Here is a 42,327-nt window from a genome sequence, read left to right as displayed (position 1 = left end):
AAATCCACATTTGGACTAATATCAATATTCAGTACACGGAGGGACTTACCCCCATATGGCTCACGCTGCCCGCCTCAACTCGCCCGAAGAGCCGATTCGCCGGCCCGTTTCGGCACCCACGTTCCCGCAGATGTCGGCGGCGGGTCTGCGCGCGTTCTTCAACATCGCGCGCGACTGGGATCTGAACGCCGACGAGCAGATCGTGCTGCTCGGCTCGCCGGGCCGCTCCACCTTCTTCAAGTGGAAAGCAGCGCCCGAGACGGCGCGCCTCGGGCGCGACACGCTCGAGCGTCTGTCACTGCTGCTCGGCATCTACAAAGCGCTGCAAATCCTGCTGCCGCAACCCAGCGCCGCCGACACCTGGATCAAACGCCCCAACAGCGCGCCGCCGTTCGGCGGCCGCCGCGCGCTGGACCGTATGCTGGCGGGCAACATCAGCGATCTCGTGGCCGTGCGCCAGTATCTCGACGCGATGCGAGGCGGCTGGGCGTGACACAACCGCATTGGCAGGACCGCTGGCCACCCGCGCAGCTCGACTGGTCGCCCGCGTATCGTGTGATTCCGACGCGTTTCCCGGCCGTGAATCTGTTCGACCGGGTCGCCTCCCCAGAAGATTTCGACGCGCTCTACGCGCTCGAAGCGATGACCAACGACCGGCTGCGCACGGAAGTCGGCGAACTCGACCTCGTGCCGCGCGAAGAACGCCGTTTCGGCCCGGGCTATGGGCCGATCATGGCTGCACTGACGCATCTGAATCCGCTTGGCAGCCGCTTCTCCGACGGCACGTATGGCGTGTTCTACTGCGCCCGTTCGCGCGCCACCGCGATCGCCGAAACGCGCTATCACACGGGGAAATTTCTGGAGGCAACCGCCGAGCGGCCGATGCGCCAGCAGATGCGGCTGTACACGGTGGCGGCGCAAGGCAGCGTGGTCGATCTGCGCAACGACGCGTCGCGCGATCTCGCCGTACTGTCGCCGGACGATTATCTGGCCGGGCAGTCGCTCGGCCGCGCCGTGCGCGAGGCGGGCGCGCCGGGCATCGTGTATCCGTCGGTGCGAGACAGCAGCGGCGAGTGCCTCGCCGCGTTCCGGACCACGCTGCTGCGCGACTGCCGCCACGCGGCATATCTGGAATACAACTGGAACGGCACGAGCGTGGATATGGTGTTCGAACTCAGCCAGGTCGGCTGACTGGCCGGACGGGCCAGCGCAAAGCTGCGCGGGCAGCGCGCACGGATCAGGGCAGCGCCAGCGCGGCCGCCCCTTCGGCGCGCGCTTCCTCGACCGAAACCGACCAGCGCAGCAGCGCCTGCGGCTGCACGATCGTCAGCTTGCCGCCGGGGCCGAATGCGCCGGTGTCGATGAATACCTGCGAACCGATCTGCGTGATGTCGCGCATTGGCGTATGGCCGCAATAGGTCAGCGAGAGTCCGCGCTGCTGCAGCGGATCGGCGTTGCCTACCGCGAGGTCGCGTCCCCAAAGCAATTGCTGGCGGGTGTCTGCCGAAAAATTCCCCGCGTCGAGCTCGGCATCGGTGCCGAAAAATTCGGCGTGCAGAATGTTGAAGCGCTCCTTGCCGCTCCCCACTACGCGCACGAGCGGCAGCGGCCGCAGCTGCTCCGCGTAGTGCTGCAAACGTTCGTCGGGCAGGTTGGCCGCCCACGCGCCGCCGATTCCATACCACCACTGACGCCGCAAACGCCCGTCGGCGACAGCGCAGAGCGTGTCTTCGTGATTGCCGAGCACGGCGAAAAACCACGGCTTCTCGAGCAGCGCCAGCGCCTGTTCGGAATGTTCGCCGCGATCGACCAGATCGCCGACCGAAAAGAGCCGGTCGCGCGCCGGATCGAACGCGATGAGGCGCAGTAGATAGCGCAACGCATCGACGCAGCCGTGAAGATCGCCGACCACGAAGTCGCGGCCGCTCGCATTGGCAGCATGATGCTGAACTGGGTTGACGAGTACAGAGGACATTTGTTCATGATAATGCTGCATCCGCGAGCGCGTATGCGGGGTGCCTATCGTATCCTGGCGCCCTGGTAGGCAAAAATGACACAAATCGACGCAAAAACCGAGTGTTTCCGGGCTTCCTTACCGAAAACGCACCAATCCGGCGCAGTCTATTGCGCGCGAGGCGGCGCGCGCAGGAGTGCGATCTGCTCGGCCGTCATCGTCGACTGGGGATTGCCGAACTGCCGGGTCACGTAGTTGGCGATCGCGCCCACCTGCGCGTCCGTCAACTGGTTGCCGAAGGCGGGCATCAGGACGTCCGCATGCTTCGTCGTGCGTCTGACGCCATGCAGAATCACCTGCGCCAGATTGTCAGCACTGCTCGCGCCGACCGTCGAGTTGTGGATCAGCGACGGATACGCCCCCGGCGCGCTCGCGCCTACGCCTTGCCCCGTCCAGCTATGGCAGCTCGCGCAATGGGCGACGAAGAGCTGGGCGCCGTTCACTCCCTTTATCGCAGTGCCGCGCAGCACGCTGACGTCGTCGGCGGGATTGCCCCATTGGTGGCGCGGGCGCGCTTCGCCGCCGCTGACCGGCGGCACCGAGCGCAGGTAGATGACGATCGAGCGCAGGTCGATCCGCAACAGATACTGGGTGCTGCCGGCCACCACTTCGCCCATCGGACCGGCCGCATTCGCGCGACCCGCTGCGGCGCCGGTCGAGAGATACGCAATCAGTTCGTCATCGCGCCATTCGCCTACGCCGCTCGTGCTGTCCGGCGTGATGTTGAACGCGTGCCAGCCGGCCTGCACTGCGCCCGAAAAGCGCGCGCTCGACTTCAGCCCTTGCATGAAGTTGCGCGGCGTATGGCACGCCTCGCAATGTGCGAGGCCTTGCACCAGATACGCGCCGCGATTCCATTCGGCGCTTTGCTTCGGATCGGGAACGAAGCGGCCTTCGGTGAAATTGAACAGGTTCCAGACCACCATGAGCCAGCGTTGGTTGAACGGAAATTTCAGGCTGTTGGCCGGCGGCGCGAAATGGATCGGCGTGAGCGTGTCGAGGTAGGCGCGAATCGCCAGCACGTCCTGTTCGGTGACGCGCGTGTACTCCGCATAGGGAAACGCCGGGTACAGCCGTTCGCCGCCCTTGCCGATGCCCTCGTGCATCGCGCGCAGAAAATCGGCGTCACTCCATTGGCCGATGCCGGTGTCGGGGTCCGGCGTGATGTTCGGCGTCATGATGGTGCCGAACGGTGTGTCGATCGGCAGGCCGCCCGCGAACGGGCGCGACCGGTCCGCCGTGTGGCAGCCCGCGCAATCGCCGGCGCGCGTCAGGTAGGCGCCACGCTTGACCAGCTCATTGCCGCCCGCAACCACTGGTGTCGCCAAGGCACGGGCCGGTTGCGACGCGCCGTCGGCGCGGGCCTGCATGATCTGCAATTCGTCGGCGGCCCGCGCTTTCGGCCCGTGCGCCTCATGCCACGCGACACCCAGCGCGAACAGCGAAAACGCCGCCGCGAGCATCGCTCCATTGATGCGGCGACGCTGCGCACGCTGCGTACGCTGCGTACGCTGCGTACGCTGCGCGAGCATATAGTCCGGCGGCACGCGAGCGGTGATCTTCGTCATGACGGCTTCCGATCGGCTCAGATTTCGCGCTTGAGCTTGTCGGCCAGTTTCAGCGACAAGGCCGCGATCGTCAGCGTGCAATTCACCGACGCGGCGCTCGGCATCACACCGCTGCTGGCGATAAACAGATTCGGGTGATCATGCGTGCGGCAGTCCGCATCCACGACCGAATCCGCCGGATTGCCGCCCATGATCGTGGTGCCCATGATGTGGCTGCGGGGCGCGAGAAAATCGTCGAAGGTGATTTCGGTGCCGCCGAACAGCGCCGCGATCTGCGCATACACGTCGCGCGTGGTGGCGGCGCTCTTCTTCACATAATCGTTGATCGAGTAATAGATTTCGGGCTGTGGGATGCCGAGCGCATCCTTGTGGTCCGCCGACGGCACGACGCGATTGTGCGGCTCCGCCAGGTGCTCGTGAAAGCTGCCGATGCTCAGCGTGCGTGCCACGCGGTCGCGAATTTGCCGGTCGAGCTCCGCGCCGGTGAGGCCTTTTTTCAGCAGATCGGCGCTCACGCCGAGAGTCGGCACGCCATTCGACAGATGCAGTTTCTTCGCGGCGTACTCGGAGCGGAACGCGCCGTCGCGGAAGTTGACGATCGACGTCATTTCCATCGGGCCGCGGCCCGGCCACAGTGGTTCGTTGGCGAGAAACCTCACGCTCGTGCCCGGATGGTCCATGAGGTTGCGGCCCACCTGGTCGGCGCTGTTGCCAACGCCGCGCGAGAACTTGTCGGAGGTCGACATCAGCATCAGCTTCGGGGTTTCGATGCCGTTGGCGGCGAGCACGAACAGCTTGCCGCTCACGCGTGTGCTGTTGCCGCTCGGGTCCTTGTAGTGGACCGCCGTAACGAGCCCCTTATTGTCCGCTTCGACGCGGTACACCACCGCTTCGGGAATCAGTTTCGCGCCGGCCTGCTCGGCCTTTTCCACATGCACCACGCCGTTGTACATCGCGGCGATCGGGCAGATCGGCATGCAGTTGTTGTTGCCGCAACAAGTGGGCCGCGCATCGTACGGACGGCTGTTGCGCGCCATCGGTTCCGGCACGACCTTGAAACCCCGAGCGTTGAGCACGTCGCTAAAACGCTGATCCATGTAGGACAGCGGCAATGGGTTCATCGGATAAGGCGTCGAGCGCGGCGAGCCGAGATCGATCGCGCTGTCCGGCCCGGACACGCCCAGTTGCACCTCGGCCTGCGCATACCATGGCTCCAGCGTTTCATACGGATACGGCCAGTCGCGTCCCACGCCATACAGCTTGTGCAACTGGAAGTCCGACGGCAGCAGCCGCCACGCGGCGGCGGCCCAGTGCCAGGTCGTGCCGCCGACCAGCCGCACATACTGCGCGTCATACGGATGGTCGCCCTTCTGGATCAAATAATGATTGGCGGGCGCGTACTCGGGATGCGGTGCGTAAGGCGTCGACGGATACGGCGTCGAGAAGTCCCACTTGGCCGGCGAGTTCCGGAAGTTCTCGACGATCCGCCAGCGCGGAATGCGCGGCCCGGCTTCGAGCAGAATCACCGATGCGCCCGCGAGCGCCAGCTGATGCGCGACCAGCCCGCCTGCGACACCCGAGCCGACCACGACGATATCGGCGGATTGTGAGTTTGCCATCGCTGCCCTCTTTTGCTGGCTTATCGCTGCTGGCTTATCGCTGCTGGGTATGGCGCGTACCGGTGCCGTGTCAAACGGCTCGATCAGACGATGCGGCGCGCGCAAGAGGCATGCCGTTTAGCCGCTCAACGGCTTGCGTGTCCAGTAGAACGGCAGATCCCGGCAATAAGACGGAACAGTCAGCACGTCCTTGACGGGATCGAACATCAGCGCTTTTTCATACGCGATCACCTCCACATGCGGCAGCTCGCCGACGAGGCCCAGGTACCACGCGCGCATGATCGCGCTGACGGATTTCGCAAGCGCCGGCTGCTCGGCCTGCAACGCCTCGGTGACGATATCGGACGGCACGCCGCCATGACCTTGCAGCCACGTATTGAGCGCGGCGACATGCTGCATGAACCGGGCGTCTGATCGACCGAGCGCGCTGTACACGCGTTGCCCGAGCACGGCATCGAAGCCGGTACGGCCCGTGAGACGTCGCGACAGCGCGAGGAAGGCGTCGAGACCGCCGCCTGCGGGCGGCGCGTCGGCGAGCGCCGGGGCGATCCACGAAAACGAACGCAACGTGCGGCTCGCGCCGCCGAACGCGAGCGCCGCCGCGGCGGCGCAGGCGCCGAGCACCCCTACTCTGCGCGAGGCTGAATACGAACGGGAATACGACGGTGACGGCGAAGACAACGGCGATGACGATAACCCGGCGGGAGGCGTCGCGGGCTCGCGCGCATCGTTATCCTCAGGAACATCTGTCATGGGCGCTCCAGATGGTGAGCCGTTTTCCAACGTGCGACGCTGCCTGCCGGTTGCCTTTCAACTGAAAGCGGCATGCAAGGCCGCTGCGAAAGACTATAGCCGCGACCGACCGGTTCGACAAATGCTCGCCGGCGCGCGAGTAGAATCCGCGACACCACGCCCTTGCCCCTCACTCCATGCTCACAAAATACTATCCGCAGGTTCTTCGCAATCGGCCCAGAACGATGATCGGCCTCGTCATCGGCATCGTGGTCGCGCTGGTGGTGCCCGTCCACACGAGTTCGACGGCGCGCGCGCTGATCGGCTGGGACGCCGCGATCTGGAGCTACCTGTTGATGATCTGGGTGCACATGGCCGTCGCCGACGAACATCGGGTCCGCGAATACGCGGTACGCGATGACGAAAACGCGGGTGTCGTGCTATTCGTCATCTGTCTGGCGACTATCGCGAGTATCGCGGCGATCGTGATGGAGCTGGCGTCGGCCAAGGGAACCGCCGGGCCGGCCAGCGCATGGCACTACCTGCTGACCGGCCTCACGCTGATCGGCGCGTGGTTTCTGATTCCGACCATTTTCACGCAGCACTACGCTCGGCTCTATTACGACACCGGTGCCAAGGAAACCGCGCTGCTGTTTCCCGATCATAAGCTCGAACCGAACTACTGGGACTTTCTGTATTTCTCGTTCACCATCGCCGTGGCATCGCAGACGTCCGACGTGGTGTTGCGCTCGCGTGCGATTCGCCGCACCGCCCTCGCACAATCGGTTCTGTCGTTCTATTTCAATGTGGCGGTACTGGGCTTGTGCGTGAATATCGCCGCGGGCCTACTCGGCTCTTAGCGCCGGCTAGACGACTTTTGCAGCTTATGCGGCCCGCGCGCTCCCGCCCGCTGCCGCGAGTTCGCCTTTTGCGGTAATCGTGCGGCTTGTGCTGCTCGCTGTGTAAAACCCGCCCGGCGCCCGCCCGTTTTACACGCGGAGCGCGTGTGGGCGCGCTTTCGTCGCGTCCGTCCGTCGCGCGCTTTCCTTCCGGGCGCGCGAACACCCACCCCTCAGTCCCATCCTGCGCCGACTGGCACATCGTTTGCTCCGTCCTCCCAATAGTTCCGACCGGCCTCATGCGACCGGCGTCTGGCGTCAAAGCACCCTCGACTGGCCAGCGGCGTGACGATCTTTGCACTACATTGACCAAGTACGCGCCCTCGCTTTTGCACCGCGCGGCATCCGGCTCTGGAAGCCCAATGAGCGCTGTGATCGCATGCCACTTGCATCCACACCGCAGCAGGACGAATCTGGAAACGAGCGATGGAATCTCCAAACGGGTACGCGCCGCGGATTTACTTTTTTCATTCACTGCTGGTTGGGCCGCTCGATGCATGGCCCACACAGTTCGCTCACGCAGCCGCGCTAGGCTTCGACCACGCGCTGATCGGCAGTCTCTTCGAGCCCGGACAAGCCGGCCACGGACAGGTGGTCGCCAACCACGCCCGGCTGCATCCGGTGTTCGAAGCCGACCAGCCCGCCACCGACGCGATCCGCACGCTCGCGGACGCCGCCCGCCAGAACGGCCTGACGCTGCTGGTCGATCTCGTGATCGACCGGATGGCCGCCGATGGCGCGCTGTACGCCGAACATACCGGCTGGTTCCATCCATTCGAATCCGACGAGGCGCGGCTCGATCCGCGCCACGTGCATCGCGAGGACAACGTCGCGTATGCGAACTTCGGCGACCCGGGCAGCCGTGCCGCGCTGGTCGACTGGTGGACGCAACAGTTGCTGGCGCTCGTCGAGGCAGGCGTGGGCGGCTTCCGGTTCGATTCGCCGCATCGCGTGCCGGCGGCCGTCTGGCGGCAACTGGGCGATGCCCTGCGTGCGAAGCATCCAGACGTGCGTTTGCTCGCCGCGACGCCGGGTCTTGCGCGCGGCGATCTGCTCGGCCTCGCCGATGCGGGCTTCGACAGCGTGTTCTCGTCGGTGCGCTGGTGGGACTTCCGCTCGAGCTGGATGGTCGAGGAGCACGCGGCGCTCGCGCGCGCCGGCGGGCCGATTGCCTTCCCCGAGGCGCCATACGGCACGCGGCTTGCCGCCGAGCTGAGCGACGTCCACGACGCCGCGATCGTCGAACGGGCGTACCGGCGTGCGCTCTTCACGTCGGCGGCGCTCGGCACCGGCTGGATGATGCCGATGGGTTTCGAATACGGCATCACGGAGCCGATGTCGCAAACGCGCGGCGACGCATCGCAATTCGCGCTCGCCGTGCAAGCGAAGAAATTCGATCTCACCGAACGGGTCACGCGCGCGAACGAACTCGCGCGCACGACGAAGACCCTGCACGCCAATGGTGAATTGCGCCCGCTCAGTGGGCCCGGCGCACCCGCTGCCCTGCTGTTGCGCGGCGACCAACCGGACCTGCGCGACGCCGCCGAAGCGATCCTGATCGCCGTCAATCCCGAACTCGGCGCGCCGCTGCGTGTGGACCCGGCGCGCTTTCTCGCCGGCGTGCCGGGCAACTTCACGCGCTTCGTGCCGCTGGATTCGCCGGGACACGTCGAACCCGCCGGCTTGACGCCCTTCACGCTCGCGCCCGGCGGCGTGCGCCTGTTCCGCGCGGTAAGCGAAAAGCCGATCCGCCTCGCGCCGCCCATCGACAAGGCGAACAGCAAGCGCAGCGGCCGCAAGAGCGTGCTCGAAGCGCTCAACGCGCCGCGCGTGGCGATCGAGAGCGTGACGCCCTCGGTCGACCACGGCCGCTTTGCCGCCAAGCGCACGGTCGGCGAGCGCGCCGAAATCAGCGCCGCGGTCTTCGCCGAAGGTCACGACAAGATCGCCGCCGCCGTGGTCTGGCGCGCCGCCGACGAAACCGCCTGGCACGAAGTGCTGATGGCCCCCGCGCAGCCCGCGGGCCTCGACATCTGGAAAGCGCGGATTCCGCTCGAACGGCTGGGCCGCCACGAGTTCACGGTGATCGCGTGGCGCGACGACTTCGCGTCGCTCGTCGAGCATATCGAGAAGAAGCTGAAGGCGGGCCAGACCGTCGAGCTCGAACTCGACGAAGCCGCGCACCTGTTCGCGCTGGTGCTTGCCGAAGTGGAGACGACCGAAGGCGCGCTGAAGGAGCCACTCGAACACATCGTCAAGCTCTTCACCAAGGCCGACGCCGAGACGAAGCTCGCGCTGATTCTCGCGCCGGGCACCGCGAAGGCGATGACGGCCGCGCGCCACCGCCCGTTCCTGAGCCGCGATCCGGTGATCTACAAGATCGACGCGGACCGCACCGCCGCGCGCTTCGCGAGCTGGTACGAGATCTTCCCGCGCTCGATGAGCGACGACGAATCGCGCCACGGCACCTTCGCCGACGTGACGACGAAACTGCCGCGCATCCGCGAGATGGGTTTCGACGTGCTGTATTTCCCGCCGATCCATCCGATCGGCCTCGCGAACCGCAAAGGCCGCAACAACACGCTGACCGCGCAGCCGGGCGACGTCGGCAGTCCATATGCGATCGGCGCGGCCGAAGGCGGCCATACCGCCGTGCATCCGCAACTAGGCACGCTCGACGACTTCAAGGCGATGCTCGCCGCCGCGCACGCGCACGGCCTCGAAATCGCGCTCGACTTCGCGATCCAGTGCTCGCCGGATCACCCGTGGCTCAAGGAGCATCCGACGTGGTTCGCGTGGCGTCCGGACGGCACCTTGCGTTACGCGGAAAATCCGCCGAAAAAGTACCAGGACATCGTCAATCCCGACTTCTACGCGCACGACGCCAAGCCCGACCTGTGGCTCGCGCTGCGCGACGTGATCCTGTTCTGGATCGAAGCGGGCGTGAAGATTTTCCGCGTCGACAATCCGCACACGAAGCCGCTGCCGTTCTGGGAATGGATGATCGGCGACGTGCGCGCGCGCTATCCCGAGACGATCTTCCTCGCCGAAGCGTTCACGCGTCCGCGCATGATGAACCGGCTCGGCAAGATCGGTTTCTCGCAGTCGTACACGTACTTCACGTGGCGCGAATCGAAGCGCGACTTCATCGAGTACATGAACGAACTCACGCGCACCGATGCGCGCGATTTCTACCGGCCGAACTTCTTCGTCAATACGCCGGACATCAACCCCCGGCATCTGCAATCGCAGGGACGTTCGGGCTTTCTGATTCGCGCGGCGCTCGCGTCGACGCTGGCGGGCCTGTGGGGCGTGTATAGCGGCTTCGAGTTGTGCGAAGCCGCCGCGCTGCCAAACAGCGAGGAGTATCTCGACTCCGAGAAGTACCAGTTGCGCGCATGGGACTGGAACCGGCCCGGCAACATCACCGGCGAGATCACCGCGTTGAACCGGATTCGCCGCGCCAATCCGGCGCTGCAAACGCATCTCGGCCTGACCTTCCTGACCGCGCACAACGACCACATCCTGCTGTTCGAGAAAGCGACCGAGGCGCGCGACAACGTGATCGTCGTCGCGATCAACCTCGATGCGTTCAACGAACAGGGCGCGGACATCGAACTGTCGTGGGACACGTTCCAGCGCTGGCATCTGCACGATCACGGCGCGCTCGAAGTCACCGATCAGATGACCGGCGCGCGCTTCGAATGGCATGGCCGCTGGCAGCACGTGCAACTCGGCTCGGGCCAGCCGTTTTCAATCTGGCGCATCGCGCCGCTCGGCGGCCTGCCCGCCGAACGCCCGGATGAAGCCGACAACGACTCCGACAGCGCCCATCACGCAGACGCTGGCAACCCAACCCCAACCGAAGGTGCGACATGAAGCGTGACGACCCAGCCCAATCCACGGTGCAGGCGCCCGTCGGCACGGCCCCGGCCAATACGGCCCGGCCGCGCTCGCATCGGCGCGGCAAACCCGCGGCCCTGAGCGACGATCCGCTCTGGTACAAGGACGCGATCATCTACCAGGTGCACATCAAGTCGTTCTTCGATGGGAACAACGACGGCGTGGGCGACTTCCCCGGTTTGATCGCGAAGCTCGACTACATCGCCGAACTCGGTGTGAACGCGATCTGGCTGCTGCCGTTCTATCCATCGCCACGGCGTGACGACGGCTACGACATCGCCGATTACCGCAACGTGCATCCCGACTACGGCCAGATTTCGGACGTGAAACGCTTCATCCAGGAAGCGCACGCACGCGGCATCCGCGTGATCACCGAACTCGTGATCAACCACACGTCGGACCAGCACCCCTGGTTTCAGCGCGCGCGCCGCGCGAAGCCCGGCTCGAATCATCGCAACTACTACGTGTGGTCCGATACGGATCAGAAGTACCAGGAAACGCGGATCATCTTCATCGACTCGGAGCCGTCGAACTGGACTCATGATCCAGTCGCGGGCGCCTACTACTGGCACCGCTTTTATTCGCACCAGCCCGATCTGAACTTCGACAATCCGGCGGTCCTCAAGGAAGTGCTGCAGGTGATGCGGTTCTGGCTCGACATGGGCATCGACGGGCTGCGACTCGACGCGGTGCCGTATCTGGTCGAGCGCGAAGGCACCAACAACGAGAACCTGCCGGAAACGCACGCGGTGCTGAAGAAGATTCGCGCGACCATCGACGCCGAGTATCCGAACCGGATGCTGCTCGCCGAGGCGAACCAGTGGCCGGAAGACGTGAAAGAGTATTTCGGCGACGAAGACGAATGCCACATGGCCTTCCACTTCCCGCTGATGCCGCGCATCTACATGTCTATCGCGAGCGAGGACCGCTTCCCGATCACCGACATCATGCGGCAAACGCCGGACCTCGCCGCGTCGAACCAGTGGGCGATCTTCCTGCGCAATCACGACGAACTGACGCTGGAGATGGTCACCGATTCCGAGCGCGACTATTTGTGGAACACCTATGCGAGCGACCGGCGCGCGCGCCTGAATCTCGGCATTCGCCGCCGTCTCGCACCGTTGATGGAGCGCGACCGCCGCCGCATCGAGTTGATCAATTCGCTGCTGCTGTCGATGCCCGGCACGCCCGTGATCTACTACGGCGACGAACTCGGCATGGGCGACAACATCCACCTCGGCGACCGTGACGGCGTGCGCACGCCGATGCAGTGGTCGTCGGACCGCAACGGCGGTTTTTCGCGCGCCGATCCGGAACAACTGGTGCTGCCACCGGTGATGGGTTCGCTGTACGGCTTCGATGCGATCAACGTCGAGGCGCAAAGCCGCGATCCGCATTCGCTGCTGAACTGGACACGCCGCATGCTCGCCACGCGGCGCGCGAAGCAGACCTTCGGGCGCGGCACGATCCGTTTTCTGAAGCCGGAAAACCGCAAGATCCTCGCGTATCTGCGCGAAATACCGGGTGAACCGCCGATCCTCTGCGTGGCGAATCTGTCGCGCGCGCCGCAAGCGGTCGAACTCGATCTGTCCGAGTTCAACGGCGCGGTGCCGATCGAAATGACTGCGGACTCCGTGTTCCCCGCGATCGGCCAGCTGACCTATCTGCTGACCTTCCCGCCGTACGGCTTCCTGTGGTTCATGCTGTGTGCGGGCGGCCAGCGGCCGACGTGGGCGCAGGCACATTCGGAGCCGCTGCCGGAGTTCGTCACGATCGTGATCCGCGAAGGCCAGGCCGGCCCGACGCCGGAGAACGTGCGCCTGCTCGAATCGGAAGTGCTGCCGTCATGGCTGTCCCGGCGCCGCTGGTTCGCGTCGAAGGATCAGAAGATGCACGCAGTGCGGCTCGCCGCGTTGACCACGATTCCGAACGGAGGCTTCGCGTTCACCGAAATCGAAGTGGACGTGGGCGACCACACCGAACGCTACGTCGTGCCAATCGCGATCACGTGGGGCGGTGAAACCACCACGCCGCTTTTCATGCAACTCGCGTTGGCGCGCGTGCGGCGCGGCCGCAACGTCGGTCATCTGACGGACGCATTCGCGCTGCCGATCTTCGCGCACAACGTGATGCGCAAGCTGCGCGAACGCGCGGTGGTGCCGACCGTACAGAAGAGCGAGATCAGATTCCTGCCCACTGAACGTTTCGCCGAACTGGACAGCGTCGGCGATCGGCCGGAGATTCGCTGGCTCGCGGCCGAGCAGAGCAACAGCTCGCTGATCATCGCGGACGCCGCCGTGCTCAAGCTGGTACGCCGGCTCGTCAGCGGGATTCATCCGGAAGCGGAAATCAGCCGCTATCTGACCCAGCTCGGCTACGCCAACACCGCGCCGCTATACGGCGAAGTGGTGCGCGTCGATCCCGAGGGCGTGCCGCATACGCTCGCGATCCTGCAAGGCTTCATCGACAACCAGGGCGATGCGTGGAACTGGTCGCTCGACTATCTGCGCCGTTCGGTGGATGAGCTCGCGATCGTCGTCGACACGGAAGCGCAGACGGCGCCGGGCCGCGCCAACGAGGTGATCTTGCTCGAAGGCTACAGTGAGCTGGCCGGCATCATCGGCAGACGGCTTGGCGAACTGCACGTCGCGCTCGCCTCGCCGACCGACGACCCGGCGTTCGCGCCGGAACCGGCCGACGCCGCGCAGGTGAAGGCGTGGGTCGACGGCACGCAGGCGATGCTGGCGGCCGCGCTCGATCTGCTCGCGCCGCGCATCGAGCAGATGAGCGATCCGGACATCAAAGCGTTGGCGCAGAGTCTGATCGATCGCCGCGCCGCGCTCGTCGAAGCCGTCGATAAACTCGTGTCGGCCGACGCCGGCGCCCTGCGCATCCGCATTCACGGCGACTTCCACCTGGGCCAGGTGCTGGTCGCGCAGGGCGACGCGTATCTGATCGACTTCGAAGGCGAGCCTGCGCGTTCGCTCGAGGAGCGCCGTCAGAAGTCGAGTCCGCTGCGTGACGTAGCCGGTTTGATGCGCTCTTTGTCGTATGCGAGCGCGGCGGCGCAATCCACCACGGAAGCCGCGCCGCAGCAGACCGCGGATCGCAAGCGTGCGCTGTTCGACCGCTTCCGTGCGCATGCGACCGACGCCTTCCTCGTCCAGTACCGCGCGGCGGTCGCGGATGCCCCCACCCCGCTGGTGGCGCCCGAGGCCGAGCAGGCGCTGCTCGATCTGTTCCTGATCGAGAAAGCCGCCTACGAAATCCGCTACGAGGCGGCCAACCGTCCGGCGTGGCTCAGCTTGCCCGTACGTGGTCTTGCCGCGCTCACGAGCCGTCTGCTCGGCGATACCGGCGCACCCGTTCATCACGATCCATCCACCCAGGCGCCAGGCGCCGCCACGCCGCCTACTCCGGCCGAGGGCGATTATGAGTGAGCATGATCCGGCCGCTGGCCTCCAACCGCTCGACATCGACGCGCTCGTCGAAGCACGCCACCCCGACCCGTTCTCGCAGCTCGGGCTGCATTCGACGGATGCGGGTCCGGTCGTGCGTGCGCTGTTGCCGAATGCTGCGCACGTCACCGTCATTGCGCGTGCCGACGGTGCGATCCTCGGCGAGCTCGAACAGTTGCGACCCGGGCTATTCGCGGGGCGCGTCACGTCGGCGGCGCCGTACCGCTTGCGGATCGACTGGCACGGCGTGGTGCAGGAAGTCGAGGACACCTATTCGTTCGGCCCGGTGCTCGGCGACGAGCCGCTGGGCCGCCTCGCCCACGGCGACCCGTACGCGGTACTCGAATGCCTCGGCGCGCGGCCGATGGAAGTGGACGGCGTGCCCGGCGTGCGCTTCGCCGTGTGGGCGCCGAATGCGCGGCGCGTGTCGGTGGTCGGCGACTTCAACGCGTGGGACGGACGCCGTCATCCGATGCGCTTGCGTCATCAGGCGGGCGTGTGGGAGCTGTTCGTGCCGCGTGTCGGCCCGGGCACGCGCTACAAATACGAACTGCTCTCGCGCGACGGCCATCCGCTGCCGCTGAAGGCCGATCCGTGTGCCATGCAGACGGAGAAGCCGCCAGGCACGGCGTCGGTGGTCGCGCATGTCGACGAGGTCGAGCAGTTTCCGTGGACCGATCACGCGTGGATTCAGTCGCGCGCCGAAAAGCAGACCGCGCGCGCGCCGGTCTCGATCTACGAGGTGCACGCGGAATCGTGGCTGCGTATCGCCGAAGAAGGTCAGCGCGGCCTCGATTGGGACGAACTCGCGGAGCGGCTGCTTCCCTACGTGAAAAGCATGGGCTTTACGCATGTGGAGTTCATGCCGATCGCGGAACATCCGTTTGGCGGCTCGTGGGGTTATCAGCCGCTCGGCCAGTTCGCGCCGTCCGCGCGCTTCGGCAAGCCCGAGCAGTTCGCGCGCTTCGTCGACCGCGCGCACGAAGCCGGACTCGGGGTGATTCTCGACTGGGTGCCCGCGCACTTTCCGAACGACGCGCATGGACTGATCGACTTCGACGGCACGCCGCTCTATGAGCACGCCGATCCGCGCGAAGGCTATCACCAGGACTGGAACACGATGATCTACAACCTCGGCCGCAACGAGGTCAGCGCGTTCCTGATCGCGTCGGGCCTCGCGTGGTTAAAGCGCTATCACGTCGACGGCCTGCGCGTGGATGCAGTGGCGTCGATGCTGTATCGCGACTATTCGCGTGCGGCCGGCGAGTGGGTGCCGAACATTTACGGCGGCCGCGAGAACCTCGAGTCGATTGCGTTTCTCAAGCGTCTCAATCACGAAGTCGGCTACGTGCCCGGCGTGCCCGGCGCGATCACGATCGCCGAGGAATCGACCGCGTGGCCGGGCGTGACGGCGCGGGTCGAAGACGGCGGTCTCGGCTTCCAGTTCAAGTGGAACATGGGCTGGATGCACGACACGCTGCACTACATGCACGAAGACCCGGTCTATCGCCAATACCATCACCACAACATGACGTTCGGGATGGTGTACGCGTATTCGGAGCGCTTTGTGCTGCCGCTGTCGCACGACGAAGTGGTGCACGGCAAAGGCTCGCTGCTCGGCAAGATGCCCGGCGACAGGTGGCAGAAGTTCGCCAACCTGCGCGCGTACTTCGGCTTCATGTGGACGCATCCGGGCAAGAAGCTGCTGTTCATGGGCGGCGAGTTCGGCCAGTTGGCGGAGTTCGATCATGACACGTCGCCGCATTGGCATCTGCTCGACGATCCGCATCACCACGGCGTGCAGTTGCTGGTGCGCGATCTGAACCACCTGTACCGCACCGAGCCCGCGCTGCATCTGCTGGACAGCGAGCCGGGCGGCTTCGGCTGGCTGATCGGCGACGACAGCGGCAACAGCGTATTCGCCTACCGGCGCACCGACGGCGCGGGCCAGGAGCTCGTGGTGGTGTGCAACATGACTCCCGTGCCGCGCGTCGGCTATCGCCTCGGCATGCCGCGCGAGGGACGTTGGGCGGAAGTGCTGAACACAGATGCCGGCGTATACGGCGGCTCGAACACGGGCAACGGCGGGCTGATTCATACCGACGCGATCGCCAGCCACGGCTGGCCCCATTCCGCGTCGCTCGTCCTGCCGCCGCTCGCGACGATCGTGTTGCGCGCGGAGTGATCGACCTGCCGTAAGCGGGCGCGCGGCGTGCGTGGGTGCTGCACCCGCTTGCGCCGCGCGCCCGTTGCATGAAGACCCAGGCTGGCGTTCATAAATCAGAACAGAGAAAGGGGAATCATGTCGCATGCAATGCCCGACCGGCTTCTGCCCGGCTCGCCGTATCCGCTCGGCGCGAGTTGGGATGGCCTCGGCGTCAACTTTGCAGTGTTCTCGGCGAATGCGCAAAAAATCGAGCTCTGCCTGTTCGACCCCACCGGCCGCAAGGAAATCCGTCGTTTCACCCTGCCCGAATGCACCGACGAGGTCTGGCACGGCTATCTGCCGAATGCGCATCCCGGCACCGCTTACGGCTTTCGTGCGCATGGACCGTATCAGCCGCACCATGGACATCGCTTCAACCCGCACAAGCTGCTGCTCGATCCGTATGCGCGCAAACTGGTCGGGCAGTTTCGCTGGTCGGATGCGCTGTTCAGTTATCGCGTGCACTCGAATCGCGCCGACCTTTCCATCGACCGGCGCGATTCGGCGCCGGCCATGCCGAAATGCGTCGTGATCGACGAGGCGTTCGACTGGTCGCACGACAAGCGACCGAACGTGCCGTGGGGCGAAACCATCATCTACGAAACGCACGTGCGCGGCGCGTCGATGCTGCGCGCCGATTTGCGTCAGCACGAACGCGGCACGTTCGCGGCGCTGGCGTCGCCGGAATTTATCGAGCATCTGCTGAAGCTCGGCGTGACCGCGGTCGAACTGCTGCCGGTCCACGCGTTTCTCAACGATCGCTTCCTCGTGGAGCGCGGACTGCGTAACTACTGGGGTTACAACAGCGCCGCGTTCTTCGCGCCGGAGCCGTCGTATCTGAGCACGCACCGGCTCGACGAAATGCGCATTGCCGTGCGTCAATTGCACGCGGCCGGCATCGAGGTGATTCTCGACGTGGTCTACAACCATACCTGCGAAGGCAACGAGATGGGCCCGACCGTATCGTGGCGCGGCCTCGACAATGCCAGCTACTACCGCCTGATTCCCGGCGACGAGCGCCACCATATCAACGACACCGGTTGCGGCAACACGATGAACCTGCCGCATCCGCGCGTGCTGCAGATGGTGATGGACTCGCTGCGCTACTGGTCGACGGCATTCAATATCGACGGCTTCCGCTTTGATCTCGGCGTGACGCTCGGGCGCGAGCAGCACGGCTTCGATCCCGGCTCGGGATTTTTCGACGCGTTGCGCCAGGACCCGATCCTGTCGCAGCGCAAGCTGATTTCCGAGCCGTGGGACATCGGCCCCGGCGGCTATCAGCTCGGCAACCATCCGCCGGGCTTCGGCGAATGGAACGATCGTTTTCGCGACACCGTGCGCCGTTTCTGGCGCGGCGACGCTGGCTTGCGCCCCGATCTCGCCGCGCGTCTGACCGGTTCGGCCGACCTCTTCAACCGGCGCTTCAGGAAGCCGTGGGCGTCGATCAACTTCGTCACGTCGCACGACGGCTTCACGCTGGCGGATGTGACCGCCTACGAGCAGAAGCACAACGAAGCGAATCGCGAAGACAACAACGATGGCCACAACGAGAATTGCAGCCGCAACTGGGGCGCGGAGGGGCCGACCGACGACCCCGCGATTCTCGACATGCGCAAACGCGTGGCGCGCTCGCTGATCGCCACGTTGCTGATGGCGCTCGGCACGCCGATGGTGCTGGCCGGCGACGAATCGCTGCGCACGCAGAACGGCAACAACAATGCGTACTGCCAGGATAACGAAATATCATGGCTCGACTGGGAACGCGCGGCGTCGGCAGACGGCCGCCAGATGACCGACTTCGTCGCGCGCGTGATCGCGCTGCGCAAGCATCATCCGCTGCTACGCGAAACGCGGTTTCTGTTCGGCGACCGCGAAGTGTTGCCGGGCCTGTTCGATGTCGGCTGGTTCGACGAGCACGGCGATCCGCTTACCATCGAAGCGTGGCAGGACCCCGAAGGCCGTGCGTTCACGTTACGTCGCGCGGGACCAGGTTTGAATGGCGAAACCGAAGTATTGTTGATGATGCTCAACGCGCACGAGGAAACACTGCGGTTTCAGCCGCCCGCTCCTCATCTGGAATGGCACGTGCTGCTAGATACTGCCGAGCCTGACAGTGCGCCGCATCGGCTGGCGGCGACCGAGGTCGAGGTGGCCGCGCACGGGCTCGTGATGCTGGCGGCGCAACCGGTCGGCGAGGCGGATTGGCAGGCTGGCTGGAAAGCCGGGGCGCTACATGGGCCGCGGCTCCTGACGGCATTGCCGCCCGATCCGGGTGCGCATGCGCCCAGCAGCGACACGTCGCCGAGCACGTGATGCCGGCCTTGGAGTAACGACGCGACGGCAGCCGCCTCGCGGCAGGAACAGCAGGCAGGACGGCACGCTTTGTCACACGTGCGGTTTTGCAAACGCGCTCCGCGCGCACGACGCCATGCGCCACACGCGTGGCGCGGTTCGACAGCACATTCGAATGGTGAAGAATCATGTCCGAAAGTCCGATTGATCCTCACGCGCATCATCACGCGCATTGCTTGCCGTTCAGCGCGCAGTTGCTCGGCGCGACGGGTTCGAAGCCATGCACGCGGTTTCGTTTCTGGGCGCCGTCGTGCAAGAGCGTGCAGGTCGCTATCGAAAACGGTCCGGCGCAAGGCGCGCACGAGATGACGTCCGCCGGCAACGGCTGGTTCGAAGCCACCGTGGAGGGCGGGGCAGGCACGCTGTACCGGTTCCGGCTCGACGGCGGACAGGCGGTGCCTGATCCCGCCTCGCGCTTTCAGCCGCTGGACGTGCACGGTCCAAGCGAAGTCATCGATCCGCGCGCATACCATTGGGAATACACGAACTGGCATGGCCGGCCATGGGAAGAAACCGTGCTGTATGAGCTGCACGTGGGCGCGATGGGCGGCTATGCGGGCGTGCAGAAGCGCTTGCCGGCGCTCGTCGCGCTCGGCGTCACCGCGATCGAACTGATGCCGTTGAACGATTTCCCCGGCAAGCACAACTGGGGCTATGACGGCGTGCTGCCCTATGCGCCCGATTCCGCGTACGGCCGCCCCGAAGAACTGAAAGCGCTGATCGACACCGCGCACGGTCTGGGCCTGATGGTGTTCCTCGACGTGGTCTACAACCACTTCGGCCCGGACGGCAATTATCTGCACGCGTATGCGCGCTCGTTTTTCCGCGAGGGTACGCATACGCCGTGGGGGCCGGCGATCGATTTCAGCCGCAGTGAAGTGAGCGATTTCTTCACGGACAATGCCGTCTACTGGATCAACGAATACCGGATCGACGGTCTGCGTTTCGACGCGGTGCACGCGATCGACAATCACGCGTGGCTGCGCGAGCTGTCCGAGCATATTCGCGCGAAGGTGCAGCATGGGCGGCATGTGCATCTCGTGCTGGAAAACGAGCACAACAGCGCGAGTCTGCTGGAAACGCATTTCGACGCGCAATGGAACGATGACGCGCACAACACACTGCACGTCCTGCTGACCGGCGAAACGGAAGGCTACTACCATGCGTACGCAGATCAGCCCATCCGCCGGCTTGCGCGCGTGCTCTCGGAAGGCTTCGCCTATCAGGGCGACCCGTCGCCGATTCACGACGGCAAACCGCGCGGCGAAGCGAGCGGGCATTTGCCGCCCACGTCGTTCGTGATGTTTCTGCAAAATCACGATCAGATCGGCAACCGCGCATTCGGCGAACGGCTTCGCGCGCTGACTTCGGACGAGGCGTTGCGCGCTGCCACCGGCCTGTTGCTGCTGTCGCCGCAAATCCCGCTGCTGTTCATGGACGAGGAATATGGCTCGACGCAGCCGTTCCTGTTCTTCACCGATTACACCGGTGAACTCGCCGACGCCGTGCGCGAAGGACGTCGCCGCGAATTCGCGCGCTTCTCGTCATTCAGCGATGAAAAGCGGCGCGCGCAGATTCCCGATCCGAACGATGTGAAGACGTTCGCCGCATCGGCGCCGCCTGCGCTTGCGGAGCCGCGTGCGCAAAGCGATGCCGATGCCGATGCCAATGCGAAAGACCGTCTCGACTGGATGCATTTCTACAAATCCGCGCTCGCCGTCCGCGCCAGGCTGATCACGCCGCGTCTGAAACACAGCAAGGCGCTCGGCGCGAGCGTGCTGGGTGCGGCGAATGGCGGCGATGCGAACGCGCTGGTCGCCCGCTGGAAACTGGGCGACGGCGAGACCTTGTCGATCGCGCTGAATCTGTCGAAGGAAAACGTCGCGTTCGAGCACGTCCCCGCCGGCAAGGTCATTTTCGAAACGCCACCGCGCGTGCGCGAGCAGATCGACACCGGCGTGCTGCCGGCGCACGCGTTCGTTGCATGGCTGAGCGGCGACGTGAGCGACTACGCCCTCGGCCACGATGCTCGCATCGCGGGTCAACAGGAGCGCCACGCGTGACTACCCGACGCCCCGGCGACACGATCGCCACGCTCGCCACCCGCGCCGGTTTCGAGGTCGAGTGGCAGGACGCGCACCATACGACACAGCGTGTGCCCGAGAAGACCCTCGCGGTGCTGCTCGAACAGATGGGACTGCCGTGCGGCAACGCCACGCAAATCCGCCACAGCACCGCTGCTCTGGATGCCGAACTATCGGGCCGCAAAATGCCGCCGCTGATGACCGCCGAGGTCGGGCGCGGCATCGCGCTGCACATCGCGGCGGTCAAATCGGGCAGCCATTACCGGATCGAACTCGAAAGCGGCTCGATCATCGACGGCCGATTTACCGCGCCCAAAGGCGAGGTGGTGTTGCTCGCGCCGATCGACGAACCCGGCTATCACACACTCGTCATCAACGAGCAACGCGTGACGCTGGCCATCGCGCCCTCGCGCTGCTATACCGTCGACGACGCGTGGCGCACGCTGCATGCCGACAACCCCACACCGGCGCCGCCGCTGTGGGGTATCGCCGCGCAACTGTACGGCTTGCGGCGCAACGGTGACGGCGGCATCGGCGACTATTCGGCGCTCGCGCGTGTCGCCGTCGACAGCGCGCAGCGTGGCGCGCATGCGCTCGCCGTGAGCCCGACGCACGCGATGTTCAGCGCGGAGCCAAACCGCTTCAGCCCCTATTCGCCGTCGTCGCGCTTGTGGCTGAACGTCACGCATATCGACCCCGCCGCGGTGTTCGGCACGCACGCCATGCGCGCCGCGCTCGACGCCGCGCAGGCCGGCGACGCCTGGGCGGCGCTCGAAGGTCTTCCGCTGATCGACTGGCCGGGCGCGGTCAGGCTGAAGCTGAAGCTGTTGCGCGCGCTCTACGAACAATTCTGCGCACACGACCGGGCACAGGACACGCCGCGCGCGCTCGAATTCCACGGCTTCTGCGAGCGCGCCGGACGCGCCCTCGAAGACCACGCGCGGTTCGAAACGCTGCAAGCGGCGCAACTCGCGCAAGGCGGCGACGGACATTGGCGCCACTGGCCCGAAGCATTGCGCGATCCGCGCAGCCCGGAAGTTGAAGCTTTCGCCGACGCCAACCGTCACGAGGTCGATTTCCATCTGTTCCTGCAATGGCTCGCCGCGAAGGGTTTGTCGCACGCGCAGCACGCGGCGCGCGAAGCGGGCATGGCCGTCGGACTCATTGCCGATCTCGCGGTGGGCTGCGACAGCGCCGGCAGTCACGCATGGTCGTATCGCGACGATATGCTGCAAGGCGTCTCGGTCGGTGCGCCGCCGGATCTGTTCAACCAGGCCGGCCAGGCGTGGGGCCTCACCACCTTCTCGCCGCGTGCGATGCGCACCCAGGGCTTCTCCGCGTTCATCGACATGCTGCGCGCCGCGTTCGCCCACGCGGGCGGCATCCGCATCGATCACATTCTCGGCCTGCGGCGCCTGTGGCTCGTGCCCGAAGGCGAGAGCGCGCGCAACGGCGCCTATCTGCGCTATCCGCTCGAAGACCTGCTGCGCCTGATCGCGCTCGAATCGTGGCGGCATCGCGCGATCGTGATCGGCGAGGATCTCGGCACCGTGCCGCCCGGTTTTCGCGAGCGGCTCGACGATCACGGCATCGCCGGAATTCGCGTGCTGTGGTTCGAGGGCGCACACGACGGCAACGGTTTCAAGCCGCCGCAGGAGTGGGATCGCAATGCGGTCGGCACCACCACCACGCACGATCTGCCGACCGTGGCCGGCTGGTGGCGCGGCAGCGACATCACGTGGCGCAACCGGATCGGGCAGACGATGGCGCGCGCCGACGGCCGCGATCCCGAGCAGGCCGCCCAGGAAGAGCGCGCGGCCGACCGCGCCGCGTTGTGGCGCGCGTTCCAGCAAGCCGGCGTGGCCGCCCCGCAGGTGGGCCCGCCGCCGCCAGACAGCGCGCCGGTCGACGAAGCGCTGGCGTTCGTTGCGGCGACGCCCGGGCCGCTCGTCACGTTTCCCCTCGAAGATCTGCTCGCGCTGGTCGATCAGCCGAACCTGCCCGGCTCGATCGACGAGCACCCGAACTGGCGCCGCCGCATGAGCGTACCGATCGACGAGATGTTCAACGACGGTACCCTCGACGATCGCCTGCTGGCGGTGGAGCGCGCGCGCCGCGCCGCGGCCGGCGCGCGCGCTCCTGCCGCGCCTGGTCCTTCCACCGTTGCCTCTGGCACTCCCCCGGAGCCTGATACGCCATGACCGCCCCGCGCTCCACGCTGCGCCTCCAGTTCCATCGAGGCTTCACGTTCGACGACGCCGCGCAGCACGTCGATTACTTCGCCGCGCTCGGCATCAGCCATCTGTATGCGTCGCCGATCACGACGGCCGAGCCGGGGTCGATGCACGGCTACGACACCGTCGACTACTCCCAGGTCAGCGCCGAATGCGGCGGCGAGGCGGGCTTGAAGCGCCTCGTCGACAAGCTGCGCGCGCACGACATGGGGCTGATCGTCGACATGGTGCCGAACCATATGGGTGTGGGCGGATCGAGCAACGCCTGGTGGCTCGATATCCTCGAATGGGGCCGCCATAGCGCCTACGCGCGGCACTTCGACGTCGACTGGCATTCGCCCGATCCCGCGCTGCGCGGCAAGGTGCTGCTGCCCACGCTCGGCGCGCCCTACGGCGATGAACTCGCGGCAGGCCGCATCGCCCTGCGTTTCGCGGCCGCCAGCGGGCGTTTTTATATCGGCTACGGTCCGCACGTATTTCCCGTGTGCCCGATCGACTACGCGTCGATCCTGCAAAGCGCCGACCGCGCCGATTTGAGCGCGCTCGCCGAACGCTTCCACGGACTGACGACGCAGCCCACCGATCAGCCGCGCGCCGCCGAAGGGCGTGACGAACTGCGCGAGTTCGTCACGCAAAACGGCGAGTCGGCCATCGAGTTCGTGTTGCAGGCGTATGCGCCCGAAGACCCGGTCACGCGCGACCGCTTGCATCGGCTGATCGAGCGGCAGCACTTCCGGCTTGCATGGTGGCGCACCGCCTCCGATGAAGTGAACTGGCGGCGCTTCTTCGATATCTCGACGCTGGCCGGTGTGCGGGTGGAACGGCCCGAAGTGTTCGACGCCGTGCATGCGTTGGTTTTCCGGCTGTATCAGGAACGACTCGTGGACGGTTTGCGCATCGATCACGTCGACGGGCTCGCCGAGCCGCGCGAATACTGCCAGCGGTTGCGGCAGCGGCTCACCGAACTGCGCGACACCGCGCCCTATGTGGTGGTCGAAAAGATTCTCGGCCGCGGCGAGCCGCTGCGCGACGACTGGCCCGTCGACGGTACGACCGGCTACGACTTCATGAACGACGTCGGCGCCCTCCTGCACGACCCGGCGGGCGCCGAACCGCTCGCGCGGACATGGGCCGAACTCACCGGCCGCAGCCCGCGTTTCGCGGACGAAGCGCTCGCCGCGCGCCGCAAGATTCTTGCGGAGAACCTCTCGGCGGAACTGGACCGCGCGGCTCGGGCGTTGCATCGTATCGCCCGCGATTCGCTGACGACGCGCGACTTCACCTTCACCACGTTGCGCCGCGTGCTGACCGAGCTGGTCGTGCATTTCCCGGTGTATCGCATCTATCCTCAGAACGGCTTGCGCAGCGCCGCCGACAACCACGATTTCGAGCAGGCGCTGGCCGGCGCACGAGCGGTGCTGTCGCGGGCGGATCATGTCGCGCTGGAGCGTGTTAACGCGTGGCTCGGCGGGAGCGCCGACGACACGCCGCCCACGCGGGCCGGCATAGCGCCGCAGCAAGCACAGAACGGTGTGCCGCCGAGTCATGCAAACTCCTCGCGGCGCACTGCGCAGACATTGTTTTCGCAGTTGACCGCGCCGGTCGCCGCGAAGGCGATCGAAGATACGGCGTGCTATCGCTACGGCCGATTGCTGTCACGCAACGAAGTGGGCGCGGATCCGGGCGAATTCGCGTTGTCGGTCGAGCAGTTTCATGCGGCGAATCTCGAGCGTTCGCAACGCTTTCCGCACGCGCTGCTCGCGACGGCCACGCATGACCACAAGCGCGGCGAAGACGTGCGCGCGCGGCTCGCGGTGTTGAGCGAAATCCCGGACGATTGGGGCGCGACCCTGCGCGCATGGTCCACGTTGAATGCGCCGCAGCGGCGAGCGCTCGACGGGACGCCGATCAGCACTGTTGGCCCGGGCCAGGGCGCAAGCGCCGCGTGGGCGCCCGGCCCAGCCGCCGAAGCGATGTTGTACCAAACGCTGGTGGGCTGCTGGCCGCCGGAACTACAGGCGGACGACGAAGCGGGCGTCAAGGCACTGGCCGAGCGTGTCGCGCAATGGCAGTTGAAGGCACTGCGTGAAGCGAAGCTGCAAACCAACTGGCTCGCACCCGACGAAGCATACGAAGCCGGCTGCCGCGATTTTCTGTTCGACATTCTGGCGCCGCAGCGGCGTGACGGTTTTCTCAAGGAACTGTCCGCGTTCGTCGCGCGAATCAGCCGCGCGGGCGCGCTCAATAGCTTGCAGCAAACGGTGTTGCGACTGGCATCGCCTGGGATTCCCGATCTTTATCAGGGCACCGAGTTATGGGACTTCAGCCTCGTTGACCCAGACAACCGGCGACCCGTCGATTTCGCCAAACGCGAGGCGTGGCTCGTCGAGACGCCGCCATCTGAATTCCTGCCGAACTGGCGCGATGGCCGCGTAAAACTCGCGGTCATACAACGGGTGCTCGCGTTGCGTGCGCATCTGCCGGAGTTGCTGAGTCAGAGCACGTATCTGCCGCTCGTGGTGCGAGGGGCGCATGCGTCGAATGCGATTGCGTTTGCGCGGCGGCATGGCAACGCATGGGCAGTGGTCGTGGCGAGCCGGCTCGCCGCCGGACTGCTCGGCGACGATGGCGATCTGCCGATGGTCGATCCAGCGAAATGGGCGGATACGGCGGTGGAAATGCCGTCCGATCTGTCCGCGCGAGCGTTGTTCGACTGGCTCAGTCCGGCCGCGCCGAAGGTCGATGAAAACGGTCTGCTGTATCTGCGCGATGCGTTGGCGGCGATGCCGATTGCGGTGCTCGTCGAAGATGGCGTGCCGCGCAGTTGATGTTGCTCTTCGAATTGAGGGCGGTTGAAGCCTCAGTGCTTCAACCGCCCTCGTCGTCGAAGCTCTTCGGATAGACGCGCACAAGCACGATGCGCGGCCCTTTCATCTTCTTGACCACCACGTCGAAGCGGTCGAACTCCACGCGCTGGCCTTCGGTAGGCAGATCGTTCAGCGCCTGGATCACGAGACCGCCCACCGACTCGGCCTTGCCTTCGTCGATATCGATCCCCAGTGCGCGCTCCAGCGACACCACCGGCAAGCTGCCCTTGCCCATCAGCGTGCCGTCGTCCATGCGGGTCCAATCGGCGTCGCCCTGACGGAACTCGTCGTGAATCTGACCGACCAGTGCGCCCAGCAAATTGTCGAGCGTCAGAAAGCCGATCGGCTTCGCGTTCTTGTGGCCTACCAGCGCCAGATGCGGCGCGCCCTTGCGGAAGCGGCGAAACAGTTCGAGCGCCGGCATATCCGGCTTCACGTATTGCACGGGCCGCATGTAGCGGGAGAGATCATCGAGCGTGCTGCCTGCCTGACGAGCGAGCAACAGATCCTTCAAATGGATCATGCCGGCCACGCGCTCGCCCGACGCGTCTTCGAACAGCGGATAGCGGCTGAAGCGATGCCGCGCCACCAGCTGCATGTTTTCGCGGATCGGCAGATCCCGCCGCAAGCCGACCATTTCATAGGCCGGCCGCATCAGGTCTGACACAGTCATGCGCGAAAAGTCCAGTGAATGCGCGATCGTGTTCCACTCGTCCTGGCTGTAGGCGTCCTCGGGCGACCCGCGTCCGGTCGCGACGTTGGCGCGGCGGCCGCGCAGGATCAGCTTGAGTTCGTCAGTGGAGTAATGGGAATCGTGGCCGTGGTCGGCGTCGAGTCCCGCGAGCCGCAGCACCGCATTGGCGCTCGAATTGAGCACCCAGATCGCCGGATACATCGCCCAGTAGAAGCCGTACAGCGGCATCGCCGCCCACAGCGACACCTTCTCCGCCTCGCGAATGGCCAGCGACTTCGGTGCGAGTTCGCCCACCACGATATGCAGGAACGAAATGCACGAAAATGCGAAGAACAGCGAAATGCCGTGGACCATCCGCTCCGATTCGACGCCGACGAGATGGAGCAGCGGCGAGATCAATTCCGCGAATGCGGGCTCGCCGATCCAACCGAGCCCGAGCGACGCGAGCGTGATGCCGAGCTGACACGCCGACAGATAGGCATCGAGCCGCCCATGCACCTTCGCGAGCAAGCGTCCGCGCAGGCCGTGCCGTGTCGCGAGGCTTTGCACGCGCGTCTGCCGCAGTTTGACCAGACCGAACTCAGCGGCGACGAAAAAGCCGTTGAGGGCAACGAGAAACAACGCACCGATAAGGGCGACGACCTGAATCAAAGCGAGAGGCTCCGGCAACAAAAGTTGTCAGTATAGAGGGTGAAAGCTCGATGAAAAGTTAATCGAATGCAAGAAGCCGGAGCCGCGCGCTCACTTCGGCGCTGTCGCGCTCAGCGGTATTCGCAGCGCGAGCGTGGCGGCTTCGCCAACGCTTGCGTCGCTTTGCTCGAAACTGCCGCCGTGCGCTTGCGCAACGCGCTTGCAGAGCGCGAACACCCACGCGATCCGCTTCGCCTCACGCGGCTCGCCGGCCTGCTTGCGGGCAAATGCCTCCAGCACGTGCGGCAACGCGGCGTCGTTCAACGCGGCGTCGTTCGTCTGGTAGTTGACCGTGGCATGCCACGCGGCCGGCTCGGCCCGCGTGCTCAGCGTGACAGCGCTACCTTCCGCGCTCGCTTCGACGGCGAACGTGAGCATCACCCACAATGCGGCGGCAAGGCGCTCGCGGTCGCCATTCAGTTGCTCGGTGGAGAGTTGCGAGTCGAGCGTGATTTCCACGCCGCGCGTACGCGCGAGGTTCATGCGGACTTCGTCTATGGTTTCGTCGAGCAGCGGATGCAATGGAAACGGCGCATAGGCGAGCGCCAGCGATCTGGTTTCGGCGCGCGTCGCGTCGACGATCGTCTCAAGCAGCTTCACCTGCTGATCCACGCCGCTGCGGATACCCGCGACGGCGCGCTGCGCGTTGGGATCGTTCGCATCGAGCTTGCGCTCCAGCACGTACGCCCAGCTATGAATGGCATTCAACGGACCACGCAGATCGTGCGACACCAGCGACAGCACGTGATCGCGCATGAACAGCGCGGTTTCGGCGCGCAGACGCGCGGTGCGTTCGGATACGGCGAAGCCGGAAGGCACCGGCTGTGCGCCCGCTGCAGTCCCGGTTGAAGACGTTGTCACGATCGAGCCCTCTCAGGCAATGCTGGGTGATTGAAAGAAGCCCCATTATAGGCAAGCTGTCCGGCTCGACCAGCCTGGCCGGACGGTCAGGTATGACGCAATCCGCGTGCCACGCGGCATTCCTGCGCGATGCGGCGTCAAGACGCCTACAATGTCGGTTTTTACGTTTTTGACCAAGGAGCGACACATGTCGACTGTGACTACCGAATCCGGCCTGAAGTACGAAGACATCGTTGAAGGCACCGGCGCCGAAGCGGTGGCAGGCAAGACCGTCAGCGTGCACTACACCGGCTGGCTGACCGACGGCCAGAAGTTCGACTCGAGCAAGGACCGCAACGACCCGTTCGCTTTCGTACTGGGCGGCGGCATGGTCATCAAGGGTTGGGACGAAGGCGTGCAAGGCATGAAGGTCGGCGGCACGCGCAAGCTGACCATCCCGCCGCAACTCGGCTACGGCGTGCGCGGCGCGGGCGGCGTGATTCCGCCGAATGCGACGCTCGTGTTCGAAGTCGAACTGCTCGGCGTTTAAGCAGTCCGCTGCTTTTGTCGTTGCGCATCGTCGGCCGGTCACCGCCATGAGTCACGCCGCCGTCACCGCTCCTAGCGTTTCGTTGCGCCGCTACGGCGCGATCGAAGCGTCGGACGTGCACGACTTTCATCAGGTCGTGCTCGGACTCGATGGCGCGATGGTGATGGCGGTCGACGGCGTCGCGCAGCAGATCAACGCCGGCTCGGCATGGCTGATCCCGGCCGGTGCACGGCACGATTACGCGGGAGTCGGCGAAAACCGGCAGTTGGTGCTGGATTTACCGGCTAGCTCGCTCGCCGTGCCGGAACGTTTGTTCGACCGGGCACGCGCCGTGAGCGTCGACGCGACGCTCACACAAGTCGTGCACCGGATCGCGGCGCGCGCGACCGGCGGCGCGCAAGGCGACGACCTGGACAGCCGGCGTTTCCATTGGGATGCAGCCGCGCGTCTCGGCGCTGCGTTGGTGGCCGACGCCGGCACGATGGCCGGCACGCAAGCAGCCGGCGCCGGTCTTGACTTCGCGCGGATCGATCGCTGGCTGCGCGCACATCTGTCGGAGCCATTGCGCATCGCCGATCTCGCCGCGCATTGCGGTTTCGGCATGCGGCGCTTTCACCAGCTTTTTGTCGACGCGTTCGGCGAAACGCCACATCGCTATTTGCAACGACTGCGACTCGACACGTCGATCACGCTGCTCGCGGACCCGCGCCTTTCATTGACCGATATCGCGCTGGACATCGGCTTCGGCGACCAGAGCGCGTACACGCATGCATTCACGCGGCGCTTCGGGCTGGCACCCGGTCAGTGGCGCGCGTTGCGCCACTGAGTTTCGTTGCGCGAGCCGCCCGACAGTGCGGCGCGCTCATGCGGTTGGTCAAAGCGCCGCTGCAACTGGCGCTCTTGCGTCGAGCGCAACTCAACTCAACCCGCCAGACCTCGCTCCAGATCACCGCGAATATCCGCGGCATTTTCCAGACCCACGGCAAGACGGATCAAACCTTCACTGATGCCCGCCGCCGCGCGCGCTTCCGGCGTCACGCGGCCGTGCGTGGTGGTGGCCGGGTGCGTGATAGTCGTACGCGTATCGCCGAGGTTGCCCGTGATCGAGCAGATCTTCGTGTTGTCGATCACGCGCCAGGCGTTTTCGCGCATCTGCTCCGGCGTATCGCCCTTCAGTTCGAACGACAGGATCGCGCCGCCCGACTTCTGCTGACGCATAGCGAGCGCATGCTGCGGATGCGATTCGAGCCCTGGATAGAACACGCGATTCACGGCCGGATGCGTCTCCAGCCAGCGCGCGATTTCCAGCGCGTTCGCCGATTGCTTTTCAACCCGCAGCGACAGCGTTTCCATGCCCTTGAGCAGCACCCATGCGTTGAACGCGGAGAGCGTCGGCCCTGCGCTGCGCACGAACGGAAACACTTTTTCCATGATGAATTTCTTCGAGCCGACCAGCGCGCCGCCCAACACCCGGCCCTGGCCGTCGAGGAATTTGGTGGCCGAGTGCATCACGACGTCCGCGCCGAGCTTCAGCGGCTGTTGCAACGCCGGGCTGCAGAAGCAGTTGTCGACCACGAACAGTGCGTTCGCCGCTTTCGCGACCTTGCTGATCGCTTCGATATCGGAGACTTCGGTCAGCGGGTTCGAGGGCGTCTCGAGGAAGAACATCTTCGTCTCGGGGCGCACGGCGTTTTTCCACGCGTCGAGATCGGTCGGATCGACGAAGGTGGTCGTAATGCCGAACTTGCTGAAGATCTGCGAGAACATGCCGAGCGTCGAGCCGAATAGCGCCTGCGAGCTCACCAGGTGGTCGCCCGCCTGCAGCGTGGACATCACCACGGACATGATCGCGGCCATCCCCGAGGCCGTCGCCATGCACGCTTCGCCGCCTTCGAGCGCGGCGAGGCGGTCCTGGAACATCGACACAGTCGGGTTCGTGAAACGCGAGTAGGTGTAGTTGTCTTCGGAGTTCTTGAAGCGCTCGGCGGCGTCCGCGGCACTCGCGAACACGAAGCTCGAGGTGAGGAAGATGGCTTCCGAATGCTCGTTGAAGTCGCTGCGCACCGTGCCCGAGCGGACTGCCAGCGTATCGAAGTTCAGGGAGTCGTCCATGATGTTGGTTCTGGTTCCAATGTTCGATGGCTGCGTTCGGCGCGGCTCCCCTGGAAAGCGACGCGCGACGCCAAACGGCAGCAACAAAAAAGCCCGCTTTTGCGTCGGCATAAGCGGGCTTCATGTGCGGGGAAAGCTGGAGCGGAGGCGGGTGAGTGCGGCTTTTCCACCTGTCGCTTTAGCTGTTTCGGGTTGCCCCGCGTCCGCAAGCTGAGATCAAATCGACGCAAGCCGACATGCTAACACGCACGTAGCGTGGCGTGCAGCACGCCGCGCTACGGGAGCGGTCGAGCAAACGGCGCTCAACCGACCGACAGTTGCAGATGAAGTTGCGAACGCGCCGGCGTGCCGCCGTCGATCGCTTCGCTCGCGGCGTCGCGATCCGATTGCGACGACGGTGCGAGACGCGCAGTTTCGATGCGGTCGAGATACTCGGTCGTCACGTCGCCCGTCACGTAGTTGCCGTCGAAGCACGATGCCTCGAACTCATGTAGCGCCGGGTTGATGTCGCGCACCGCCTGCTTCAGTGCATCCACGTCCTGGTACACGAGGTGGTCCGCGCCAATCATGCGCGCGACTTCGTCGTCCGTGCGACCGTGAGCGACGAGTTCACCGCGCGTTGGCATGTCGATGCCGTAGACGTTCGGGAATTTCACCGGCGGCGCCGCCGACGCGAAAATCACCTTGTTCGCGCCCGCATCGCGCGCCATCTGCACGATCTCGTGCGAGGTGGTGCCGCGCACGATCGAGTCGTCGACGATCAGCACGTTCTTGCCCTTGAACTCGATGCCCATCGCGTTCAGCTTCTGGCGCACTGACTTCTTGCGCACCGCCTGGCCCGGCATGATGAAGGTGCGGCCCACGTAACGATTCTTGAAGAAGCCTTCACGGTACTCGACGCCCAGCTTCTTCGCGACCTGCATCGCGGCCGGACGGGACGAATCGGGAATCGGCATCACGACGTCGATGGCGACGTCGGGCAGTTCGCGCTTGATCTTCTCGGCGAGGTAATCGCCCATGCGCAGACGCACGTTGTAGACCGGCACACCATCGAGCACCGAGTCCGGGCGCGCGAGATACACGAGCTCGAAAATGCAGGGGTTCAGACTCGGGGCCTTCGCGCATTGCTGCGAGTGCAGCTTGCCGTCGATGTCGATGAAGATCGCTTCGCCCGGTGCCACATCGCGCACGAACTCGAAGCCGATACCTTCGATCGCCACTGATTCCGACGCCAGCATCCACTCGACGCCTTCCGCCGTTTCCAGCTTGCCGAGGCACAGCGGACGGATGCCGAACGGGTCGCGGAAGCCCAGCAGTCCGTAACCGGCGATCAGGGAGACGATCGCATACGAACCCCGCACCCGGCGATGCACGCCCGACACGGCGTTGAACAGCGCGGCCGGATCGAGTTGCAGGCCGGAGCTAGCCAGTTGCAGTTCGTGCGCGAGCACGTTGAGCATGACTTCCGTGTCGGAATTGGTGTTGATATGGCGCCGATCGATGCGGAACATCTCATCTTTCAGTTGCTGCCAGTTGGTCAGGTTGCCGTTGTGCGCGAGGATGATGCCGAACGGCGCGTTCACGTAGAACGGCTGGGCTTCTTCTTCGCTCGACGCCGAGCCGGCGGTCGGGTAACGGACCTGGCCGATGCCCGTCGTGCCGGGCAGGCTGCGCATGTTGCGCGTGCGGAACACGTCGCGCACCATGCCGTTGGCCTTGTGCATGTGGAAGTTGCTGCCGTTCGCCGTCGCGATGCCGGCGGCGTCCTGACCGCGATGCTGCAGGAGCAGCAGGCTGTCATAGATCAGCTGATTGACCGGAGAGTGGGAAACTACGCCTACGATGCCGCACATGGCATGTCCTTCAAAGGTACGAAATTCGTCGTGGCGACCGGTGCCTGCGTGAGCGAGCCCAAAGGACTCGTCCTTCGGGGCGTACGCGATGTTCTGCGACGGTACGCGCTGTTACGCCAGGGCAGCCGGTTTGCGCCGGAGTCCTGCTGGTTCCTCTAACTACTTGCCTGATTGTCAAACTCGGACGTAGGCAGCAAGCGGCTCGGGAAGCAGCGGTTTCATTACGTGCACGCCCTCGACCGCGTAGGGCCGCAGCAGGGCGTTGCGCCAGAATTCCTGTTGGGGCAGCTCGGTCAAGCCTGCAAGGGCGACCAGAACCAGCACCAGAATGACCCCGCGTACGAGGCCGAACATCAAACCGAGCGAGCGGTCCACGCCGCCCAGGCCCGTGGCCTGCACGATGCGACTCAGCAGCGCGCTCACCACGCTCGTCACCAGCACCACGCCGATCACCACCAGCGCGAACGCCAGCAGCCACTGGGTCAATGCGCCGCCCGGCCAGTGAGACGGGATATACGGCACCACGTAACCGACAAACTCGCAGGCAATGAAGAATGCCGCGATCCAGCCGATTAGCCCGAATATCTCCGACAAAAAACCGCGCCACGTGCCGCGCAACGCCGACAAACCGATCACCGCCATTACAGCGTAGTCGAAGGCAGTGAACATCGCTCGCTTACTGGGCTGCGCCGTTGTTCGCGCCCGACGTCAGGCCAACCTCGCGAACCTTCGAAATCGCGGCCGATGCCGCCGCTCGATCGGCGAATGGGCCGGCGCGCAGCAGCGTCAGCGTCGTGCCGTCTGCCTGCTTGCGATGTTCGGTATATGCGGGCACGCCAGCCGCTTTCAACTTCGTTACCCAGTTGCGCGCGTTGGCATCGTTCGCGAACGCGCCGAGCTGAACCGCGAAACGGCTGCCAGGCGGCGACGCCGGCGTGCCGGAATTCGCGTCCGCACTGGCGGCGGCGTTGTTTATCTCGTCATCGCTCGGGGCCGCGGCGCGCGGGGCCGGCGTGCGGACCGCCGGCTTCGCTGGCGCCGCCGGGGCGGTATTTGCGGCGATGGCCGGTGCGGGCGCCTGCGGCTTTGCCGTAGGCGTGGCGTTGGCGGTTGAGTTCGGCTTGGTCGTGCCGGGCTGCTCCGTCTTCGAGGTTGCCGCTGGCGCGACGCTGGAAGCGGCAAGCGCCGGTTCAGCAGGGCTCGGGTTGTCCGGTGCGACGCCGGCCTGCGTGTCTTCCGGGCTCTTATGAGCGACCCTCGGCGCGGGACGGTTCGGAATGTCGATGGAAATGTCGTCCGTGACGGGCTTGGGATGCGAGTCCAGCACCATGGGCAGGATGATCACCGCCGCCACGACCAGCGCGATCGCGCCGACCAGCCGGCGCCGCGCCCGCTGCTTTTCCGGCAGCGAAGGGTCGAGCAGCATCGCGTCGGCGTCGACAGTGCGCTCCGTACGGCGGGTTCGCCGCTCCACACGCTCGCCACGGGCAGCCCGGGTGGAACTGGTGTTTGCGCCGCGCCGGGTGGGCGCGTCGTCTTTCTTGCCGAACGAGAAAATTCCCATGAATCGCTTGGTTCGAGCCTGGCGCCCGTTCAGTGTTGCTGCGATTTGCGGTAGGCCATGACGCCGGCTACCGTATAGAAGCTGCCGAAAACCACAATTCTATCATTCTCTGACGCTCGTTTTAGCGCGTCTTGGAAAGCCTCGGCGGGTGATGCGTACCGCGTCACGCTGTTGTCGGCGCCCTTGCCCGCACCCTGCTCGCGCAAGGCCGTCTCGAGATCGTCCGCTGACGCCGCCCGCGGGGTCGGCAGATCGGTCACGCACCAATGGTCGATCTCGCCTTTCAGGTGACTCAGAATGCCAGCAATGTCCTTGTCGCGCATCGCGCCGAACACCGCGTAGGTGTACGGAAAAAAGCCCATGTTGCCGAGGTTTTGCGCCAGCACGGCGGCCGCATGCGGATTGTGGCCGACGTCAAGCACGATGGCCGGTTTGCCCGGCAGCACCTGGAAACGTCCGGGCAGTTCCACGTTGGCAAGACCGAGCCGGATGTCCTGTGCCGACACCGGCAGACGGTCGCGCAGCGCTTCGAGAGCGGCCAGCGCCGCCGACGTGTTGATCAGCTGGTTCGCCCCGCGCAGCGCCGGATACGCGAGCGCCGAACGCCGCATGCTCGGGCCGACGTAGCTCCACTGCTGGCGCTCGCTGCCCGCTTGGCCTTCGTAGCGAAAATCGCGGCCGAAGAGCCACAGTTCGGCGCCAATCTTCTCAGCGTGATCGATCAGCGATTGCGGCGGTACCGGGTCCGCGCAAATCGCAGGCTTGCCTGAGCGGAAAATGCCGGCCTTTTCGAGCGCGATCTTCTCGCGCGTGTCGCCAAGATAATCCGTGTGATCGATATCGATGCTCGTGATGATCGCGCAGTCTGTATCGAGGATATTGACCGCGTCGAGGCGGCCGCCCAGACCCACTTCGAAAATCACTGCGTCCAGCCCGCGCGAAGCGAACAGGCTCATGATCGCGAGCGTCGTAAATTCGAAGTACGTCAGCGAGACCGGCTCGGCGAGGCTCATACGCGCGGCTTCGACGGCTTCGAAGTGCGGCAGCAATTCCGCGTCGCTGGCCATTGTGCCGTTCACCCTCGCCCGCTCGTTGAACGACAGCAGGTGCGGCGACGTGTGGCACCCCACCGTGAAACCGGCGCGCAGCAGAATGGATTCGAGGATCGCACACGTCGACCCCTTGCCGTTCGTGCCGCCGACGGTGATGACCGGACAGGCAAACGACAGCTGCATCGCGTCGCGTACCTGGGAAATGCGGCCCAAACCCATGTCGATGCCGACCGGATGCGCGGATTCAAGGTGCGTGAGCCACGCGTCGAGAGTGGGGAATGTGGTCATCGAATGAATCTGTTAGGCAGTGATACGAATGGCGCGGGTTTTTGCCGCCGCGGTGAAAGCGTGGCATGCCGGCGCTTTATGCGCAGAAAACCGGCTAGAACAGCCACAGCAACCGTCGCCGCGCTGCGAGACCGTGATTATCCCGGAAATGACAGCGCGCCGCTTGATCGCTCATGCGGCGCGCTATTTTTTTGACTATTTTGTCAGCCGCGCACGGTGCGTTTGCACAATAGCGCGGGCAGTCGATCGTTCTACGCCGTGCGGCCTTTGCTTAAGCGACCGCGTCCGCCGGTTGGTGGCTCAACAGCGCCAACAATTGCGCGATCTCTTCGCGCAGCTTGCGGCGATCGACGATCATGTCGACCGCACCCTTCGTCAGCAGGAACTCGGCGCGCTGGAAGCCTTCCGGCAGCTTCTCACGCACGGTTTGCTCGATCACGCGAGGGCCGGCAAAGCCGATCAGCGCCTTCGGCTCGGCAATCACTACATCGCCTAGAAACGCGAAACTCGCGGACACACCGCCCATGGTCGGGTCGGTCAGCACGGAGATGAACGGCAGCTTCGCTTCGGCAAGCTTCGTCAGCACGGCCGTGGTCTTGGCCATCTGCATCAGCGACAACAGGCTTTCCTGCATCCGCGCGCCGCCCGAAGCGGTGAAGCAGATGAACGGCACTTTCTGTTCGAGCGCGTTCTGCGCGCCGCGCGCAAAACGCTCGCCGACCACCGAACCCATCGAGCCACCCATGAACGAAAACTCGAAGCAGGCGACCACCAACGGCAGCGTATGGATCGCGCCGCCCATGACGACCATTGCGTCGGTTTCATCGGTGTCGTCCATCGCCTCTTTCAGGCGGTCCGGGTACTTGCGGCTGTCCTTGAACTTCAGTGCATCGACCGGGACGATTTCCTGGCCAATTTCGTAGCGGCCTTCCGGATCGAGCAGACCGTCGAGCCGCTCACGCGCGCCGATGCGCATGTGATGGTCGCACTTCGGGCAAACGTGCAGATTGGCCTCGACGTCGTTGCGGTACAGCACGGCTTCGCACGATGGGCACTTGATCCACAGGCCTTCTGGAATCCCCTTGCGATTCTTCGGGTCGGTTTGCTTGATTTTCGGCGGCAGCAGCTTATCGAGCCAGCTCATATTGAATCCTTCTGGGTCAGCGGTCGCGCAAACGGCGGGACGAACCCGCCGTTCACACTAAGCGACAAAAATAACTGTTATCGGGCGGTCGCGACGCTATCGAGCGCCTCGCGCACTTCAGCGATGAAGCGCGTGAGCGTTTCTGCAGCGGTGTCGGGTGCTGCCTGTTCGAGCAATTGGACGATGCGGCTGCCGATCACCACGGCATCGGACACCTCGGCCACCGAGCGCGCCGTTTGGGCGTCACGGATACCGAAGCCGACGCCCACCGGCAGGGGTACGCGCGACTTGATCGCCGGGATTTTACCCGCGATGCTGGAAACGTCCAGATTTGCCGCTCCGGTCACCCCTTTCAGCGACACATAGTAGACGTAGCCGCTCGCTATCTTGCCGACTTCCGCAATGCGCTCATCCGTGGAGGTCGGCGCCAGCAGGAAAATAGGATCGATTGCTGCAGATCGCATCTGTTCGGCGAAGTTAGCACACTCTTCAGGCGGATAGTCGACCACCAACACGCCGTCGACACCGGCTTCTTTTGCTGCCTTCGCGAAGGCTTCCGTCCCCATCCGCTCGATCGGGTTGGCGTAGCCCATTAACACCACCGGCGTCTTGTCATCGGTTTCGCGGAAGCGCTTGACGTCGGCAAGCACGTGGCGCAGCGACACACCTTGCGCCAATGCGCGCTCGGACGACTGCTGGATCACCGGACCGTCGGCCATCGGGTCGGAAAACGGCACACCGAGTTCGATCACATCGGCGCCGCCGGCGGCGAGGGCATGCATGAATTCGACCGTGCGCTTCGGATCGGGGTCGCCGGCCGTCATGAACGGAATCAGGCCTTTCTTACCTTGGGCAGACAGCGCGGCAAACGTGTTCTTGATACGGGACATGGAATTATTCTCGGATTGGGCTAGTGCGCGCTCATCGCACGCGGCTCATTGCACTTCGGTCTGCCGTTGCGTTCTGGCTTTGGCTTTGGCCTTCGCCCGGCGAGGCTGGGGCGGCGAGGCGGCGGCGCTCACACGCTCGCGCGCTATCGCCCAGTAACTTTCATTGATCTCATAGCCGACGAATTCGCGCTGCTGACGGGCGCAAGCGACTGCGGTGGTGCCGCTGCCCATGAAGGGGTCGAGCACACGGCCGCCCTTCGGACAACTCGCCAGCACCATCCGCTCGACAATTTCCAAGGGTTTTTGGGTCGGATGGGCGACGCGTTCCGCGTGTTGCCGATGCAGCCGCGATACCGACCACACATCTTTTGGATTATAGCCAAGCTCGAGCCACTTGCTGCCCTCGAACAACTTACGAGAACGCGCCTTCTTCGTGACTGCATCGTACGGGATGCGGACGGGATCGAGATCGAAGAAATAATCCTTCGACACCGCGAAAAAGCCGATGTTGTCGTGTACCGACGTAAACCTGCGCACAGTGCCGCCCATGCTCGGTACGCGCCGGTCCCAGATGATTTCGTTGATCATCGTGAGTTTTGTCTTCACAAAGCTGAAGATTTCCGGCGAATACTGCCATGTACAGAATATGTACAGCGACCCCGAGGGCTTGAGCTTCGGAATGGCCAGTTCGAGCCAACCACGCGTCCACGCGAGAAATTCCTCGCCTGTGCGCATGTCGGAGTCGTTGCCGTAGTCCTTGCCCAGCCCATAAGGCGGATCGCAAACGATCAGGTCGATCGACGCGTCCGGAATATTAGCCACATCGGACAGAAAATCGCGATTCAGGAGCTGAATGCTGGCGGGCACCTGCGCCAGTGGCGGNGTTTCAATCGCCGGCTGCGTCTCGTCGAACTCATCGCGCATCGTCGCGGCGCTCAGAACTGAATGCCCGATCGCTCGGCGACCGTATGCATGTCCTTGTCGCCGCGGCCCGACAGGTTGACCAGAAGGATCTTGTCCTTTGGCAGTGTCCGCGCGAGCTTGGCAGCATACGCCAGCGCGTGACTGGATTCCAGCGCCGGAATAATGCCTTCGATGCGGCAGCAATCGTGGAATGCCTTGAGCGCCTCTTCGTCGGTGATACCAACATATTGCGCACGATTGCTGTCTTTTAGCCACGCATGCTCAGGACCGACACCCGGATAGTCCAAGCCTGCCGATACCGAATGCGTCTCGATGATCTGTCCATTTTCGTCCTGCAGCAGGTAGGTGCGGTTACCGTGCAGAACGCCCGGGCTACCGCCGATCAGCGATGCCGCATGACGGCCGGTGTCCAAGCCGTCTCCGGCGGCCTCGACACCGATTAACTGCACGGAAGCATCTTCGATATACGGGTAAAAGATACCCATCGCGTTCGAACCGCCGCCAACGCATGCAATCACGGCATCCGGCTGTCGACCGGTCAGCTCGGGCATCTGGACCTTGCATTCATCGCCGATCACCCGTTGGAAGTCGCGGACCATCATGGGGTACGGATGCGGCCCGGCCACGGTGCCGATGATATAGAACGTGCTTTCGACGTTCGTCACCCAATCGCGCATGGCTTCGTTCAATGCATCTTTCAGCGTGCGCGAGCCCGATTCGACCGGCACGACGGTCGCGCCGAGCAGCTTCATACGATAGACGTTAGCGGCCTGACGGCGCACGTCCTCGGCCCCCATGTAGACAACACACTCCATGCCGAAGCGCGCCGCGATGGTGGCGGTGGCCACGCCGTGCTGTCCGGCACCGGTTTCCGCGATCACGCGCGGTTTGCCCATGCGCTTGGCCAGCAGTGCCTGGCCGATCACGTTATTGATCTTATGCGCACCCGTATGGTTCAGATCTTCGCGCTTAAGGAAAAGCTGGGCGCCGCCGAGCAGCTGGCTCCAGCGCTGAGCAAGATAAATGGGCGAAGGACGGCCGACGAAATGCTTCAATTCGCGCTCGTATTCGGCGACGAAGTCGGGATCTTTCTGGAATTTCTCGTACGCTTCACGCAGCTCGTCGAGTGCGTGGACGAGCGTTTCGGCGACGAACACGCCGCCAAATTGGCCGAAATGGCCTCTTTCGTCAGGCAAGTTATACATGGTGATCACTCTTCTCAGGGTGGCGCGCGGCTCCGGAATGAGAGAACCGCTGGCCTGAATCATTCGGCATCCGCTGCGCGCACCGCGCGTACGAATGCCGCCATCCGGGCGTAATCTTTCACGCCCTTGGCGCCCACAACCTCGATGCCGCTCGAGACATCGACTGCGTAGGGGCGCACGCGATGGATCGCGTCATTGACGTTTTGCGCGCTCAACCCACCACTCAAAACGGCCCGACGCGCGAGCTCTGCTGGAATAAGTGACCAATCGAAAACCTTCCCGCCGCCGCCGTAGCCCTCGACATGGGTGTCGAACAAAAGAGCGCTGGCTGCTGAATAATTGAGAGCCGATTTTACCAAATCGGCCGGCCGAGTATCCGCCGCAACGCGCAACGCGCGCAACCAAGGCAAACCCGCAACGCTGGCGAGCGCTTCGCACTGCTCCGCGGTCTCATCGCCGTGAAACTGCAGCAGCGTGAGGCCGACGTTGCTCACTACTTCGCGAACCCAATCCGGCGTCGCGTTGACGAACAGGCCGACCACCGATACGAACGGCGGCACATCGTGCACCAGTTCGACCGCTTGCGCGATGCTCACTGAGCGCCGGCTTGGCGGATAGAACACGAGGCCGATGGCGTCGGCGCCGAGGTCGATCGCCTGGGCGACGTCCTCCGGTTTCGACAACCCACACAATTTGATGCGCGTGCGATGCGGCACGCTGTGCTGTTGCGCGGGGGCGCCTGCATCGGCGTCGGGGTTCGACAAATTCTCGCTGACTTTCATGTTCCCGGTTGCTCGGTCCATACGGTACTCCACGGCACGCTGCCCGTTTGCGGAGCGGGCACGGCGAATTTGTCAGGATAGCCCACTTGCGCCAGATACAGGCCGTCCGGCATGAAAGTCGGTGCGGCGCAATCGCGGTTGCGGCTCGCAAGCACGTCGACCATCCATTCGGGCGCGCGTCGGCCGCGGCCAATCTCGATCAGGCAACCCATCAGGTTGCGCACCATGTGGTGCAGGAACGCATTCGCCCGAAAACGGAAATGAACGAAGTTACCGTTCCGTTGAACGTCGATCTGATACAGATGCTTGACCGGCGTTTTCGATTGGCATTGCGACGAACGGAACGCCGAAAAGTCGTGTTCGCCGATCAGATGGGCCGCGCCGGCCCGCATTGCGTCGACATCCAAGGGCACATGCACCCAGCCGGCTCGCGTCGCGAGCATCGGCGAACGCACCGGGCTTACGTAAAGGACGTAGTAATAGGTCCGCTCGAACGCTGAAAACCGCGCATGAAACTCATCGGGCATCTGCCTGGCCCACTGCACACCAATGGTCTTCGGCAGGAACGAGTTGGGGCCGCGAACCCACGAAATATTGAGACGGTCGAGTTCGGTGTCGAAATGCACGACTTGCCCGAGGCCATGCACACCAGCATCCGTACGGCCCGCCACGACGGTATGCACAGGCGCCTGCGCGAATTCGCGCAACGCCCGTTCGAGTTCGTTCTGCACCGTATTACCGTGCGGTTGTGACTGCCAACCGCCGAATGCCGCGCCGTCGTACTGGACGCCTAATGCAATCCGCTTCACGACAAAGGCGCCAGCGTTGAGAGCAGCGCGCGGGCTTCGGTGCGCGTAGCCGGATCGTTCGCTTCGATCACTTCGTTGATGAGCGAACGCGCGCCGGACAGATCGCCGAGCTCGATGTACTCGGAGGCCAGGTCCAGCTTGTTGCGAGCGATGCGGACGAGATCGGCCTGCGTGAACGCCGGCAACGGCTGCGCGGGGCTCGGCGGCAGTTCGAGATCGAAGTCGAGCTTCAGCGCGCCAAAGCCTGCCGCGCCGAGGCCCGCGACGGCCCCGTGGCCTGCCGTGCCGGCGGCGATTTCGTCAGCGATATGCGGGGCGTCGTCCAGATCGTCCGACGCGAGAGCTTGCTGCGCAGTCGTCTCGGGCGACGCGACCGGCTGCGTGCTCAGCGAAGCGAGGCTCTGCACGCTGTCGGCGGGTGTTTCAATGCGCGGCGGCAACGGCATGTCGAGACCGCTGAACGCGTCGACCGCGTCGCGCGGAAATTCGGTCGGCGCGGCGGGCGCAGGCGGGGGAGCGCTCGCCGTTGTCTCGGGGACTGCGTCCGCCGACACGTCGGGGTAAGGCTGGCCAAACGGCGTGGTCGCGCGCGGCTCGATGTTTTGTTGCGTGAAATCAATCGCAGATAATGGGACGCTCGGATTCTGCGGCTCGGTGGCCGGTTCTTGCGGTGTGGCCAGCGTATCGGAAGCCGGCTCGTCGTTCGATTGCAGGCCGTGCGCGGGTTCCACAGGCAAGGTTTCATCGGCAATCGGCTCCAGCGACGTCAGCGGCAGGGCTTCGGCGCCGAGGCCCGCGGCGGCGGCGAGGCTGGCCGCGGTGGTCGCACTGGCCGAGCTTTCCCGCGCCGTGGCGGGCGGCAGAGGTTCGGCTATCAAGCCGGTCTCGGCGCGGGCAGGGGCGTCCGTGGCCGGCGGTGACAGATCGAACGATGTGGGCGATGCGGTTTGTTCTCGCCCGACAGGTTCGGACGGGGGGGAGTCTTGTACGA

General features: G+C 64.9%; 30 protein-coding genes. 12 read left to right on the top strand and 18 right to left on the bottom strand.

What is annotated here, in order from left to right:
• The first annotated feature begins 130 nt into the window (after positions 1 to 130).
• Together CIC12_RS25470 and CIC12_RS25465 are read left to right on the top strand one after the other, a co-directional pair.
• Positions 131 to 493, top strand: a complete 363-nt coding sequence (locus CIC12_RS25470) for an antitoxin Xre/MbcA/ParS toxin-binding domain-containing protein (RefSeq protein ID WP_168668159.1) — start codon at positions 131 to 133, stop codon at positions 491 to 493.
• Entirely contained in the window at positions 490 to 1,191 is a 702-nt protein-coding gene (locus tag CIC12_RS25465) for an RES domain-containing protein (protein WP_168668153.1), read from the top strand. The genes CIC12_RS25470 and CIC12_RS25465 overlap by 4 nt, the downstream gene beginning before the upstream one ends.
• 46 nt (positions 1,192 to 1,237) lie before the next feature.
• On the opposite strand, the gene CIC12_RS25460 is transcribed toward CIC12_RS25465, so the two are convergent.
• The 4 genes from CIC12_RS25460 to CIC12_RS25445 form a co-directional block, all read right to left on the bottom strand.
• Positions 1,238 to 1,975 carry a metallophosphoesterase gene (locus CIC12_RS25460; protein WP_168668151.1) on the bottom strand — a complete coding sequence of 246 codons (738 nt, stop codon included), beginning with the start codon at positions 1,973 to 1,975 and terminating at the stop codon, positions 1,238 to 1,240.
• Positions 1,976 to 2,121: 146 nt separating this feature from the next.
• Positions 2,122 to 3,582 (bottom strand): c-type cytochrome, encoded by a 1,461-nt coding sequence (locus CIC12_RS25455; protein ID WP_168668149.1) that lies wholly within the window; start codon positions 3,580 to 3,582, stop codon positions 2,122 to 2,124.
• A 17-nt stretch (positions 3,583 to 3,599) separates the two neighbouring features.
• On the bottom strand, positions 3,600 to 5,201 hold the full coding sequence (locus CIC12_RS25450) for a GMC family oxidoreductase (RefSeq protein ID WP_168668147.1): 1,602 nt from the start codon (positions 5,199 to 5,201) through the stop codon (positions 3,600 to 3,602).
• 117 nt (positions 5,202 to 5,318) lie between these two features.
• On the bottom strand, positions 5,319 to 5,954 hold the full coding sequence (locus CIC12_RS25445; protein WP_168668145.1) for a sugar dehydrogenase complex small subunit: 636 nt from the start codon (positions 5,952 to 5,954) through the stop codon (positions 5,319 to 5,321).
• A 176-nt stretch (positions 5,955 to 6,130) separates the two neighbouring features.
• Between CIC12_RS25445 and CIC12_RS25440 the strand changes: the two genes are divergently transcribed.
• The 8 genes from CIC12_RS25440 to treY all read left to right on the top strand — a co-directional run bounded on the left by CIC12_RS25440 (position 6,131) and on the right by treY (position 25,900).
• Positions 6,131 to 6,793: a DUF1345 domain-containing protein gene (locus CIC12_RS25440; RefSeq protein ID WP_168668143.1), complete on the top strand. Its 663-nt coding sequence runs from the start codon at positions 6,131 to 6,133 to the stop codon at positions 6,791 to 6,793.
• Positions 6,794 to 7,258: 465 nt separating this feature from the next.
• Positions 7,259 to 10,711 carry a maltotransferase domain-containing protein gene (locus CIC12_RS25435; RefSeq protein WP_168668141.1) on the top strand — a complete coding sequence of 1,151 codons (3,453 nt, stop codon included), beginning with the start codon at positions 7,259 to 7,261 and terminating at the stop codon, positions 10,709 to 10,711.
• Positions 10,708 to 14,175, top strand: coding sequence for a maltose alpha-D-glucosyltransferase (gene treS / locus CIC12_RS25430; RefSeq protein ID WP_168668140.1), 3,468 nt, complete (start codon positions 10,708 to 10,710; stop codon positions 14,173 to 14,175). Before CIC12_RS25435 ends, treS begins: the two co-directional genes overlap by 4 nt.
• A complete protein-coding gene (gene glgB / locus CIC12_RS25425; RefSeq protein WP_168668139.1) occupies positions 14,168 to 16,378 on the top strand; it encodes a 1,4-alpha-glucan branching protein GlgB in 2,211 nt (736 codons plus the stop codon). The genes treS and glgB overlap by 8 nt, the downstream gene beginning before the upstream one ends.
• A 117-nt stretch (positions 16,379 to 16,495) precedes the next feature.
• Positions 16,496 to 18,715 (top strand): glycogen debranching protein GlgX, encoded by a 2,220-nt coding sequence (glgX, locus tag CIC12_RS25420; RefSeq protein ID WP_168668138.1) that lies wholly within the window; start codon positions 16,496 to 16,498, stop codon positions 18,713 to 18,715.
• A 167-nt stretch (positions 18,716 to 18,882) separates the two neighbouring features.
• Positions 18,883 to 20,817, top strand: coding sequence for a malto-oligosyltrehalose trehalohydrolase (gene treZ, locus CIC12_RS25415; RefSeq protein ID WP_168668137.1), 1,935 nt, complete (start codon positions 18,883 to 18,885; stop codon positions 20,815 to 20,817).
• Positions 20,814 to 23,039 (top strand): 4-alpha-glucanotransferase, encoded by a 2,226-nt coding sequence (malQ, locus tag CIC12_RS25410; RefSeq protein WP_342030568.1) that lies wholly within the window; start codon positions 20,814 to 20,816, stop codon positions 23,037 to 23,039. Before treZ ends, malQ begins: the two co-directional genes overlap by 4 nt.
• The gene (treY, locus tag CIC12_RS25405) at positions 23,036 to 25,900 is read left to right on the top strand and encodes a malto-oligosyltrehalose synthase (RefSeq protein ID WP_168668135.1); all 2,865 of its coding nucleotides are present in this window, start codon (positions 23,036 to 23,038) and stop codon (positions 25,898 to 25,900) included. The genes malQ and treY overlap by 4 nt, the downstream gene beginning before the upstream one ends.
• 40 nt (positions 25,901 to 25,940) lie before the next feature.
• Here treY and CIC12_RS25400 read toward each other — a convergent pair whose 3' ends face one another.
• Both CIC12_RS25400 and CIC12_RS25395 read right to left on the bottom strand, forming a co-directional pair.
• On the bottom strand, positions 25,941 to 27,284 hold the full coding sequence (locus CIC12_RS25400) for a hemolysin family protein (protein WP_168668134.1): 1,344 nt from the start codon (positions 27,282 to 27,284) through the stop codon (positions 25,941 to 25,943).
• 90 nt (positions 27,285 to 27,374) lie between these two features.
• The gene (locus CIC12_RS25395) at positions 27,375 to 28,184 is read right to left on the bottom strand and encodes a histidine kinase dimerization/phospho-acceptor domain-containing protein (RefSeq protein WP_168668133.1); all 810 of its coding nucleotides are present in this window, start codon (positions 28,182 to 28,184) and stop codon (positions 27,375 to 27,377) included.
• A 187-nt stretch (positions 28,185 to 28,371) separates the two neighbouring features.
• Between CIC12_RS25395 and CIC12_RS25390 the strand changes: the two genes are divergently transcribed.
• On the top strand, positions 28,372 to 28,713 hold the full coding sequence (locus tag CIC12_RS25390; RefSeq protein WP_027803023.1) for an FKBP-type peptidyl-prolyl cis-trans isomerase: 342 nt from the start codon (positions 28,372 to 28,374) through the stop codon (positions 28,711 to 28,713).
• A 46-nt stretch (positions 28,714 to 28,759) separates the two neighbouring features.
• Entirely contained in the window at positions 28,760 to 29,539 is a 780-nt protein-coding gene (locus CIC12_RS25385) for an AraC family transcriptional regulator (RefSeq protein WP_168668132.1), read from the top strand.
• A 95-nt stretch (positions 29,540 to 29,634) separates the two neighbouring features.
• Here the strand turns inward: CIC12_RS25385 and CIC12_RS25380 are convergent, their stop codons facing one another.
• From CIC12_RS25380 to CIC12_RS25325, 12 genes are all read right to left on the bottom strand, one after another.
• The gene (locus CIC12_RS25380) at positions 29,635 to 30,825 is read right to left on the bottom strand and encodes an O-succinylhomoserine sulfhydrylase (protein WP_168668131.1); all 1,191 of its coding nucleotides are present in this window, start codon (positions 30,823 to 30,825) and stop codon (positions 29,635 to 29,637) included.
• Positions 30,826 to 31,127: 302 nt separating this feature from the next.
• Complete coding sequence (gene purF / locus CIC12_RS25375) at positions 31,128 to 32,678, bottom strand: amidophosphoribosyltransferase (protein ID WP_168668130.1); 1,551 nt, start codon at positions 32,676 to 32,678, stop codon at positions 31,128 to 31,130.
• 174 nt (positions 32,679 to 32,852) lie between these two features.
• Entirely contained in the window at positions 32,853 to 33,347 is a 495-nt protein-coding gene (locus CIC12_RS25370) for a CvpA family protein (RefSeq protein WP_168668129.1), read from the bottom strand.
• 7 nt (positions 33,348 to 33,354) lie between these two features.
• Positions 33,355 to 34,242 carry an SPOR domain-containing protein gene (locus tag CIC12_RS25365; RefSeq protein WP_168668128.1) on the bottom strand — a complete coding sequence of 296 codons (888 nt, stop codon included), beginning with the start codon at positions 34,240 to 34,242 and terminating at the stop codon, positions 33,355 to 33,357.
• A gap of 29 nt (positions 34,243 to 34,271) precedes the next feature.
• A complete protein-coding gene (folC, locus tag CIC12_RS25360; protein WP_168668127.1) occupies positions 34,272 to 35,582 on the bottom strand; it encodes a bifunctional tetrahydrofolate synthase/dihydrofolate synthase in 1,311 nt (436 codons plus the stop codon).
• Positions 35,583 to 35,853: 271 nt separating this feature from the next.
• Positions 35,854 to 36,726 carry an acetyl-CoA carboxylase, carboxyltransferase subunit beta gene (accD, locus tag CIC12_RS25355; RefSeq protein ID WP_168668126.1) on the bottom strand — a complete coding sequence of 291 codons (873 nt, stop codon included), beginning with the start codon at positions 36,724 to 36,726 and terminating at the stop codon, positions 35,854 to 35,856.
• A 77-nt stretch (positions 36,727 to 36,803) separates the two neighbouring features.
• Positions 36,804 to 37,616 (bottom strand): tryptophan synthase subunit alpha, encoded by an 813-nt coding sequence (trpA, locus tag CIC12_RS25350; RefSeq protein WP_168668125.1) that lies wholly within the window; start codon positions 37,614 to 37,616, stop codon positions 36,804 to 36,806.
• A 45-nt stretch (positions 37,617 to 37,661) separates the two neighbouring features.
• Positions 37,662 to 38,540 carry a DNA-methyltransferase gene (locus tag CIC12_RS25345; RefSeq protein ID WP_168668123.1) on the bottom strand — a complete coding sequence of 293 codons (879 nt, stop codon included), beginning with the start codon at positions 38,538 to 38,540 and terminating at the stop codon, positions 37,662 to 37,664.
• A gap of 11 nt (positions 38,541 to 38,551) precedes the next feature.
• A complete protein-coding gene (gene trpB / locus CIC12_RS25340) occupies positions 38,552 to 39,745 on the bottom strand; it encodes a tryptophan synthase subunit beta (protein WP_168668157.1) in 1,194 nt (397 codons plus the stop codon).
• 59 nt (positions 39,746 to 39,804) lie between these two features.
• Positions 39,805 to 40,527, bottom strand: coding sequence for a phosphoribosylanthranilate isomerase (locus tag CIC12_RS25335; RefSeq protein ID WP_168668155.1), 723 nt, complete (start codon positions 40,525 to 40,527; stop codon positions 39,805 to 39,807).
• Positions 40,524 to 41,336 (bottom strand): tRNA pseudouridine(38-40) synthase TruA, encoded by an 813-nt coding sequence (gene truA, locus CIC12_RS25330; RefSeq protein ID WP_168668121.1) that lies wholly within the window; start codon positions 41,334 to 41,336, stop codon positions 40,524 to 40,526. The genes CIC12_RS25335 and truA overlap by 4 nt, the downstream gene beginning before the upstream one ends.
• The gene (locus CIC12_RS25325; protein ID WP_446728038.1) at positions 41,333 to 42,214 is read right to left on the bottom strand and encodes a FimV/HubP family polar landmark protein; all 882 of its coding nucleotides are present in this window, start codon (positions 42,212 to 42,214) and stop codon (positions 41,333 to 41,335) included. Before CIC12_RS25325 ends, truA begins: the two co-directional genes overlap by 4 nt.
• Between the last annotated feature and the right edge of the window lie 113 nt (positions 42,215 to 42,327).

Source organism: Paraburkholderia sp. SG-MS1 (genome assembly GCF_012275575.1).
Classification (GTDB): domain Bacteria; phylum Pseudomonadota; class Gammaproteobacteria; order Burkholderiales; family Burkholderiaceae; genus Paraburkholderia.
This window is presented reverse-complemented; position numbering and strand designations above follow the sequence as displayed.

Bases quoted from the DNA above. Each gene is read 5' to 3' on its own strand.
- CIC12_RS25470 (WP_168668159.1), top strand. From the start codon at position 131: ATGTCGGCGGCGGGTCTGCGCGCGTTCTTCAACATCGCGCGCGACTGG.
- CIC12_RS25460 (WP_168668151.1), bottom strand. From the start codon at position 1,975: ATGTCCTCTGTACTCGTCAACCCAGTTCAGCATCATGCTGCCAATGCG.
- CIC12_RS25455 (WP_168668149.1), bottom strand. From the start codon at position 3,582: ATGACGAAGATCACCGCTCGCGTGCCGCCGGACTATATGCTCGCGCAG.
- CIC12_RS25450 (WP_168668147.1), bottom strand. From the start codon at position 5,201: ATGGCAAACTCACAATCCGCCGATATCGTCGTGGTCGGCTCGGGTGTC.
- CIC12_RS25445 (WP_168668145.1), bottom strand. From the start codon at position 5,954: ATGACAGATGTTCCTGAGGATAACGATGCGCGCGAGCCCGCGACGCCT.
- CIC12_RS25440 (WP_168668143.1), top strand. From the start codon at position 6,131: ATGCTCACAAAATACTATCCGCAGGTTCTTCGCAATCGGCCCAGAACG.
- CIC12_RS25435 (WP_168668141.1), top strand. From the start codon at position 7,259: ATGGAATCTCCAAACGGGTACGCGCCGCGGATTTACTTTTTTCATTCA.
- treS (WP_168668140.1), top strand. From the start codon at position 10,708: ATGAAGCGTGACGACCCAGCCCAATCCACGGTGCAGGCGCCCGTCGGC.
- glgB (WP_168668139.1), top strand. From the start codon at position 14,168: ATGAGTGAGCATGATCCGGCCGCTGGCCTCCAACCGCTCGACATCGAC.
- glgX (WP_168668138.1), top strand. From the start codon at position 16,496: ATGTCGCATGCAATGCCCGACCGGCTTCTGCCCGGCTCGCCGTATCCG.
- treZ (WP_168668137.1), top strand. From the start codon at position 18,883: ATGTCCGAAAGTCCGATTGATCCTCACGCGCATCATCACGCGCATTGC.
- treY (WP_168668135.1), top strand. From the start codon at position 23,036: ATGACCGCCCCGCGCTCCACGCTGCGCCTCCAGTTCCATCGAGGCTTC.
- CIC12_RS25390 (WP_027803023.1), top strand. From the start codon at position 28,372: ATGTCGACTGTGACTACCGAATCCGGCCTGAAGTACGAAGACATCGTT.
- CIC12_RS25385 (WP_168668132.1), top strand. From the start codon at position 28,760: ATGAGTCACGCCGCCGTCACCGCTCCTAGCGTTTCGTTGCGCCGCTAC.
- CIC12_RS25380 (WP_168668131.1), bottom strand. From the start codon at position 30,825: ATGGACGACTCCCTGAACTTCGATACGCTGGCAGTCCGCTCGGGCACG.
- purF (WP_168668130.1), bottom strand. From the start codon at position 32,678: ATGTGCGGCATCGTAGGCGTAGTTTCCCACTCTCCGGTCAATCAGCTG.
- CIC12_RS25370 (WP_168668129.1), bottom strand. From the start codon at position 33,347: ATGTTCACTGCCTTCGACTACGCTGTAATGGCGGTGATCGGTTTGTCG.
- CIC12_RS25365 (WP_168668128.1), bottom strand. From the start codon at position 34,242: ATGGGAATTTTCTCGTTCGGCAAGAAAGACGACGCGCCCACCCGGCGC.
- folC (WP_168668127.1), bottom strand. From the start codon at position 35,582: ATGACCACATTCCCCACTCTCGACGCGTGGCTCACGCACCTTGAATCC.
- accD (WP_168668126.1), bottom strand. From the start codon at position 36,726: ATGAGCTGGCTCGATAAGCTGCTGCCGCCGAAAATCAAGCAAACCGAC.
- trpA (WP_168668125.1), bottom strand. From the start codon at position 37,616: ATGTCCCGTATCAAGAACACGTTTGCCGCGCTGTCTGCCCAAGGTAAG.
- trpB (WP_168668157.1), bottom strand. From the start codon at position 39,745: ATGTATAACTTGCCTGACGAAAGAGGCCATTTCGGCCAATTTGGCGGC.
- CIC12_RS25335 (WP_168668155.1), bottom strand. From the start codon at position 40,527: ATGAAAGTCAGCGAGAATTTGTCGAACCCCGACGCCGATGCAGGCGCC.